Below are 56,374 nucleotides of genomic sequence, written 5' to 3'. Positions count from 1 at the left end.
CACGCTGGTGAAGAACTACACGGCCGACGCGGTCGCCAGGAACGAGTCGCTCGCGGTGGCCGTGCCGGCCGGGGCCAGGTCGATGAGGGTCAAGTTCCACTACTTCGACGCGACCAACAACTGGTACTGGGCGGTGGACGACCTGCGCGTCTCCTGACCGCGCGGACGGGGACCCCGTCTTCGGGCGGGGTTCCCGGTCAGGGGTTGCGGGCGGCGATGGAGGCGTTGAGGGCGGTGGCGAAGGCCGTCCAGCCGACGTAGGGCAGCAGGGCCAGCCCGGCGCGGCGGTCGGCGCGCAGGAAGCGGCGCAGCAGCACGAGGTTGGCCGCGTCGAGCGCGACGATGTCGGCCAGCGCCAGGCGCGGGGAGCGGGCGCCGAAGAACAGCGGGGTCCAGGCGGCGTTGAGCGCGAGGTTGGCGCCCAGGGCGCGGGCCAGGCCGGCCCGGTCGTCGCCGCTGGTCAGGGCACGCGCGCCGGCGTAGGCGATGAGGGCGTAGACCGGCGTCCAGACCAGGCCGAACGCCTGGCTGGGCGGCTGCCAGCGGGGCTTGCGCAGCCGGCGGTACCAGGCCGAGCCGGAGGAGGTGGCCAGGCTGCCGAGCGTGGCCGTGACGGTGACCGCGGCCGTGGTGGCGAGGAGGTTACGGGCGAACGGGCGCATCTGCATGGGCCTGCCCCTACCCGTCAGGGCCGCCGCATGCCCTAGACGCCCTCCGGCTCCTCGACGACGAGGGCGAGCAGGCCGGGGAAACGTTCGTCGAACTCCGCGCGGCGCAGCCGGTTGAGCCGCCGGGCGCCTTCGTCGCGCTGCTCCAGCAGGCCGACCTGGCGCAGCACCCCGAAGTGGTGGCTGAGCGTGGACTTGGCCACCGGCAGGTGGGCGAACGTGCCGCAGGCGCGCGCCCAGTCGGGCTCCCCGGCCAGCTCGCGGACGATGCGGCGGCGGACCGGGTCGCCGAGCGCGTCGAGGGCGGCCTGCAGCGACACCTCGACGGGCGAGGTGTGGGTCAGGCCGCGCGTTCTGTTCGATGGCGGTCGAACATTAGGGTAGTGTTCCATCTCGATCGAACATTCTAGTCGAGGGAGCGGCCATGGAGACCGGGCACTTCGGGGTGTGGCATCCGCTGATCGGCAAGGCCCCCGCCGAGCAGGCGCGGCGCGCGGCGGCCGAGATCGAGCGGCTGGGCTACGGCTCCGTGTGGATCAACGAGGGCCGGCAGAGCAAGGAGCCGCTCACCACCGCGGCCGTCCTGCTGGCCGCCACCACCCGCGTCGCGGTCGCGACCGGCATCGCCAGCATCTGGGGCCGCGACGCGACGGGCATGACGGCGGGCGCGAAGACGCTGGCCGACGCCTTCCCGGACCGTTTCGTCCTGGGCATCGGGGTCAGCCACGGCCCGCTGGTCGGCAGCCGCGGCCACGCCTACGACAAGCCGCTGAGCGCGATGCGCGCCTACCTCGACGGCATGGACGCCGCCGAGGAGGGCCTGCCCGCGGCGCGGGCGCCCCGGCTGCTGGCGGCGCTGCGGCCCCGGATGCTGGAGCTGTCCAGAGACCGGGCCGACGGCGCCCACACCTACTTCGTGCCGCCCGAGCACACCGAGCAGGCCCGCCGCGTCCTCGGTGCGAGCCGGCTGCTGGTGCCCGAGCAGGCCGTGGTGCTGGAGACCGACCCGGGAAGGGCCCGCGAGATCGCCCGCGCCCACCTGGCCTACTACCTGACCCTGCCCAACTACCTGAGCAACCTGCGCGCCCTGGGCTTCACCGACGCCGACTTCGCGGGCGGCGGCAGCGACCGGCTGGCCGACGCCATCGTGGCCTGGGGCGACGAAGGGCAGGTCGCCGCGCGGCTGCGGGCCCACCTCGACGCCGGTGCCGACCACGTGGCCGTCCAGCCGCTGTCGCCGGGCGCCCCCGACCTCGACGACGCCCTGAGCCAGCTCCAGCGCCTGGCCCCGGCCCTCGGCCTGTGATCCGGGCGGGCCCGGCGGGTCGGTTTGACTTAGAGCGCACTTCAGTTCGTAACGTCGGTCCCATGACAACGCCTCAGCACAGGATCGGTTCGGGTTTCGGCGCGAGAAGCACCGCGGACGAGGTGCTCAAGGGCGTCGACCTCACCGGCAGGGTCGCGCTCGTCACCGGCGGCTACTCCGGCCTCGGCCTGCAGACCACCCGCGCGCTCAGCGGGGCCGGAGCCCAGGTCGTCGTCCCGGCCCGGCGTCGCGGCGCGGCCGAGGAGGCCCTGGCCGGCATCGACGGCGTCGAGGTGGGCGAGCTCGACCTGGGCGACCTCGACAGCGTGCGGCGCTTCGCCGAGGAGTTCCTGGCCTCCGGCCGCGACCTGCACCTCGTGATCAACAACGCCGGCATCATGGCCTGCCCCGAGACGCGGGTCGGCCCCGGCTGGGAGGCCCAGTTCGCCACCAACCACCTCGGCCACTACGCGCTGGTCAACCGCCTGTGGCCGGCCGTCGAGCGCGGCGGCGGCCGGGTCGTGGCCGTCTCCTCCGCCGGCCACCGGCGCTCCGGCATGCGCTGGGACGACGTGATGTTCGAGCACGGCTACGACAAGTGGCAGGCCTACGGCCAGGCGAAGACGGCCAACGTGCTGTTCGCCGTGCACCTCGACGCCGTGGCCAAGGACGCGGGCGTGCGGGCGTTCGCGGTGCACCCCGGCGGCATCCTCACCCCGCTCCAGCGCCACCTGACCAGGCAGGAGATGGTCGAGGCGGGCTGGATCGACGAGCAGGGCAACCAGCTCAACACCAGCTTCAAGACCCCTGAGCAGGGCGCGGCCACCCAGGTGTGGGCGGCCACCTCGCCGCAGCTCGACGGCATGGGCGGCGTCTACTGCGAAGACTGCGACATCGCCGAGCAGGCCGACGGCTCCGGCGGCGGGGTCCATCCCTATGCCACCGACCCCGAGCAGGCCGCCCGCCTGTGGCGGTTGTCGGCCGAGCTGACCGGCGTCGACGCCTTCGCCGGGCGGGCGGGCTGACGGTCAGCGTTTCATGGCGCCGTCGGCGATGGCGTCCGCCGCCTCGCCGATGGCCATGCCCACGATCTCCAGGCGGCGCACCAGCTCGCGCTGCTTGAGCGCGTCCGAGGTGACCTCGCCGGAGAAGATCCGGGAGATCTCGTACTGGTACATGCGCCGGATCGCGCCGCCGGCCTTCTTGGCCTCCAGGGCGTCCTGCACCACCGCCGAGGGCCGGGCGGCCAGGCCGCGCACGGCGCTCTCCAGGGCGTCGATGCCCACGATGACCTGGTCGAGCAGCGGCGTGAAACGGATCTGGTCGGGCACCCGGTACAGGTGCGACTCGCGCACGAAGTCCCGCAGCGAGTCCAGCACGTCGTCGATCGAGCGCGACAGGCGGAACAGGTCCTCGGGGTCGATGGGCGTGACCAGCGCGGTCTTGAGCTCCTCGACCAGGCGGGCGCGCTCCTCGTCGCCGAGGTGCTCGATCGCGCGCATCCGCTCGTGCGCGCCGGTCCTGCCGACCTCGCCGCCGATCATGGCCATCGCCAGCCACGCGCCCTGCTTGGTGGCCTTGAGCTGGCCGAGCAGGGCGCCGGTGAGCGCGCCGTCCATGCGGCCGGTCATGAGGTCACGGATCCGGCGCCATCGCTTCACCACGTCCCCCTCAGCCCCTTCAGGACGAACGCCGCCGTCGCGGCCAGCAGGCCGCTCAGCGGGAGCGTCAGCAGCCAGGCCACGACGATCTTGACGGCGGCGTACCAGCGGACCCGGCCGCCGCCCTGCGCGACCCCGGCGCCGACCAGCCCGCCGGCCACGGCCTGGGTCATGCTCACGGGCATACCCAGCGCGGCGCAGGCGAGCACGGCGGTGCCCGCGGCCAGTTCGGCGGCGACGCCGTGCGCGGGCCGGGAGACGATGATCTCGCGGCTCAGCGTACGGCCCGCCCTGGGCAGCCCGTAGAGCGCGCCGAGCCCGAACAGCACCGCCACCAGCGAGGTGCAGGCCAGGGGCGCGCCCTGGAAACCGAGCGCGATCATGAAGACGGCCAGCATCTTCTGCCCGTCGTTGGCCGCGTAGGCGAGCGTCTGGAGCAGGAACCCGGCCCAGTGCCAGCGGGCCAGGCCGGGCGCGTCGGTCACCCGGACGAGCAGCCGGATGAGCAGCCACGACAGCAGCGCCCCCACGAACGGCGCGGCCAGCCCGAAGACCAGCACGAGCGCCACCGAGCCGCCCGACACCGGCAGCCCCCACCCCAGCCCGGCCCCGGTGAGCCCGCCCACCACGGCCAGCGTGAGGCTGGTCGGCCGGCCCTTCGCGCTGAGCGTGAACACCACCGCCAGCGCGCAGAGCACGGCCACCGTCATCGCGGCCTGGCCGCCGGGGGCGTGGAAGCCCGCCAGCCGGTTCACGAACGTCAGCGCCACCTGGTGGGCGACCAGCGGGACCACCGTGACGAGCAGCACCAGCGCGAGGATGCCGACGGCCGGCCTGATCACCGGCAGCTTGAGCCCGGTCGCCAGCAGCGCCCCGCCGTCGTTGATCCCGGACACGACGGCGAACAGCCCCGCGACCCCGATCAGTACGACGGTCTCCAACGGCACGTGTCCCATCCCAGTCGGCGCTGCTCGGCACGGACAAGCCCGATTCCCTTATGGCCCTCATAGGTGAAAGGCGGCTGTCCCGTGCGGCGCCACCCCGGATAGCGTCCGTAATGCCCGATAACTACCCAAGATCGAGTGGATTGATGGACGAAGAACTCATTCTGTTGAATCCCGGGCCCGCATGTACGTCGAAGCGGGTCAAGGACGCCCTGCTTCGCGGCGACCTCTGCCACCGCGAGCCCGAGTTCACGGAGTTGCTGTTCAGGATCCGCGAGGCCCTGCCCCGGTGCCTGAACCTCGGCGGCACGCACGAGGCGCTGCTGGTCACCGGGTCGGGAACCGCGGCCATGGAGATGGCGGTCATCAGCTCCGTCCGCGCGGGACGCGGCGTGCTCGTCGTGAACAACGGCGTCTACGGCGACCGGATGATCAAGATTGCCAAGGCGCACGGCATCCCGTTCCACGAGGTCAGGAGCGACTGGACGGTCCCGGCCGACCCCGAGGCCGTCCGGGCGGCCCTCGCCGGGCGCGACGACGTGGACGCCGTGGTCTGCGTGCACCACGAGACCACGACCGGCCTGATCAACCCGATCAAGGAGATCGGCGAGGTCGTGGCCGAGCACGGCGCGCTGTTCGTGATCGACGCGATCAGCGGCACCGCGATCGAGGACCAGGACCTGGCGCAGGTCAGGGCGGACGTCGTCTGCGGCACCGCCAACAAGGGCCTGCACGGGCTGCCCGGCATGTCGTTCATCCTGTGCAGCGAGGCCGCGATCGAGCGGATCCAGGAGGCGCCCGCGCGCAGCCTCTACCTCAACGCCGCCAGCTACCTGGCCGGTCAGCGCAAGGGCGACGTGCCGTTCACCCCGGCCGTGCAGGTCTGCTACTCCCTCGACGAGGCGATCAAGGAGTACGAGGAGGCGGGCGGTTTCGCGGCGCGGACCCGGCTGTACCGCGAGCGGGCGGCCCTCGTCCGCGGCCAGTTCGCGCGGCTCGGCCTGGAAATCCTCGTTGATGAACAATTCAGGTCAAACACCGTAACAATGCTTCATCTCCCCGAAAACGTAACTTACGCGGCGCTTCATGATGAGCTCAAAAAGCGCGGTTACGTTATCTACGCCGGTCAGGGGCAACTTTCCGCGGACTTCTTCAGGATCTGCACGATGGGCGAGATCCCCTGGCACCGGCTGGAACAGCTCGAGGACGCGCTCCGAGAGTCGATCGAGGCAGCTAGGGGTTAACGACGACATGCAGCTCAACCTGCACCGGCTCTGGATCTTCATGACGGTCGTGGAGTGCGGCGGCTTCTCGGCCGCGGCGCAGAAGCTCTACCTCAGCCAGCCGTCCGTGTCACACCAGGTCAGGCAGCTTGAGCAGGCGCTGCGCGCCACACTGATCGACCGCAGCGGCGCCCGCATCAGGCTCACCCCCGAGGGCGAGGTGATGCTGGAGTACGCCAGGCGGGTGTTCCTGCTGGCCGACGAGGCCGTGGCCGCCATCCGGCAGGTCTCCGGGCTGCAGACCGGCAAGCTGGTCGCGGGAGGCACCACCACCGTCGGCACGTACCTCCTGCCGCCGTTGCTGGCCGCCTTCCGCGACCGTCATCCCGGCATCGAGCTCGGCATCCAGGTCGGCAACGGCCAGCGGGTCGAGCGCGGCCTGGTGGACGGCGAGATCGGCGTCGCGGTGCTGGCCGGCGAGCCCGGCGCGGCGCAGCTCGTCAGCGAGCCGATCCTGGAGGACCGGCTCGTCGTCATCACCCAGCCGGGCCACCGGCTGTCCAGCAAGGGCCGCGCCGAGCCCGCCGACCTGACGGGCGAGTTCTTCCTCATCCGCGAGCCCGGCTCCTCCACCCGCGAGCTGCAGGAGCAGGCGCTGGAGACGTGGGGGCTCGAAGAGGCCGGCCGCAGCGAGATCTGGGGCCCGGAGACGATCAAGCAGGCGGTCGCCGCGGGGCTCGGCGTCTCGCTGGTGTCCGAGCACTGCGTCGAGCAGGAGCTCGCCGACGGGCGGCTGGCGGCCCTGGAGGTGCTGCCCGCGCCCAAGCCCCGCCCCATCGTGCTGGCCCACCGCCGCGACCGGCTGCTGGGGCCCGCCGAGCAGGCGTTCATCGCCATGCTGCGCAACGTCCGCAGCTGGCCGGGGATCAATCGCTTGAGGAGCATCTCTTGACATCCCTGCCCTCCCGGGCACAGGTCGTGATCATCGGCGGCGGCATCGCGGGCTGCAGCGTGGCCTACCACCTGGCCCAGCTGGACTGGACCGACGTCGTGCTGCTCGAACAGGGGCAGCTCTCCTGCGGCACCACCTGGCACGCCGCCGGGCTCGTCGGCCAGCTCCGCAGCACCGAGAGCATGACCAGGCTGATCAAGTACAGCACCGACCTGTACGCCCGCCTGGAGGCCGAGACCGGCTTCGGCACCGGCTGGAAGCAGTGCGGCAGCGTCAGCGTGGCCCGCACCCCCGAGCGCATGACCCAGCTGCGGCGCACCGCGGCCGCCGCCCGGAACTACGGCATCCAGGCCGAGGTCGTCAGCGCGCGCGAGGCGGGCGAGCTGTGGCCGGTCATGCGCACCGACGACCTGGTGGGCGGCGTCTGGCTGCCCGGCGACGGCAAGGCCAACCCGTCGGACCTCACCCAGGCGCTGGCCAGGGGCGCGCAGCGGCACGGCGTCCAGGTGATCGAGCGGGTCCGCGTCACCGGCGTCACCGTGCGCGACGGCGCCGTGCGCGGCGTGCACACCTCCGAGGGCCACATCGAGACCGAGGTGCTGGTCAACTGCGCCGGGCAGTGGGCCAAGGAGGTCGGCAGGATGGCCGGCGCGACCGTCCCGCTGCACTCGGCCGAGCACTACTACGTGGTGACCGAGCGCATCCCCGGCGTGCGCCCCGACCTGCCCGTGCTGCGCGACCCCGACGGCTACGCCTACCTCAAGGAGGAGGTCGGCGGCCTGGTCGTGGGCGGCTTCGAGCCGGACGCCAAGCCCTGGGGCATGGACGGCATCCCCCACCCCTTCGAGTTCCAGCTCCTGGAGGCGGACTGGGACCAGTTCGCGATCATCATGGAGAACGCGATCCAGCGCGTCCCGGCGCTGGAGAGCGCCGGGGTCAGGATGTTCTACAACGGGCCGGAGAGCTTCACGCCCGACAACATGTTCCTGCTGGGCGAGACCCCCGAGGTACGCGGCCTGTTCGTCGGCGCGGGGTTCAACTCGGCCGGCATCGCCTCGGCGGGCGGCGCCGGCCGCGCGCTGGCCGAGTGGATCGTGAACGGCGAGCCGACCGGCGACCTGTGGCCCGCCGACATCCGGCGCTTCGCCCGCTGGGCCGGCAACGACACCTGGCTGCGCGACCGGGTCACCGAGACGCTGGGGCTGCACTACGCGATGTCCTGGCCGGACCGGGAGCCGGAGACCGCCCGGCCGCTGCGCCGCTCGCCGGTGCACCACCTGCTGGCGCAGGCCGGGGCGCGCTTCGGGTCGAAGATGGGCTGGGAGCGGGTCAACTACTTCGGGCCCGCCACGCCGTCCACGTTCGGGCGGCCGGGATGGCAGCCGTACGTGGACGCCGAGGTGGCGGCCTGCCGGAACGCGGCGGCGCTGTTCGACCAGACGGCCTTCTCCAAGTTCGTCCTCAAGGGCCCCGAGGCCATGGAGGCGTTGCAGTGGCTGTGCACCGCCGACGTGGACGTCGAGCCCGGCCGCGTCGTCTACACCGGCCTGCTCAACGACCGGGGCGGCTACGAGTCGGACCTGACGGTGACGCGCGTGGCCCGCGACGAGTACCTGATCGTGACCGGCTCGGCCCAGACCACCAGGGACTTCGACCACATCTCCAAGGGCCTCGGCGACCGGCGGGCGGTCCTGGTGGACGTCACCGGCGCGTACGCGGTCTTCGGCGTGATGGGCCCCTCGTCCAGGACGATCCTGCAGTCGGTGTCGAAGTCCGACTTCTCCGCCTTCGACTTCGGCACGTCCCGCCTGGTCGACCTCGGTCACGCCACCGTGCGCGCCACCCGCGTCACGTACGTGGGCGAGCTGGGCTGGGAGTTGTACGTGCCCGCCGAGTTCGCCGTCACCGTGCACGAGACGCTCATGGGCGCCGGCGGGCTGACCCAGGCCGGTCACTACGCCATCGAGGCCATGCGCATCGAGAAGGGCTACCGCGCCTGGGGCCGCGAGCTGGGCCCCGAGATCACCCCCGCCGCCGCCGGACTGCGTTTCACCTGCAAGAAGAGCGGCGGCTACCGGGGAGCGCGGCACGCTCTGGAGACGCCGTCGCGCAGGGTAGTCTCGATCGTGCTGGACGACCCCGCCGCACACCTGTGGGGCGGCGAGTCCCTGCTGTCCGACGGCGTCCCGGTGGGCTACGTCACCTCGGCGGCCCACAGCCCCACGCTCGGCAGGTCCGTGGCGCTGGGCTTCGTCACCGAGGTCTCGCAGGAAGGCGGCGTCACGCTGGAGAAGGTGGAGGTCGACGTGGCCGGCGACCTGTACTCTGCCCAGATCAGCCTCAAGGCGCCCTACGATCCCACGTCCGCGAGAGTGAAGGCATGAGCAGCCACGCCGAGTACATCCTGACCCTGTCCTGCCCCGACCGCCCCGGCGTGGTGGCCGCCGTCTCCGGCCTGCTGGCGGCGCACGGGTGCAACATCATCGAGAGCCAGCAGTTCGGCGACCGGGTTGCCCAGCGGTTCTTCATGCGCGTGCAGTTCTCCGGCCCGCTCGGCGAGGACGAGCTGGGCGCCGCCTTCGCCGCCCTGGCCCCCGACTTCGCCATGGAGTTCAGGCTGCGCGACGTGGCCAGGAAGCCGCGCGTGCTGATCATGGTCAGCCGGTTCGACCACTGCCTCAACGACCTGCTCTACCGGGTCAGGTCGAAGACGCTCGGCATCGAGGTCGTCGCGGTCGCCTCCAACCACCCCGACCTGCGCCCGCTCACCCAGTCGTACGGCATCGACTACCACCACCTGCCGATCACGCCCGAGACCAAGCCGAGGCAGGAGGCCGAGGTGCTGGCGCTGGTCGAGCACTACCAGGTCGACCTGGTGGTGCTGGCCCGCTACATGCAGGTGCTGTCGGAGGACCTGTGCGAGAAGCTGGCCGGGCGGGCGATCAACATCCACCACTCGTTCCTGCCGTCGTTCAAGGGCGCCAAGCCCTACCACCAGGCCCACAACCGGGGCGTCAAGCTCATCGGCGCCACGGCCCACTACGTGACCTCCGACCTCGACGAGGGGCCGATCATCGAGCAGGAGGTCGCCCGGGTCAACCACAGCCACTCGCCGGACGACCTCGTCCGCATCGGGCGCGACGTGGAGTGCGTGGCGCTGGCCCGCGCGGTCCAGTGGCACGCCGAGCAGCGCGTCCTGCTCGACGGCCACAAGACCGTCGTCTTCCCCCGCTGACCGCTATCCGAGGCTTTACGGGCGGTACGTCCCGAAGAACCAGGAGTTGCCTTCGGGGTCCTTGCAGGCGTACTCGCGCGAGCCGTACGGCTGGTCGGTGAGCTCCATGGTGATCACGGCCCCCGCGGCCCTGGCGTGATCGTGGTGGGCGTCGACGTCGTCGACCGCGATGTACACGCCGGGCCCGCCCGGCTTCCCCCGGCCGATCATGATCAGGTCGTCCTCGACGAACAGCTCGGCGTGCTCGACGACCCCGGACTCGTCCTTCGACGACTCGTGCACCCGGAACCCGAACGCCCCGGTCAGGAAGTCGAGCGCCGCCTGCGGGTGCTCGTAGCGGGCCAGTGCGTAGACAGTGCGTTTCATGGCTCCAGCATGCCCGGCGGCCCGCCCGCGGGTCTTGGACGAATCTGACCGGGCGTGGTGCCGCCGAGCGCCCGGAACTCCCGGTTGAGATGGGCCTGGTCGTAGAAGCCGCACTCGGCCGCGACCGCGGCGATCGGCCTGCCGGAGCGCAGCAGCCGCGCCGCCCGGCCGAACCTGATCACCCGGGCCGCCGTCTTGGGGGCCAGCCCGACCTGGTCGTGGAAGCGGGCCACCAGATGCCGGTGACTCCACCCCAGCGACGCGGCCAGCGACGACACGCCGAGCCGCCCGCCCGACTCCAGCAGCCGCGCCCACGCCCACGGCAGCTCGGGGCCCACCTGCGGCCCGGCCAGGATGCGTGCGGTCAGCAGCCGGTCGGTCAGGGCCAGCCGCTCGCGCCACGACGGCGTCGCGGCCAGCCGGTCGAGCAGTTCCCCGCCCCACGGCCCGAGCACGGCCTCCACCGGGACCACCCGGCTCGTCAGGTGGCGCATCGGCAGCCCGTACAGCCGCCGCGCCCCGAACGGCGTGAGCACCACCTCCACGCCCTCGCACGGCCCCTTGACCCGGGTGACCGCGAACCGGTCGGCGAGCCCGCCCGCGAACGCCCTTACCCGCTCCCCGTACGCCTCCATCGGCGCGCCGACGCCCAGGATGAGCACCGCCCCGGGAAGGGCGGCCTCGGCGCGCGTGACGGGCGCGGGATAGTGCTCGCTGTAGGCGCACAGCCGGGTGACGTACGGCCGCAGCGCAGCGCTGGGGACGGCCTCGACGATGGCCGGCCCCAGGCTGCTCATGCCTGCGACACTACAGACCGGTGTGCTGGGCGAGGAAGGTCAGCGTGTCGGCCGACAGATCGACCGTCCGGCTCACCGAGCGGGCGCCGTGGCCCACCTCGGCCTCGTTGCGCAGCAGCACCGGCCGCCCGGCCGCCGAGGCGTGCTGCAACGCCGCGCACATCTTCCAGGCGTGCAACGGGTGCACCCGCGTGTCGGACTGGAAGACGGTGAACAACGTCGCCGGGTAGGCCACCGACTCCTCGACCCGGTGGTAGGGCGAATACCCCCACAACCAGCCGAACTGTTCGGGGTCGTCGGCGCTGCCGTACTCGACGTTCCAGGTCGCGCCGAGGCCGAACTTCTCGTACCTGATCATGTCGAGCAGCGGCGCCGAGCAGACCACGGCCGCGTACAGGTCGGGACGCTGCGTCAGCGCGGCGCCCACCAGCAGGCCGCCGTTGGAGCCGCCGGAGATGCCGAGCTGCTCGCGGGTGGTGACGCCGGTCTCGATGAGGTGCTCGGCCGCGGCGTGGAAGTCGTCGAACACGTTCTGCTTGTTGGCCAGCATGCCCGCGCGGTGCCAGTCCTCGCCCTCCTCGCCGCCGCCGCGCAGGTTGGCGATGGCGTAGACGCCGCCCGCCTCGACCCAGGCCAGGATCGAGGCCGAGTAGCCGGGGGTCATGGACAGGCCGAAGCCGCCGTAGCCGTAGAGGATCGTGGGCCGGGGGCCGGGCCGCTCGTCGGCGGGGGAGATGATCAGCATCCGGACGTCGGTGCCGTCCTTGGACCGGTACGCCACCTGCGACGTGCGCACCGGCGGCACCTCGACCGCGCCCGGCGAGGCGGCCCACAGCGTGGTCTCGCCCGTGCGGGCGTCGTAGCGCTGGATCGTCGGCGGCGTGGTGTTGTCGGTGTAGCCGAACCACGCCTCGAAGCCGCCCTCGGGACGCTCGGAGATGCCGCCGATCGTGCCCAGCCCCGGCGTCGGCACCGAGCCGACCCGCTCACCGGTCGCCAGGTCGTGGACGGTGATCTCGCTGATCGCGTGGCGGGTCCAGCCCACCAGCATGACCGGGCGCTCCAGGTCGTCGAGGATCGCGAAGTCGGACAGCACCGCCTCGGGGTCCTCGGGGATCAGGTCGTGCCAGGTCTCGTAGCCGGGGTCGGCCGGGTCGGTCACGCACACCCGGCCGCGGGAGGCGTCCCTGTCGGTGTGGACGTAGAGCCGGCCGTCGCGGCCGAACACCAGGGCGGTCTGCGCGTCGACGCCCTCCTGCACGACCTTCAGGTCGGGGGCGTCGGCGGGCGAGGCGGTCAGGTCGGCCACCCACAGGTCGTTGCGCGGCGCGGTGCCCTCGTGCGCCGAGACCTGGAGCCAGTGGCCGTCGCGCGAGACGGAGACGCCGTAGTAGTTGGTCATCTTCAGCCCCTGGCCGAAGATCATCACGTCGTCCTCGGTCGAGGTGCCGACGCGGTGGAGGTAGACGCGGCGGTGGAACTGAGCCTCGTTCTCCGGCACCTCGGTGCGCGGCAGCCGGCGCACGTAGTAGAACGCCTCGCCGCCGGGCAGCCAGGCGATGGGGGAGTAGCGGCAGCGGTCGATCGGGCCCTCGACGCGCATCCCGGTGGCGACGTCCAGGATGTAGAGGACCGACTCCTCGTCGCCGCCCACCGAGATCTGGTACGCCAGCAGCCGCCCTTCCTTGTCGGGCTGCACGGCGTCGAGCGTGGTGAGACCGGACGGGTCGATCTCCATCGGGTCGATCAGCGCCCGCTCGGTGCCGTCGGCCTCGACCACGTAGTAGACCGCGTGCTCCTGGTCGGGCGTGCGGCGGGAGAAGAACCGGCGCTCCCCGCGCCAGGCCGGAACCCCCACCGAGCCGGACCGCAGCAGCTCGGCGATGCGGTCCTTGAACCGCTGCTCGCCACGGCTGGCGTTGAACAGCTCGGCCTGCGCGAGCAGCCACTCCTTGGTGTCCGGGCTGTCAGGGTCCTCCAGCCACCGGTACGGGTCGGGGACGGGCGTTTCGTGCAGGATGTCGACGACGTCTTCGCGGCGTGCCGTCGGATAAGGCTCTCGCGTCATGCCAGGAACCCTACTGCCAAGGTGGGGGCGTAAAGCGCTGGTGAAGCGGGCATAAAACGTAACGTGTGTCCCTCTGGTCATTCCGGCTTGAAGATTATGGGGTGGCGGGGACGCTACGGCTAACGCCAGACTTGGTGACAGGACGGTGCCGTGGTGACCATCCGCTGGACCGTCCGGCGGAGGTCCATGTGACGGAAGCACCAGTGCCCCAGGAGGGGCCGACAGGCGGGACATGCCACGGCATGTCCCCTTTGATACGCGCGCGGCAGGGAGAGGCCCGATGACGCGCCAGGTCCTGCTGCTCAACGCCACCTACGAGCCGCTCACCACGCTCTCGCTCCACCGGGCCATCGTCCTGGTGCTGCGGGAGAAGGCCGACGTCGTGCACCGCGACGGGCGGGGCGCCCAGCTCCGCTCGGCGAGTTGCACCCTCGACGTGCCTTCGGTGATCAGGCTCCGCAGATACGTCCGCATCCCCTACCGGTCCCGAATCCCGCTGACCAGAGCCGCCCTCATGCGGCGCGACGACTACCGCTGCGCCTACTGCGGGCAGCGGGCCGAGACCATCGACCACGTCATCCCGAGATCGCGTGGCGGCACCCACACGTGGGAGAACTGCGTCGCCTCGTGCACGACCTGCAACCACCGCAAGGCCGACAAGTACCTGGAGGAGCTGGGATGGTCGCTGCGCGTCCTCCCGGCGGTGCCGAGGGGCGCCCACTGGCGGCTCATCGGCGCCTCGCTCGTCGGCGATCCTCAATGGGCGCCCTACCTGGAGGCGGCGGCCTAGCAATCCCTTTTGAAGCCGGAGGCCACCGCCTGCCACCATGACGGGTATGTGGACCTTCACCTCCGATCCGGAGGAATTCGCCGCGGTCGCCGAGCCGTTCCTGCTCGGCGACCCGGTCGGCAACACGGTTCCGCTGACCGTCCTGGCCAACCTGCGTGCCGGCCATCCCGCTGACGCCGCCTTCTTCGCCTGGTGGACCGCCGAGGGCCAGGTGCGCGCCGCCGCCTTCCGCACGCCGCCCGCCCCGCTGAGCCTCACGCGCATGCCCGCCGAGGCCGTCGCCCCGCTGGTCGAGGCGCTCGGCGGCGACGTGCCCATGGTCGTGGGGCCGGTCGAGGTGACGGCCGAGGTCGTCCGGTTGCTCGGCGCGCCGGAGCGGACGGTGTCCGAACGGCTCTACCGGCTCGGCGCGCTCGCCGTCCCGTCCGTGCCCGGCCGCGGCCGGCTCGCCGGGCCCGGCGACTTCCCGCTGATGGTGAGCTGGTACCAGGCGTTCGGCGCCGAGGTCGGGCTCGGCGAGGCGCACGACGTCGCCGAGCGGGTCGCCCAGCGGGTGGCCGGGCGCGAGCTGTTCGTGTGGGAGGCCGAGGGCGTGCCGGTCTCGGTGGCCGGGCTCGGCCGGGCGGCCGGCGGCGTGTGCCGCGTCGGACCGGTCTACACGCCGCCGTCGTGCCGCAGGAAGGGTTACGGGGCCGCGGTCACCGCGTACGCCAGCGAAGTGGCGCTGGCCGAGCGGTGCGAGCAGGTCGTGCTCTTCACCGACCTGGACAACCCGACCAGCAACGCGATCTACCGGTCGATCGGCTACGAGCCCGTCTCCGACCATGCGCACCTGACCTACGCCGGCTCCCGCTCACCGGCCACAGCGGGTTAGGCTTACCGCATGCCGCGTTACGACTTCCGCTGCCGCGCCTGCGGCTCCACGTTCGAGGTCTCCCGTCCCATGTCGGCCTCAGACGAGCCGGCGACCTGCCCGGAGGGCCACGGCGACACGGTCAAGCTGCTGTCCACCGTCTCCATGACCGGTGGCGCCGCCGCTCCCCGTCCGGCCGGCGGTGGCGGGGGCGGCTGCTGCGGCGGAGGTTGCTGCTCCTCCTGACCGGCGGGCCCGGGTGAACGCCTCCACGGCCAGCCGGGCCGCCCGTTCCACGGTCGCCACGCCCGTCGCCATGTCCGGGCTGCGCTCCGACAACACGGCGATGAGCAGTTCGTGCCCGTTCAGCACGATCCGGCCCACGCTGTTGACCGTCCACCGCCCGTCGTGCGCGTCCACCGGCAGCCAGCCGTTCTTGAGCGCCACCTCGCCGCCGGCGGCGCTGACGCCCCACGCCTGCGACCGGTCCACCGACGACATGAGGCCCAGCGCCCAGCGGCGGCTCGCGGCCGGCACCGGCCCGGCGGGGTCGGTGAGCTGCTCCAGCACCCGCACCTGGTCCGACGGGTGGCTGAGGGTCATGCCCCACGACAGGCCCGCGCCCGGCCTGGTGTCGCGCACCTCCAGCGCGCCCAGGACCCGGCTGAGCCCCTCCTGGCCGCCGACCGTCATGTACAGCTCGTGCGCGCTCTCGTTGTGGCTCTGGCGGATCATCCGGGAGGCGAGCCTGCGTTCGTACGCGCCGAGCCGCCGGTGCTCGCTCTGCCTGAGCAGCAACAGAGCGAGCAGGATGTCCACCTTGGCCACGCTGGCCAGCACGAACGGCCTGCCCTCAGCGTAGGAGTACCGCACGCCCGTCGCGCGGTCGTACACCGACAGCGCCACCCGCCCCGGACGGTCCCGCAGCTGACGTTCCAGCGCCCGGTCGAGCGCCCGCCGCGTGGCCGGCGGCAGCAGGCGTTCCACGGCCACCGCCTGGCGGTGCGCCACGATCGGGAGCGGGGCCGGACGCGGGCCCGCCGCGCAGGCGGACACGACGACGGGCAGCAGGGCGGCGATGAGCGAGATCCCCCGGACGCGCATGTGCGCGAGCCTGTCACGCCCCGCACCAACGCCCGGGGGCCCGAGGGTCAAGCTTGCGGCAGGTTACGCCGCGGTGCTGCACCCGTGGCTCATGCCGCGGTGGTGCGCCGGCGGCGGCGCTGGAAGGGCAGGAACCGGTCGGCCAGGTGCGGCCGCGACGGGGTCAGGGTGGGCTCGACCGCGATGATGCGGTCGAACCGGAACGCCCTGATGGCCCGCCGCATCCGGCACACGCCGACCAGGTACCAGTATTCGCGGTGGACCAGGCAGGTCACCGGCTCGACGTCGCGGGAGGTGACGGCCCCCGAGGCGTCGCGGTAGTGGAGGCGGATCATGAGGCGGCTGGTGATGGCGTCGGCGATGAGCCTGGCCCGGGAGGCGGTCTCCACGGGCAGCGGCTCGGTCAGGGTCGCGAGCGTGGTCGCGATGACGTCGTCGTCGAGCTCCAGGTGCTCGAGCGCGTGTTGCAGGCCGCGCCGTGCGGCGACGGCCTGCGGGCCCGCTCCGAGGTGAGCGAGGGAGAGGGCGATGGCGGCGATCTCGGCGGTCGTCAGCGGGCGAGTCTCGTCCTTCACGACTGTCGTCATACCCCAAGAATAGGGACGACCACCGACAATTTTCGAAAATCTGTGCGGTGGACCGGGGGTCCACCGCACCCTAACTATCGGGACAGCTGCGACAGATCACGCGAGGCGCCGGTCGAGGCGGACGTGGTCATCGCCGCGTACGCCTGCAGCGCCACGCTCACCGGACGGTTGCGGTCGCGCGGCCGGTAGCCGCCCAGGTCGGCCAGCAGCCGCTCGCGCCGCGCGGCCAGCTCGGCCTCGGGCACCCGCAGCTCCATCGACCGGCCGGGGATGTCGATGTCGATGACGTCGCCGTCCTCGACCAGCGCGATCGTGCCGCCCTCGGCCGCCTCCGGCGAGGCGTGCCCGATCGACAGCCCGGACGTGCCGCCGGAGAAGCGGCCGTCGGTGACCAGCGCGCACGCCTTGCCCAGGCCCTTGCCCTTGAGGAAGGAGGTCGGGTAGAGCATCTCCTGCATGCCGGGGCCGCCCTTGGGGCCCTCGTAGCGGATGACCACCACGTCGCCCTCCTTGACCCGCCCGCCGAGGATGCCCTCGACGGCCTGCTCCTGCGACTCGAACACCACCGCGGGCCCGCTGAACTTCCAGATCGACTCGTCGACCCCCGCGGTCTTCACCACCGCGCCGTCGAGCGAGATGTTGCCGTAGAGCACGGCCAGGCCGCCGTCGGCGCTGTAGGCGTGCTCCAGGTCGCGGATGCACCCCTGCGCCCGGTCGAGGTCGAGGGAGTCCCAGTGGTTGTCCTGCGAGTACGCCTTCACCGTGCGCACGTTGCCCGGCGCCGCGTGCCACAGCTCGACGGCCTCGGGCAGCACGGTCGGCGACTTGACGTCCCAGGCGGCCAGCGTGTCGGCCAGCGTGCCGCCGTTGACCGTGGGCACGTCGCGGTGCAGCAGCCCCGCCCGGTCGAGCTCGCCCAGGATGGCCGGGATGCCGCCGGCGCGGTGGACGTCCTCGACGTGGTACTTGCTGGTGGCCGGGGCGACCTTGCACAGGCACGGCACCCGCAGCGAGATCTCGTTGATCTCCTTGAGGCCGAAGTCGACCTCGGCCTCGCGGGCCGCGGCCAGGATGTGCAGGATCGTGTTGGTCGAGCCGCCCATCGCCACGTCGAGCGCCATGGCGTTCTCGAATGCCGCGCGGGTGGCGACCGAGCGCGGCAGCACCGACTCGTCGCCGTCCTCGTAGTAGCGGCGGGTGATCTCGACGAGCTGGCGGCCGGCGTCCTCGAAGAGCTGCTTGCGCCGCTTGTGGGTGGCCAGGATCGTGCCGTTGCCGGGCAGGGCCAGGCCCATGGCCTCGGTCAGGCAGTTCATGGAGTTGGCGGTGAACATGCCCGAGCAGGAGCCGCAGGTCGGGCAGGCGTTCTCCTCCATCTCCAGCAGCTCGTCGTCGGACACCGAGGCGTCGGCGGCGGCGATCATCGGGTCGATGAGGTCGAGCTTGCGGCCCGGCGTCTTGCCGGCCTCCATGGGGCCGCCGGAGACGAAGATCGTGGGGATGTTCAGCCGGAACGCGGCCAGCAGCATGCCCGGCGTGATCTTGTCGCAGTTGGAGACGCAGATCAGCGCGTCGGCGCAGTGGGCGTTGACCATGTACTCGACGGCGTCGGCGATCAGCTCGCGGGACGGCAGCGAGTAGAGCATGCCGCCGTGGCCCATCGCGATGCCGTCGTCGACGGCGATCGTGTTGAACTCGCGCGGGATCGCCCCCGCCTCGCGGATCGCGGCCGAGACGACGTCGCCGACCTCGCGCAGGTGCACGTGGCCCGGGACGAACTGGGTGAAGCTGTTGGCCACCGCGATGATGGGTTTGCCGAAGTCGCTCCCGGCTACGCCGGTCGCCCGGAGCAGGGCCCGGGCGCCGACCATGTTCCTGCCGTGGGTGACCGTACGTGACCTGAGGGCCGGCATTGTGCTTCTCCCATCATGAGGCGAGTCTTCACATGTTACGGCCACCCGCCCGGCACCTGAGACGCGTGTCCACTCCCCGGACGGCTCAGTCCGGCAACCGTACGGCCGCGAGCTGGGTCGCCTGGGCCACCAGCCGGCCCTTGGAGTCCCACACGTGGGCCACCTCGTCCATGCGGTCGCCGCCGACGTCCGTGGCCGACAGGCGGACCCTGATCGGGCCGGGGGCGGGCAGCCGGCGGATGTAGGCCGAGAGCTGAATCGTCGGCACCCAGCCGGACAGCCCGAGGTCGAACGAGACCGGCGGCACCGGGTCGAGCGCCACCAGCAGGCTCAGCGGGTCCCAGTCGGAGCCGTCGGCCAGGCGCTGCCAGCTGGCGATCTCGCCCTTCCTGGTCGGCGCCCCGAACGCGAACGCCAGATGCGCCGGATCGACGCGCTCCTCGACCACGGCCATCAGCGGCACGGCGAAGTCCGCGCCGGGCGGGTCGGTGGGCGCGAGGAAGCAGTCCTCCTCGGCCGGCAGCTCGACCGGCGGGAGCGAGGTCCACCAAGGGTCGCCGTCGTCCAGGACGCCGAGCGTGACGTGCGACTCGACGCGCACCCTGCCCTCCTGGGCCGGCGAGACCCGTACCTGGGCCAGGCTCCGGCCGATCCGCAGCGGCTCCACGCGCACGTCCGCCGGGCCGGGCGCGGGCGGCTCGACGAAGGCGCCGCTCACGGCGGTCACGTGCGGATGCCGCTCGCCGGCGCCGCTCTGGCAGGCGGCGCGGGCCAGCACCGCCAGCAGGTAGCCGCCGTGCAGCTTGGTGCCCACGCTCCACTGGGCGTCCAGCGTGGCGCCGAACTCGTCCGCGCCGCGGGCGACCAGTGCAGTCGCCTCCCCGAAAGTCCCCATTTTTCGCGATATCCCTTCCGCAGAAGGTCAGATTGACATCGTCAACCTGACGGCGTCAATCTGAGATCCATGACCGCTGCGAGACGTGTGCGCGCCCGGCGCGGAGAAGGCGGCCTGCTGCGGGAGGAGATCCTGCGCGCGGCCGAGGACCTGCTGACCGAGTCCGGCAGCGAGGACGCCCTCACCCTGCGCGCCGTCGCCCAGCGCGCCGGGGTGTCCACGCCCTCGGTCTACCTGCACTTCGCCGACAGGGAGGCGCTGCTGGAGGCCGTCTGCCTGCGCGTGTGGGACGAGTTCGGCCGGATGTTCAGCGAGAACCTGACGGGCGACCCGTTCCTCGCGCTCGGCCGCTGCGGACGGGCCTACGCCCGCTTCGCCCTCGACCATCCCGTGCAGTACCGGGTGCTGATGATGCGGCCCTCGGCCGTGCAGGGCGTGCCGCCGGCCGCCGCCGCGTGCTTCCGCCACATGGTGGACGCCGTCGCCGCCTGCGTGGCGGCCCGCGTGCTCGAAGGCGACCCCGAGGAGCTGGCGCTCGGCCTCTGGTCGGCCGTGCACGGCTGCGTCTCGCTGCTCATCGCCCAGCCGTCCTTCCCCTGGCCCGAGGACCGGGAGGCGCTGATCGACCACATCGTGCGCATCGCCGGGGTGGGCACGGCCCTGCTGTCCCGCCTGCCGGACGTCCTGCCGCCCAGCGGCGTGCTGGCCGCCGAGCTGGACGACTTCGGCGCCCGGCTGTCGGCGAACACGTCGGCGGGCGTGAAAAAACCCCGCGGAGCGTGACTCCGCGGGGTCGGCCGGCCGGCCTAGCCCTCGCCGTACCGGGCGGGCAGGACCTGGGCGGCGATGTCGTAGAGCCGGTCGATCTCGGCCGGGGTCAGCGCCCGCTCGCGCTTGGTGATCCACTTGCGCGCCCGGTCGCCCTGATAGACGTCCACGCCGCGGATGGTCATGATCTTCCACGGCACGGGCGGCCCGTAGATGGCCAAGGACGGCACGACGACGACCTCGCGGCCGAACGCCTTGCTGATCAGCTCGCTGGCCTGGGACGCCTCCCACTTGGCCTCGGTCAGCCTCGGCTTCATGTCGAAGGGGCCGTGGAAGAGCTTCTTGCCCGACTGGACGCGGACGGGAAGCCGTTTGTCCCACTTCTCGGAGTCCACGGCGTAGACGCCGGTCGGACCCACCACGAGGTGGTCGATCTGGGCCTCGCTGCCGGGGATCGCCCTGGCGTGCAGGGTGCGGTAGCCGCTGCGCTCCAGCCTGCGGAGCTGCCCCTCGGTACGCCGCTCGGCCACGGACGCGCGCCGCCACGCCGGCACCGTGGAGTGGGACCGCGCGCGGTAGACCGCTTCGAAAATGGCCGCGACCACCCCGGCGGTCACGCCCAGACGCCAGTCGCGCAGCAGGAAACCCACCACGATCGCCACGCCGATCGCCACGAGCGCGCGATTGCGCATGCGGCGGAACCGCGGCTCCTGGAGCAGGTCACGCACGGACGCGCGTTCCACGGGCGCGTAGGTGGTGGTGGGCGCCGATGGTGTCGCGGCGGCGGTGCGCTCGCCCTCTGGCCGGTCGCTCACCCAGATGGGTGACGCGTTGTGACCGTCTTCTCGCTGGTTGTCGGAGTCCACGTAACTCACCGTAGCTCGGAGATCGGAATGATTCCTAGTGTTGACCTGTCCATAGTTTTATGGCCCAGCTCATCGTGTTCCACTCATGTTTTCGGGGTATGTCTTACGTTCTTCTCTAGAGATGCCTAGTGTGCCGATCGTGCGAGAAATACACGAGCTTTCCGCGCTCGAGCAGGCCCGGGCCGTCCGCGACCGTGACGTCTCACCGGTCGAGCTCGCCCAGCACTATCTCGACCGGATCGAGCGGATCGATCCCTCGGTCGGCGCGTACGTCACCGTGACCGCCGAACAGGCGCTCGACCAGGCGCGCCGCCTGGAGAAAGACCTGCCTGACGGGCCGCTGGCCGGGGTGCCGATCCCGGTCAAGGACCTCAATCTGGTCAAGGACGTGCCGATCACTTTCGGCTCGGCGGTCTACCGGGGGTTCGTCGCGCCGGTGGACGACACGGTCGTGACCCGGCTGCGCGAGGCCGGCACGGTCATGCTGGGCAAGACCGCGACCCCCGAGTTCGGGCTGCCCTGCTACACCGAGACCGACGTCTCGCCGCCCGCCCGCTCGCCCTGGGACCTCGGCACGTCGGCCGGCGGCTCCAGCGGGGGAGCGGCCGCCGCCGTGGCCGCCGGGCTGGCGCCGGCCGCCCAGGGCAGCGACGGCGCGGGCTCGATCCGCATCCCGGCCTCCGCATGCGGCCTGTACGGCATCAAGCCCACCCGCGGCCGGATCAGCTTCGCCCCGATCATCCCCGACCTGGCCGGCATGTCCACGAACGGCCCGATCGCCCGTACCGTCGCCGACGCCGCGGCCCTGCTCGACGTCATGGCGCACAACGAGCCCGGCGACCTCTACCTCGCGCCCCGGCACGAGGGCACGTACCTCGCCTGCGCCGGCCGCGACCCCGGACGGCTGCGCATCGCCCGCTACGCCGACCCAGTCGTGCCGGGGGCCGAGGTCGATCCCGAGGTGCTGGCCGCGTACGAGGGCGCCACCGCGATCCTCGCCGGCCTCGGGCACGAGGTCGTGGAGATCCCCAGGCCGTTCGGTGCGGACCTCGTGCCGCAGTTCGTCACCCTCTGGTACACCTTCGCCTGCATGCACCCGGTCGCCGACGACCAGGGGCACCTGCTCAGGTCGCTCACCCGGTGGCTGCGCGAGCGCGGCCTGGCCACCACCGCCCCCGCGTTCCTCCAGGCCCAGGCCGCTCTCCAGCTCGCCACCCGGGGCGCGCTCACGATCACGAACGCCTACGACGCGGTGCTCACCCCGACCCTCACCCAGCCGCCCAGGCCGGTCGGCTGGTTCGAGGACGTGGACGACGTCGAGGAGACGTTCGAACGCATGAAGCGCTTCGCCGCCTTCCCGGCGATCTACAACGTCAGCGGCCAGCCCGCGGTCAACCTGCCGCTGCACTGGAGCGCCGAGGGCCTGCCGATCGGCGTCATGCTGGCCGGGCGGATCGGCGGCGAGGGCACCCTGATCTCGCTGTCGGCCCAGGTCGAGGCGGCTGTGGGCGGGTTCTGGGGCGAGCGGCGGCCGTCCGTCTGGTAGGAGGGTCCCGTACGGGTCTGGCCGGGCACCCGCCGGAGGATTACGTTCGTCGTGTGAACAGCGCGGCGGAAAGTCTGCTCTTTCTCATCGGGGTGTCCTTGGGGCTGTTCGTACTGATCAGCCTGCTGGTCATGGTGCCGGGGCGGGGCTCGTCCCGGGTGGCGGAGCCGGGCCCGGTGTGGCTGGGCGGGCCGTCCGGGAGCGAGCACGGCGTGAGCACGTCGACCCGGGTGCTGGCCGACGGCGCCGCCCCCTGGGCACGGACGCCCGAACCCGACTGGGCGGCCGCGGCCATGACCGTCGAGCCGCACGAACCCCTCGGCGGCGCCTCGGCAGGCTGGTGACACAACGATGCCCCCCTCGAACCACCCCTCTGAGCAGCCCTTAGAGCAGCCTTTCGAGCAGCCCTCTGAGCAGGCACCGAAGCGCCCCCCCTTGGAACAGCCCTCGGAGGGACCTCCGACACAGGCGTCAGAGCGGGCTTTGGAGCGGTCGTTGGAGGGCGCATCGGCGCAGGCGTCAGAGCGGCCCTTGGAACGGCCCCCGACACAGGCTTCGACACAGACTTCGGCGCAGGCACAGATGCGGACGCCGACCCGTGCGCCGAGGCGGGCGCTGACGACGGCTCAGGTCGACGATCTCAGGAGGGCCGTCCAGAGGGCCGAGCGGCGCAGCGGGTTGCGCTTCGGCGTCTTCCTGGGCGAGCCGGTCGGCGCGCGACGGCACTTCGCCGAGCGCCTGCACACCGCCCTGGGCGCCGAGTCGGCCGACGCCGTGGTCGTGTTCGTCGATCCGGCGGGACACGCCCTGGAGATCGTCACCGGCGCGAACGCGAGGCGGCGGCTGAGCGACGGTGCCTGCCGGCTCACCGCCCTGTCGATGGCCACCGCCTTCAGCGCGGGCGACCTGATCGGCGGCCTCCTGCACGGCATCACCGCCCTCGCCGACCAAGCCACCCCCCACCACTGATGGCCCTCCCTCCGAACCCGGCGTGCCAACCTGGTGGGCGCGGCCACGCAGGTGCCCTCCATGTGCAGCCACGGCCCCCTTCGCTCCAAGGGACACCGCACCCTTCGGCTCAATCACGCTTCCCACGGGCACCCCTCGGTCCGAAGGCACCGCACCCTGCGGTCCAGCCACGCTGCCGCGCGGCACTCTTCCGCGCAGCCACGCTGCCGCGGGGCACCCTTCGGGGCGGCCACGCTCTCACGCGGCCCCCTTCCGTGCTGGACATACCACCGCCGTCGGCTCAGATGTGCTGTGTCCTGCGGCGGCTCAAGGGTGCGGCCCTTTGCGGCCCGGGTGTGCTGCTTCTTCGGCCCGGAGGCGCTGTGCTTGGCGGCGGTCAGGTGTGCCGTCCCCCCGCACCTGAGGGGGACGTGCCCGTCGGCTCAGGTGTGTTCGGGGGTGTGTGGTCAGGCGCGTTGCAGCAGGGTGACGACGTGGTCGCTGACGCCGGCGAGCAGGCTGGACGGTTCGATCGGCGCTCCGGCCACGGCCGAGAACAGGGCGGGTAGCCCCGGGAGCGGGAAACCGTCGTCCTTGGCGGCCGCGGCGCCCACCGCGTTCTTGTCCAGCGCCGTCCGGCTGCGCTCCCAGGCGTCGAGCACCTCCTCCGGCGACGGCACGCCGAACCCGTGCCCGACGGGCGCCGCGTGCCGCAGCCGGACGAGCGGCGTCTCGGCGAAGGTCAGCGCGGTACGGGCGCGTACCTGCAGGTCGGCGCGGGGCTCGGGGTCGATCCAGTCCATGGCCGTGCAGGGGTTGCGGCAGGTCGCGACGCAGACCGCGAGCGCGCCCGCGAGCTGGCTGTGCTGCCGGTCGAAGTAGGCCCGCCAGCCCTCCCCGGGTTCGACCGACACCCGCAGCGTGCGGTTCGTGGCCGACTGCTCGGACTTGGTGTGGTCGCACTCACGGTCGCCGATCACGCCGAACCTGCTCCCGGGCGCGCTCAGCCCGGCGGGCCAGCGGGCCGGGTCGCCGGCGTGGCCGAGCTGCGGCTCGAAGGCCAGCAGCGGCAGATATTCGCTGGCGATGTGCACGGCCGCGATCATGGGGCTCAGCTCCCGCCGGTGCCAGCGGACGGCGATCACCTCGAGCAGCAGGCCGTAGGCGGGCTTGAGCGACTCCAGGGCCCCGCGCGGCTGCTCCCGCGGCGTCTGCGGCATGTGGCAGGCGCGGGCGAGCCGGCGCAGGTCGGCGGGTACGGACCTGGCCTCGGCGGCGAAGTCCTCGGCGTCGAGCGAGAGCAGCCGCTGCCCGAACTCGCACACGTCGGAGATCTCGGCCGTGGGAGCGAGCGCCCCCAGGTCGGCGAAGGCGTACCGGCGGGCGAGGGCGATCAGCAGCTCACGAGTCGAATCCACGCGAAGACTTTCTCACGATCTTGCAGCAGTCACGGACATGGGGCACGCACGCACCAGACGCCCCGAAGCGGTCACCGGCTGGGGGTGCGTACGCCCTGGGTGGCCTGGAAAGGTCACGGGCTCGGGGTGCGTGGGCGCCGGGCGTCCTGGAGTGGTCACGGACGTGGGGTGCGCACGCACAGGAAGCTTCGGAGTGGTCAGGGACACGAGGTGCGCACTGGTTACGGGCATGGGGCGCGTACGCATTGCACGTCTTCCGGCGGGCTGGTGACCGTGGGCTCGTCCGTGGGCTCCTCAGGGGGCTGGGTGGGCTCCTGTGTCGGCTCGGGCTCCGAGGTGGTCACGGTCGGCGTGGGCTTCGGCGAGACGGTGGGCGTGGCGCTCGGGGTGGTGGGGGCCACGGTCGGGCCGGGGGTCGCGCTGGTGGTGCCGCTCGGCTTGGCGCTCGGCACGGCCTTGGTCGGCGGCGCGGGCTGCTTGGTGGTGTGCTCGGGGCTGCTCGGGCTGTGGACCTGCGTGGTCTCGTCGGCGGGCGGCAGCACCTGGCCCGTGCTGGCGGGCTCGGCCGGACGCAACCACACCGACCCCGCCACGGCGGCCGACACCACGACGGCGGCCGCCATCGTGGCCAGGGCCGTCAGCGTGCGACGACGGCGGGAGCGGCCGCCGGCGGGGGCCGATGGCATGGTGAGCGGCGAGCCGGGTTCGGCCACGGGCATGACGCCCGTCGGCTGAAGGCCCGGGTGGGAGCCCGTGGGGAGGCCCGGATGGGAACCCGTGGGAAGACCCGCGTGGGAGCCCGTGGGCAGACCGGTGTGAGGGTCCGTGGACAGGCCTGTGTAGGAGCCCGTGGGGAGACCCGTGTGGGAGCCCGTCGTGGGCGGGGTCGCCGGAGGGCTGGTGAGCGGCGGGCCGGGCAGGGCCGCGCCACTGACCGACGCGCGGGCTGCCCGCGCCATGTCGGACGCCGAGGACCAGCGCTGCGCCGGATCCTTCTGCAGCGCCCGCGTCACCACCTGGCGCACGGCCGGCGGCAGGTCGGCGGGCGGCTCGGGCACGGGCGCGTTGAGATGCTTGAAGATGATCTGCACAGGGGTGTCCCCCTGGTACGGCAGCCGCCCGGTCAGGCACTCGTACGCCACCACGCCCAGCGCGTAGACGTCGACCGCCGGGGTGACCTCGTTGCCCGCGGCCATCTCCGGCGCGCAGTAGGCGGCCGAGCCGAGCATGGTGCCCGTGGCCGTGAGATGACCGGCCGAGCCGGAGTGGGCGACCCCGAAGTCGGTCAGCGCGACCTGCCCGTCGGGCCGGACCATGAGGTTGGCCGGCTTGACGTCACGGTGGACGATGCCCTGGGCGTGGGCCGCGGCCAGCGCGTCGCCCACCTCGGCGACCAGGCGCATGGCCTCCTCCGCGCCGAGCGGGCCGCGCCGCAGCACCCGGTCGAGCGACTCGCCCCGGACGTATTCCATCACCAGGTAGCTGACCCGGCGCCCGTCGGCCTCGTGGACGCCGTAGTCGTAGACGCCGACCACGCCGCGGTGCCTGAGCGTGGCCATGGCCCTGGCCTCGTTCTGGAAGCGCTGGGTGAAGGTGGGGTTCTCCGACAGGGCGGGCATCATCACCTTGACCGCGACGGCCCGGCCCAGCACCAGGTCGTCGGCACGCCAGACCTCGCCCATGCCGCCGCCGCCGAGGCGGTCGGCCAGCACGTAGCGGTCGTTGAGCGTGGTACCGGCGCCTAGCACGTACTTGAGGCTAACACCCGGTCTCCGTGCTCAGGCCGTATTCGCCGCAGCGCGAAGCCAGGTCCCCGCCGGGTGTGGCGGGGACCCGGACGGATCAGGCCGACGCGGCGTCGGTCGCGCGGTTGCGCAGAGCGCGGCTGACGCCGTCGGCGCCCTCCAGGATCAGCCTGCGCAGGGCCTGCGGCGGCTGCTCGGCGGCCAGGAAGTCCTGGGCCGCCTTGACCGTGGCGGGCTCGATGAGCAGCGCGGGGAAGCAGTTCATGGCGAACGTCGAGGCCTTCTCGAACGTCCACTCGCGGTAGACGCGCCCAACCTCGGCGAAGTACTTCTCCCGGTACGGCTCCAGCAGCTCGGCGTGGTGGGCGTCCTGGAAGCCGGCGATGGTGTTGCGGGCGATGTGGTTGGCCAGGTCGCCGCCCACGATCCGGTCCCAGGCCGCCGCCTTGGCCTCGGCCGTCGGGATCGCGGCCCGGCACAGCGCGGCCGACCGCTCACCCGTCGCCGTAGGGTCGCGCTCCAGCTCGGCGGCGATGTCGGGCTCGCCCAGGCGGCCGCCGGAGACCAGCGCGGCCACCAGCGTCCAGCGCAGGTCGGCGTCGACGGTCAGGCCCTCGGGCACGCCGGTGCCGTCGAGGATGGCCTGCAGCAGGTCGAGGTCGGCGCCGGAGACCGCCACCGGGGCGAACGCCTGGAGGAAGGCGAGCTGGTGGTCGGAGCCGGGCGCGGCCGAGCCGATCAGCGAGCGCAGCTCGGCGGCCAGCAGCGCCTCGCCCTCGGCCCGCCAGGCCGGCGCGGCGTACTGCTGGACGGCCTGGCGCGCCTGGCGCAGCACCGCCTGCAGGACCGTGATGTCGGAGACCGTGCCCGCGCCGGAGACGACCAGCCTGACGTAGTCGCGGGTGGACATCTCGCCGTCGCGGGTCATGTCCCAGGCCGCCGACCAGCACAGGGCGCGCGGCAGCGACTCGGTGAAGGCCGCGATGCCGCCCTCGACGAGCGTGCGCAGGGAACGCTCGTCCAGCCTGATCTTGGCGTAGGTCAGGTCGTCGTCGTTGAGCAGCACCAGGTCGGGCTGCTCGGCGCCGACGAGCTCGGCCACGCCGGTACGGGCGCCCACCACGTCGAGCTCGACCCGCTTGGTGCGGGTGAGCACGCCGTCGGCCAGCGAGTACAGGCCGATGGCGATGCGGTGCGAGCGCAGCGTCGGGTAGTCGGCCGGGGCCTCCTGCAGCACCTCGAAGGAGGTGAAGCGGCCGTCGGACACCTCGAAGGAGGGCCGCAGCGTGTTGACCCACGCGGTCTCCAGCCACTCCTTCGACCACGACGACAGGTCGCGGCCCGAGGTGCGCTCCAGGGCGGCGAGCAGGTCCTTCAGCTCGGTGTTGCCCCAGGCGTGCTCGGCGAAGTAGTCGCGCACGCCGGCCAGGAAGTTGTCCAGGCCGACGTAGGCGACGAGCTGCTTGAGCACCGAGGCGCCCTTGGCGTACGTGATGCCGTCGAAGTTGACCTCGACCGCCTGCATGTCGGGGATGTCGGCGGCGATCGGGTGGGTGGAGGGAAGCTGGTCCTGGCGGTAGGCCCAGGACTTCTCCACGTTGGCGAACGTGGTCCAGGCGCCGTTGCCCCAGCGGGTGGCCTCGGCCTGGGCCAGCACGGACACGTACGTGGCGAAGGACTCGTTCAGCCACAGGTCGTCCCACCAGCGCATGGTGACCAGGTCGCCGAACCACATGTGGGCCATCTCGTGCAGGATCGTCTCGGCGCGCCGCTCGACGACCGCGTCGGTCACGCGGGAGCGGAAGACGTAGTCCTCCAGGAACGTCACGCAACCGGCGTTCTCCATCGCGCCGGCGTTGAACTCGGGCACGAAGAGCTGGTCGTACTTGGTGAAGGGGTAGCGGACGCCGAACACCCGGTGGAAGAAGTCGAAGCCCTGCCTGGTGACCTCGAAGAGGTTGTCGGCGTCGAGGTGCTCGCCGAGCGAGGCGCGGCAGTAGAGCCCGAGGGGGATGCCGTCGTGCTCGGAGGTGACCTTGTAGTAGGGCCCGGCCACCAGCGCGGTGATGTACGTCGAGATCACCGGCGTCGGCTCGAACTCCCAGCGCCTGGCCGCCTGGACGCCGCCGTGGCGCCCGGACTGCCCTTCGAGGTCCTCGACCTTGGCCGCGGCGCCGTTGGAGACGACCTCCCAGTCGGCGGGGGCCAGCACGGTGAGCTGGAAGACGGCCTTGAGGTCGGGCTGGTCGAAGCAGGCGTACATGCGGTGGGCGTCGGCCGTCTCGAACTGGCTGTGCAGGTAGACCTTCTGGTCGACCGGGTCCACGAAGCGGTGGAGACCCTCGCCCGTGCGCATGTAGCTGCAGTCGGCGTCGACCAGCAGCTCGTTGGACTCCGCCAGCGAGGGGAGCGGGAAGCGGCCCTTTTCGGCGTCGTAGGAGGAGACGTCGAGGTCGGTGCCGTTGAGGGTGACCTTGCGCACGTTGGCGCCGTGCAGGTCGATGAAGGTGGAGGCGCCCGGGCTGGTGCTGGTGAAGCGCACCGTCGTGACGCTCTCGAAGCGCTCGTCCCCCTCCGTCAGGTCGAGTGCGACCTCGTACGACTCGACCTTCAACAGCCGGGCGCGCTCGCGAGCCTCGTCCCGGGTCAGGTTGCCTGCCAAGTTGCGCTCCTTTTCACCACTTCGTTGTAGTTTGTCGGTATCCTGCCACGCCGGGAATAGGACCTCGACACCCTCAGGTTATGGCCCCACGTGACTGAGAAGATTCCCGTGGACCTGTGGTTCGATCCTTTCTGCCCTTTTGCCTGGGCGACGTCACGATGGCTTCTCGAAGTGGAGAAGGTACGCGCCGTCGAGCCGCGCTGGCACGTCATGAGCCTCAACGTGCTCAACGAGGGCAAGGACGTGCCCGACTCCTACCGTGAGGCCATCGCCAGGGCCATCGAACCCGTCCGCGTGGTGGCCGCCGCGCGGGCCGCGCACGGCGACGAGGTCGTCGGCCCGCTCTACACCGAGCTCGGCACGCGCCTGCACAACGAGCGCGGGATGAAGGACCTCAGCCGCCTCGGCGAGCTGATCGAGGACTCCCTGGAGGCGATCGGCCTCAGCCGCGACCTCGCCGCCGCCGCCCACTCCACCGAGTGGGACGACGCCGTACGCGCCTCCCACCAGGAGGGCATCACGCTGGTCGGCCAGGACGTCGGCACCCCGGTCATCCGCGTCGGCGCCAACGCCTTCTTCGGCCCCGTGATCACGTCCATCCCGAAGGGCGAGGACGCGGGCAGGCTGTGGGACGGCGTGCTTCTCGTCACCGAGTTCGAGGACTTCTTCGAGCTCAAGCGCACTCGTACCAGACAGCCCACCTTCGACTAGATATGTCGCCCCCGCTGGGGTAAGACTCATACCCTGGCGGTAGGTTCGCGGGCGCGCGGAGGATGAGGAATCCCCCTCCGCTCGATCCGTGGTCTCGCCGGCCCCACGACGTGCACGCGAGGATGGCCCCATGCGCCAGCTGTATATCGACGGTTCCTGGAACGCCTCTACGTCAGACGAGTCCATCGAGGTCGCCAACCCGGCCACGGAGGAGATCATCGACCGGGTGCCGGCGGGCACCCCCGACGACGTCGAGGCGGCGGTGTCGGCGGCGCGTGAGGCGTTCCCGGCCTGGTCCGACACCTCGGCGGCCCAGCGCGGGAAGCTCCTCGGCCACGCGGCCGAGCTGCTCAAACAGCGCGCCGAGAGCGTCGCGGCGACGATCGCCACCGACATGGGCGCGCCCCTCGGCTTCGCGCTCAAGGTGCAGACGCTGATGCCCGCCGCCGTCCTGTCCTCCTACGCGCAGCTGGCCGAGAGCTACCCGCGCGAGTCCCGCATCGGCAACTCGCTGCTGGTCAAGGAGCCGATCGGGGTCGTCGCGGCGATCACGCCCTGGAACTATCCGCTGCACCAGATCATCTGCAAGGTCGGCCCCGCGCTGGCCGCCGGCTGCACGGTGGTGCTCAAGCCCAGCGAGGTGGCGCCGCTGGCGGCGTACGCGCTGGCCGAGATCCTCGACGAGGTGGGCCTGCCGCCTGGGGTGTTCAACCTGGTCAGCGGGCGCGGCCCGGTCGTCGGCGAGGCGATGGCCGCCCATCCCGACGTGGACATGGTCTCCTTCACCGGCTCCACCGTGGCCGGCCGACGGGTCGCCGCGCTCGCCGCCGAGACCGTCAAGCGGGTGGCGCTGGAGCTCGGCGGCAAGTCGGCCAACATCATCCTGCCCGACGCCGACCTGGCCACGGCCGTCAAGGTCGGCGTGGCCAACTGCTTCATCAACGCCGGCCAGACCTGCTCGGCCTGGAGCCGCATGATCGTCCACCGCGACCAGTACGACGACGCCGTCCGCCTGGCCGTCGAGGCGACCCGCAAGTACACCGTCGGCGACCCCTTCGACGAGGGCACCCGGGTCGGGCCCCTGGTGTCGGCGGCCCAGCGCGACCGGGTGGTCCGCTACATCAACCGGGGCCAGGAGGAGGGCGCCAGGCTCGTCGCCGGCGGCACCGAGCGCCCCCGCGAGCGCGGCTTCTACGTCGAGCCCACGGTCTTCGCCGCGGTCGAGCCGGGCATGACGATCGAGCAGGAGGAGATCTTCGGGCCCGTGCTGGCGATGATCCCGTACACGAGCGAGGGCCAGGCCGTGGAGATCGCCAACGCCACCAGGTACGGCCTGGCCGGCGCGGTCTGGTCGGGCAGCCAGGAGCGCGCGGTCGCCGTCGCCCGCAGGCTGCGCACCGGCCAGGTCGTCGTCAACGGCGGCCAGTTCAACCCGCTGGCCCCCTTCGGCGGCTACAAGCAGTCGGGCGTGGGCCGCGAGCTGGGCGAGTTCGGCCTGGAGGAGTACCTGGAGATCAAGTCGCTGCAGCTGTAGGCCCCCGGCCCGCCGCGGCCTACGCGCGCAGCATGATCCTGCGGGCCTCGTCCTTCGGCAGGCGGTCGACGTACAGCCTGCCGTCGAGGTGCTCGGTCTCGTGCTGGAAGCAGCGCGCCAGCGAGCCGCGGGCCTTGATGCGCACGGGCCGCTGGAGCCGGTCGACGCCCTCGACGGTGACGCCCGCGGCCCGCGCCACGGGGGCGTAGATCGGCGTGCGGGTGCGGCGGTCGGGCACCGACAGGCAGCCCTCCTCGTCGGAGACCTCCTCGGCGTCGTCGACGGTCAGCACGGGGTTGGCGACATGGCCCTTGCGCCCGGCGATGTCGTAGACGAACAGCCGCCGCGACACGCCGATCTGCGGACCGGCCAGGCCCACCCCGTTGACCGCGTACATCGCCTGGAACATCTCCTCGATCAGGCGGCGCAGCTCGCGGTCGAAGTCGGTGACGGGCTCGGCGGGCGTGCGCAGCACCGGATCGCCGACGACGCGGATCTCACGCATGCGTCTCCACTTTCGTAAGGACTGGGGAACGGTAGGGGTCCTTACTCTAGCCAGCGAGTGGGATCGGCGGGGCTGTGGAAGACTGGACGGGTGCGTGTCTACATCGGTGCCGACCATGCCGGCTATGAGCTCAAGAACCACCTCGTGTCCTGGCTCAAGGACCACGGCCACGAGGTGACCGACTGCGGTCCCTTCGTCTACGACGCCGAGGACGACTATCCGGCGTTCGTCCTGCGCGCCGCCGAGGGCGTCGGCGGCGACCCCGGCAGCCTGGGGGTGGTGATCGGCGGCTCGGGCAACGGCGAGCAGATCGCGGCCAACAAGGTGCGCGGCATCCGCGCGGCCCTGGCCTGGAGCGAGGAGACCGCCTCGCTGGCCCGCGAGCACAACAACGCGAACGTCGTCAGCATCGGCGCGCGCATGCACACGACCGAGGAGGCGACCAGGTTCGTCGAGGTCTTCCTGACCACCTCCTTCTCCGGCAGCGAGCGCCACAGCAGGCGCATCGCGCAGCTGACCACCTACGAGACGATCGGCCAGCTGCCCTCGCTGCCCTAGGTCTTGCGCCTGGCCTCGCGCCGGGGCGTCTCGTCGCGCAGGGGCCGCCGGTCGGCGGCCTCCTGCTGCTCCTTCGACGGCCTGGACACGTCGCGGGCCCGCATGGCGATGGTCGCGGTGATCTGCAGACTTTGCAGGGCCATGCTCAAGAGCCTACGTCGTGTGTCTCAGAACACCAGCCCGGCCAGCGGCTTGGGGCTCCACGCCATGGCCGCGGCCAGCGCCCGCACCGCGCCCGGCGTGTGCTCGCGCAGCAGGCCCGCGTCGAGCTGCGCGCCGAGCAGGCCGTCGCCCATGTACGCCGAGCCGAGCGCGGACACCGGCACCGTCAGGTGCGGCTCGTCGTCCACCGGCTTGCACTCCGCGCCGGTGGTGTCGGCGGTGAGCCGCCGGCGGCCGGCGTTCCACGGGCACACGTCGTCCTCGATCTCGATCACCAGGTCCACGGGGGCCGCGTAGGCGCGGGCGGTCAGGGCCCGGTCGACGTCCACCAGGCGTACCCACAGCTCGTCGGACCAGGTCGCGCGCAGCTGGCGGGAGTCGGCGAGCAGCGCGATCAGGGCGTCGTCCACCGGCCGGGCGTACGCCTCCAGCCTGGTGATCAGGTCACGGTCCAGCATGTCGCGCCACAGCAGGGCGTAGGCCGCCGGATCGATCGCCTCCAGCTCGAACACCCGCAGCTCGCCGCTGGGCACGCCGTTGGCGTCCCACGCCGACTTGGTGCGGAACAGCGCGTAACCGCGCACCTCCTGGTCGTCCTCGGCGAGCACCGCGCGCAGCGAGCCCCAGCCGCCCCTGTCGTGCTCCTCGTCGGCCAGGAAGGCGTCCCAGACGTGCCGGGTGCGCTCGTACCGGCCCGGACGCCGGGGCACGACGGCGGCGAACAGCTTCTCGAAGTCGGCCCTGGCCTCGGTGGGGGAGACCACCCTGAGCCGGAGCGCCGGGTCGGTGGGGGCGTCCCGCACGAAGGCCGAGCGATGCTTGTCAATCTTGTACGACAGTTCGCTGGCCGCCCTGCCGTACCCGAACCTGCCGTAGATCAGCGACTCGGAGGCGTAGAGGGCGGCCACCGACTCGCCGCGGTCGCGGATGTCGGACAGCTGCCGGCGCATCAGCGCGGACAGCACGCCGCGGCGGCGGTGCGAGGGAAGCACGCTGACCGCGGTCACCCCGCCCACGGGGATCTGGCGTCCGCCGGGGACGGTCATCGTGAGGCTGAAGACGGACGTGACGCCCGCCATGGTGGTGCCGTCGAAGGCGACCAGGGCGCGGTCGAACTCCGTGGCCGCCTTGTACCGCTCGTCCTGGGTGGGATGCGGCGTCCAGCCGAACCCCTCTGCGAGCACGCCGGCGAAGCCCGGCCACTCGGATTCGTCAATGGGACGGATCGGATAGGTCATCCGTCCACGGTAGGAGCGGGCAAAGGGGGACGGCCACCCAATATCCGTGCTTAATGATCAAGGCCTTGGTCAAGTGGGCTGCCCAAACAGGGGTCAGACCGATACAGTCACACGCATCATGAGTTCCCGTCCGGCGCCGTTGATTCCGCCACGGGTCCGTGCGGTCCTGGTGCGGGTGCCGTTCCTGGTGTCCGCCGTCCGGTTCGTCCGGAGAGGGCCGCTGGCCCGTGACCGCAACCTGCTCATCACACTGACCATGCTCTCGCTCGTCATCGGGCTGCTGGCGGCGAAGGTGTCCACCGAGTGGTTCTCGCCGTCGCTGCTCATCCTGGTCACCCTGATCGGCGGGCTGCAGCTGCGGCTGCGCAGCCTGGTCAAGCTGCTGGTGGCGGTAGGCGTCGCGCTGACCTACGTCGCGGCCACGCTCGGGGTGGCGCGGGTGGGGCTGGGGCTCACGGTGACGATCGTGTTCACCACCGTGCTCGCCGTGCTCATGGCCCGTACCCGGGGCAAGCTCGGCGTGCAGGGGCTGCGCGGCGACGCGATGCTGCTGGAGCTGCGCGACCGGCTCAGGAGTCAGGGCGAGCTGCCCCCGCTGCCGAAGGACTGGGGCGGCAAGGTGGTGCTCAAGCAGGCCGGGGGCTCGTCGTTCGGCGGCGACTTCCTGGTCTCCATGCGCGACGGCGACTCCGTGGAGATCGCCCTGGTCGACGTCTCCGGCAAGGGCGTCGACGCCGGCACCCGCGCGCTGCTGCTGTCGGGCACGTTCGGCGGGCTGCTCGGCTCGGTCGACGACTTCCTGCCCGCGTGCAACGCCTACCTCCACCGTCAGCGCGGCGACGAGGGCTTCGTGACGGCCGTGCACGTACGCCTCGATCTCGCCACCGGCGACTACACGATCACCTCGGCCGGCCATCCGCCGGTGGTGAAGCTCGACTCGGGCACCGGCAACTGGCAGGTCGCCTCGGCCAAGGGCGTGGTGCTCGGCGTGGTGCCCGACCTCCACTGCGAGCCCGACAGCGGCACCCTGCGCAAGGGCGACGCGCTGCTGCTCTACACCGACGGCCTGATCGAGCAGCCGGGGCGCGACATCGACGCCGGGCTCGACCGGCTGCTCGGCGAGGCGGAGCGGCTGCTGCCCTCCGGTTTCCGCGACGGCGCGAGGGCGCTGGTCAACGCGATGTCCTCGGGCCACAACGACGACTGCGCGCTGGTGTTGATCTGGCGTCCGTAGTGACGTTTCACACGGGTCAGGTCGTGATGGCGGTCACTGGCAACGGGTTCGGCGGGCTGAGATCATTCGACTGTTCGGGTCCCGGCGGAGCGGCGCGGCTCCACCGGGCCCGTCATCTCGTCCGGTTCCGCACAACCAGCCGCTACAACCAGCCGCTGTCGCTGGCGATGCGCACGGCGTCGAGCCGGTTGCGGGCGCCCGTCTTGCACATGATCCGCGACAGATGGTTGCGCACGGTGCCGACCGACAGGAACAACTGGTCGGCGATCTCGGTCGATCTCGCCCCGCCCGCCGCGATGCGCAGCACGTCGAGCTCCCGCCGGGTGAGCGGGTTGGCGGCCGACTGCAGGGCCGCCACCGCCAGCTCCGCCTCCACCGCCCGCCCGCCCGCGGCGACCTGGCGCACCCCCTCGGCCAGCCGCTCGGGCGCCACCCGCAGGCTCATGAACCCCAGCACGCTGCCGTTGAACGCCCTGCGCACCTGGCCGGGGCTCGGCCGGGCGGAGAGGATCAGCACCGAGCAGCGGGGGACCTGCTCGGTCAGCTGCGTGGCGACCGGCAGGCCCGGCAGGTCGAGATCGACGATCGCGACGTCGGGCGCGCTCGACCGCGCGGCCGGCAGCACACCGTCGGGGCTGCCCGTCTCGGCGACCACCCGCAGGTCGGGCTCGGCTTCGAGCGTGGCCTGCAGACCGCGTCGCACCAAGGGCAGGTGTTCGGCGATGAGTATGCGGATCAAGACGTCCCCCTCCATCGTCTCCCAGGGTGATCGGCTGATCGCTTACTGTCAATGCGGTCCGTTGATTCACCAAAGTGCGGGCAAGCCCGAGGGATGTGCTGAGTTCGACTAGTCTGGGAACGTCGAGACCGTCTGTCTGCCTGGAGCGCGCGTAGATGAACTGGCTCTTTGTCGCCGGGATCCTTCTGTTCCTGGTGGGGTTGATGGTCTCCGTCGGCCTGCACGAGGTGGGCCATCTCGTGCCGGCCAAGATCTTCGGCGTCCGGGTCACCCAGTACATGGTCGGCTTCGGCTCGACGGCCTGGTCCATCCGCAGGGGTGAGACCGAGTACGGCATCAAGTGGCTGCCGCTCGGCGGCTACATCCGCATGATCGGCATGCTGCCGCCGCGTCCTGGCGACGCTCCCGGCAGGCTGCGCAGCGCGTCGACGGGGCCGTGGCAGGGCCTGATCGAGACCGCCCGCGAGGCGGCCATGGAGGAGGTGCGGCCCGGCGACGAGGACCGCGTCTTCTACCGCAAGAAGTGGTGGCAGAAGATCATCATCATGTCGGGCGGCCCGGCGATGAACTTCGTGCTCGCCTTCATCTTCTTCAGCATCCTGCTGGTCGGCATCGGCCTGCCCAAGACCGCCCCGATCGTGTCGCCCGACACCAACACGTGCGTGATCCCCACCACCGAGGTGCGCAAGACGTGCGCGCCCACCGACGAGCGCACCCCGGCCGCCAAGGCGGGCGTCAAGGTCGGCGACCACATCGTCTCCCTCGACGGCCAGAAGATCGCGACCTGGCAGGACGCCACCCGCCTGATCCGCGGCCACGGCGCCGGCCCCGTCAAGCTGGGCATCGTCCGCGACGGCAGGCCGATGACGCTCGACGTCACCCTCATCGCCCGCGACATGGCGAACCCGACCGACGAGACCAAGATCGACAAGGGCGTCGGGTTCCTCGGCGTCGTGCCCTCCCAGGTCTTCGAGCAGCAGAGCATCGGGCAGGTGCCGGGCTACATGAGCGACCTGACCGGCCGCGTCGTGGGCTCGATGGTCAACCTGCCGGCGAAGATGGTCGGCGTCTGGAACGCCGCCTTCTCCGGCGACAAGCGCGACCCCGAGGGCCCGGTCGGCGTGGTGGGCGCGGGCCGGCTCGGCGGCGAGATCCTGGCCTCCGACATGTCCAACAAGAGCAAGCTGTTCACCTTCGTCAGCCTGCTGGCCGGGTTCAACCTGGCGATCGGCCTGTTCAACCTGATCCCGCTGCTGCCCCTCGACGGCGGCCACATCGCGGGCGGCCTGTGGGAGGGGATCAAGCGCGGCTACGCCAAGATCCTGCGCCGCCCCGAGCCCCGCTACGTCGACATCGCCAAGGTGCTGCCGCTCACCTACGCGATGGCGTTCGTGCTGATCATCATGGCCGGTCTGCTGGTCTACGCCGACCTGGTCAACCCCCTCACGCTCGGCTGACCCGGCCGGCGCGTCACCGGCAGGGGCTACCGCGCCTGGCGCACCCCGCGACGCCAGACCTCGGCGATGTCGCCGACGGCGGTGACGTCCCGGGTGGCGTCGCCCTCGACCAGCACCAGGTCCGCGCGCAGACCGGGGGCGATCCGGCCGCGGTCGGCCAGCCCGAAGTGCCGGGCGGGCACGCTGGTCGCGGCGGCCAGCGCCTCCTCGGCGCCGAGCCCCGCCTCGGTGAGCAACTGCAGCTCGCGGTGCAGGCCGGCGCCGTGGGCGGGCACGAACGGCGTGGCGTCGGTCCCGGCGAGCAGCGGCACGCCCGCGCCGCGCAGGGCCCGCAGCGCGCCGACGGCGTTGACGGAGCTGCCCGGGCGGGCGCAGTCGGCGGTCTCGACGTGCTGAGCCGTGATCGCCTCGAAGTAGGCCAGCGTGGTCACCACGAAGACCCCCTGGTCGCGCACCCGCCCGGCCAGGCGCAGCGAGGCCGGGTCGTCCGGCGCCAGGTCGGTCCACACGTGAGCCAGGCCGTCGACGCCGGCGTCGAGCGCGGTCCCCACCTCGGCGGCGGTGATCGCGTGCGCGATGACCAGCAGGCCCGCCTCGTGCGCCGCCACGGCCAGGGCGGCGGCGACCTCCGCCGTCATGACGGGGAGGTCGGCCCCGTGCACGACGCCGTCGTCAATGACGATCTTGAGGTAGTCGGCCCCTTCGGCCAGCCTGGCCTGGACGAACGCCGGCGCCTGCGCCGGGTCGGAGACGAAGTCGATCGCCGTGACGTCGAGCCCGTCCAGGACGGTGCCCGCCAGGGCCGCCAGCAGCTGGGTCGGGTGGCCGCCCGGAGCGGTGGCCAGCGTGCCGGCGCTGCGCAGGTCGGCCACGTCGTCGTGCTCGGCGGCCAGCCGCCGCTGCCCGGCGAGGATCTGCGGCAGGCAGAACATGTCGAGCTCGGTGGTGACCCCGTACCGCAGGGCCTGGGCCAGGCTGCCGTCGAACACGTGGGTGTGCGCGTCGATCAGGCCGGGCAGCAGCGTCCTGCCCGTGCCGTCCACCTCGGCGTCGGCCGGGTGACCCGCGCCGGCGCCGACCGCGGCGATCAGGCCGTCCTCGATCACCACGTCGGCCGTCGCGATGGTGTGCTCGCCGTCGAACACCCTGACGTCGCGGATCAATGTACGCATCGAAGCTCTCCCTTGTGAGTCGTGACGCCACCACAGAGGGGGAACCGGCCGGGAACTGTGACATGAGTGGCATAGATCACGCTTGATGCCTTCATGTCACAATCGCCACGCGTCGGGACTCTTCGGTTGCGACAGACGAGGAGGCACGCCATGACACCGACCCCGCGGCACCCCGCCGACGCCGCCACCGAGCAGTTCCTCGGCTACCGGGAACTGCTGTTCTCGGTGGTCTACAACATGCTCGGCAGCGTCGCCGACACCGAGGACGTGCTGCAGGAGGTGTGGCTGGCCTGGTCCGCCCGGCACCGCAGGCCGGACGCCGGACCGGTGGAGAACGTCCGGGCCTATCTGGTGCGGATCGCGGTGAACCAGGCGCTCGCCCGGCGGGCGGACCTGAGCCGCCGCCAGGAGACCTACGTCGGCTCCTGGCTGCCGGAACCGCTGGTCACGGCCCCCGACAACGCCGGGGGCGCCGCCGGGAGCGGGGAGTCGTTGTCGATGGCGGTGCTGGTCGTGCTGGAGACCCTGTCACCGCTGGAACGAGCGGTCTTCGTGTTGCACGAGGTGTTCGGTTTCAGCCATCCGGAGACGGCCGACATCCTCGGGCGCACGCCGGCGGCGGTCCGGCAGCTCGCGGCCCGCGCGCGCCGCCACGTCCACGCGCGCCGTCCTCGTCACCGAACCCAGCCCGACGTCCACGCCGAGGTGACCGAGCGGTTCGCCGCGGCCGCCCTCGGCGGTGACCTGCGGGCCCTGCTGGAGGTGCTGGCGCCGGAGGTGACCTTGTGGACCGACGGCGGCGGCAAGGGACCGGCCACCAGCCTGCGCCCGGTCCACGGCCGGGACCAGGTGGCGGCGCTGTTCATGTCCGTCGCCGCGACGCTGACCCCGGGCGCGGTGGACCTGCGCTACCGGCGCGTGGCCGGCGACCCGTGCGCGCTCGTCTTCTCCGGTGACGGCCCGCTGGCCGTGGTCGTCGTCGATCTCACGCCCGAGGGCGACCGGATCGCCGCCGTCTACTCGGTCACCAACCCCGACAAGCTCACCGGCATCCGCTGAGCCGCCGGTCCGCGGCTAGTTCATCGAGATGTGCACGTGGTCGTAGTGGTTCTCGGTGATGCTGCCGCGGTCGGACATCGAGCGCCAGCCCGAGCCCTGATTGATGCGCTGCTTCCAGATCACGTACTTGACGCCCAGCTTGGCCTTGTTCTTCAGCGCCCAGTCGGCCAGCCGGTCGCCGAGGGCGTTGTTGACGGCGCTCGGCATGGTGCCGCCAGTGCTCATCATGAAGTCGCAGGCCCGGCCGAGCGGGTGCTCGCCGCTGGAGCCGGACCGGAAGCAGCCCACCTCGTACGGCAGCGAGAAGTTCTTCTGCACCTGCGCGCGCATCAGCCGGGTGCGCGGCGTGATGTTGTCCGAGCCGGCCGGCAGCTCGGGCGCCCAGCTCCCGTCGGACTTCTTGCCCGGCCCGAACGGCACCAGGTCCTGGAGCTTCTTCTTGATGTCGTCGATGACGTCCTGGGCGTCGTCGCGCTGCTCGGCCACCTCCGCCGTGCCCGCCTTCAGCTCCGTCGCGAGCGCGGCGGCGGCCGTGGCGGCCTTCTTCTGGTCGTCGCGGGCCTTGGCCACGCTGTCCACGACCGCCTGCTGCTCGGCGGTGAGCTGTTCGAGCACGGCCGCGCCGCCGCCGTCCGGGGTCATCATGAACGCCGGCAGGGAGGTGTCGCCGTTCTGGTAACGCAGCCGGGCGATCTCGGCGACCCGCTGCTCGGCCGTGGCCAGCGCCTGCTCGGCGGCGGCGAGCCGCTGCTGGGCCGCGGTGGCGGCCTGCTGGGCCTTGGCCAGCTCGACCCGCTTGAGGTTGTACGTCTCGATGAGCTTGTCGACCTTGCGGTTGAGCTCCTTGAGCTGGGCCCGCAGCTGCGCCTCGGACGGCTTGGGCGCGGCCGCCACGGCGGCCGCCCCGGAGACCGAGGCGGCGGCCGGATGGACGAGCAGGGCGGTGGCGGTGATGAGACCGACGGCAAGACTCGCGGGGGACGAAGCCGCCACGTGGTTGTTCCTCTCCCTCTGCCGGCCGGGTTAGCTGACGGGTTCGGGCACGGGAGCAGTCCCTACCACTTGCGCGGATTCACCCCGGATGCGATGGGTCCCCGGCTCCCGGGCAACACGCCCGGGATTAGGCGTACAACGACCGTTATGGCCGATGTCTAACGGGATATTAGTGGTAGATCACGAGTCATGCGACTTTAATGAGAAACCAATTAGTGATCAATTCGTGATCGCAACATGCGTGCCGCCTCCTCCGGCAGCACGTCGTTGACGAAGGCCCCCATGGCCGACTCCGAGCCCGCCAGGTACTTCAGCTTCCCGGGCGCCCGCCTGATACTGAACAGCTCCAGGTGCAGGTAGGCCAGCTCGCGGCCGTACCGCACCGGCGCCTGGTGCCAGGCCGAGATGTACGGCATCGCCACCCCGAACAGCGCGTCGAGCGCCCGCAGCACCGAGGTGTACAGCGGCGCGAACGCGGCCCGCTCCTCCTCCGACAGCGCGGCCAGGTCGGGCACCTGCCGGTGCGGATACACGTGCACCTCGAACGGCCAGCGCGCGGCGGCCGGCACGAACGCCGTCCAGAGCTCGTTGGCGGCCACCACCCGCGTGCCGGCGGCCTGCTCGGCGGCCAGCACGTCGGCGAACAGGTTGCCGCCCGTGTGCCGCGAGGCGGCCCCCAGCTGGAGCTTGGTGCGCGGGGTCACGTAGGGATAGGCGTAGATCTGCCCGTGCGGGTGGGGGAGCGTGATGCCGATCTCCTCGCCCCGGTTCTCGAAGCAGAACACCTGCTCGACGCCCTCGATGCCGGACAGCTCGGCCGTGCGGTCGGCCCACGCCTCCATGACCAGCCGGACCTGGGCGTTGGAGAGCCTGGAGAAGGAGGAGGAGTGGTCGGAGGTGAAGCACACCACCTCACAGCGTCCGACACCCGGCCGCACCTCACTCAGGCCGCCGACATCCCCGTAAGTCCCAAAATTTCCGGAGAAAGAGGGAAAGCGGTTCTCGAACACCACCACGTCGTAGTCATGGGCAGGGATCTCCGACGCCCGCGTGGCGGACGACGGGCACAACGGGCACTCGTCGGCCGGCGGCAGGAACGTCCGCGTCTGCCGGTGCCCGGCGATCGCGATCCACTCCTCGGTCAGCGGGTCGTAGCGCAGCTCGGAGGCCACCGGCCGCGGGTCGAGCGGCCGCCGGTCGATCGCGCTCCGGTCGGCGTCGTCGCGCCGGTCGAAGTAGATCAGCTCTCGGCCGTCTGCCAGGTGGGTGATGGTGCGCTTCAAGGCGTGCCCTCCGCGATGATCAGTTCTCCGGCCCGTTCGGCCAGCTCGGTGCGTGCTTCCTCGGGCAGCCCCGCGTCGCTGATGACCACGTCGGCCTCGGTCAGCTCGGCGATCGTGCTGATGCCGACCGTGTTCCATTTGGTGTGGTCGGCGGGGACCACCAGCCGGTGCGCCGCGGCCACCAGCTCCCGGTCGGTCTCGGACTCCAGCAGGTTGGGCGTGGTGAACCCGGCGCGCAGGCTCATGCCGTGCACCCCGAGGAAGAGCGTGTCCACGTGCAGGCGGCGGATGGCCGCCACCGCCACGGGGCCGACGAGCGCGTCGGAGGGCGTGCGCACGCCGCCGGTCAGCACGACCGTGCGGTCGGCGCGCGGGTTGCGGTGGAAGACCTCGGCGACGGGGATCGAGTTGGTGATCACGGTCAGCTCGGGCACCGCGACCAGGTGGTGGGCCAGCGCCCACGTGGTGGTGCCGGCGGAGAGGGCCACGGCGGTGCCCGGCCGTACGAGGGTGGCCGCGTGCCGCGCGATGGCCTCCTTCTCCTGCTGCTGGCGGGCGGACTTGGCGGTGAAGCCGGGCTCTTCGGTCGAGCCGGGGCCGAGGGCCGTCGCGCCGCCGTGCACCTTCTCCAGCAGCCCGCGCTCGGCCAGCACCTCAAGGTCGCGGCGTATCGTCATGTCGGAGACGCCGAGCTCGCGCACGAGGTCGGCCACCCGGACGCCGCCGCTGCTGCGTACGCGTTCGAGGATCGTCTGCTGACGCTGCTGTGCGAGCACGCCCACCCCTTCCAACAGATTCCACCAAATTATGACACGAGTTTGTTGAGGAATGTTAGGTCACGGCGTATCGCTTGTGCGAGCCGCGGGCAGGGGAGACCTTGAAGGTCACGATCCCGACCGCTGGAGGTGAGCCCATGGCGAAGCGTGCACGCAAGGGCAGGGGGCGCAAGAAGAAGAAGGCGAACCACAGGAAGCGCCCGAACGCGAACTGAACACGGGTGGCCGCGGGTCCCGCGGCCACCCGTGTCATCTCAGCCGGGCAGCTCGGTGAGCGCCTGGTCGAGGCGCTCCTGCGGCAGCGAGTAGTCCTCCAGTTCGCCGGCCAGGTGGCGGTCGTAGGCGGCCAGGTCGAAGTGGCCGTGCCCGCACAGCGCGGTGAGGATCACCTTCTCCTCGCCGCTCTCCTTGCAACGCAGCGCCTCGGCGATGGTCTCGGCCAGCGCGTGCGTGGGCTCGGGGGCCGGGACGATGCCCTCGGTCCGCGCGAAGCGCACACCCGCCTCGAAGCACTCGCTCTGGGTACGGGTCACCGCCTCGAACAGCCCCAGCTCGTACATGTGGGACAGCAGCGGCGCCATGCCGTGATAGCGCAGCCCGCCGGCGTGGATCGGGTCGGGGACGAAGGAGTGCCCGAGGGTGTGCATCTTCAGCAGCGGCGTCAGCCCGGCGGTGTCGCCGAAGTCGTAGGCGTACACGCCGCGGGTGAACGACGGGCAGGCGGCCGGCTCGACCGCCCTGAACTGGGTGCCGATCCGTCCGGCCAGCTTCTCCCGCAGGAAGGGGAAGGCCAGGCCGGCGAAGTTGGAGCCGCCGCCGGTGCAGCCGATGACCAGGTCGGGCAGCTCGGGCAGCTGCGCCAGGGCCTCCTCGCCGATCACCGTCTGGTGCATGAGGACGTGGTTGAGCACCGAGCCGAGCGCGTACCGGGCCTCGGGGTTCGCGGCGGCCACCTCGACCGCCTCGCTGATCGCCAGCCCCAGGCTGCCGGGGGAGGCGGGGTCGTCGGCCAGCGCCTTGCTGCCCGCGCCGGTGAGGGGGGAGGGGCTGGGGTGGACGGTGGCGCCGTACACGCGCATGAGCGAGCGCCGGTACGGCTTCTGGTCGTAGGACGCCCGAACCATCCAGATCCGGCATTCGATGTCGAACTGGGCGCAGGCGAACGCCAGGGCCGACCCCCACTGTCCCGCGCCGGTCTCCGTGGTCAGCAGCCGCACGCCTTCCTTGGCGTTGTAGTACGCCTGCGGCACGGCGGTGTTCGCCTTGTGCGACCCGGCCGGTGAGACGCCCTCGTACTTGTAGTAGATGCGGGCCGGCGTGTCGAGGGCCTTCTCCAGCCGGTGCGCCCTGATCAGCGGCGTGGGCCGCCACAGCCGGTAGACGTCGACGACCTCCTTGGGGATGGGCACGTAGCGGTCGCCGCTGACCTCCTGCGCGATGAGCTCCATGGGGAACAGCGGCGCGAGGTCGTCCGGCCCGACGGGACGGCGGGTGCCGGGATGCAGCGGCGGCGGAGGCGGCACGGGAAGATCGGGAACGATGTTGTACCAGTTGCCAGGGATCACCGTTTCAGTTTGAGCCGCCCCTGCGGGCCGTCAAGGGTCTGGACACGGACACGTTCCTTCTTTACCTTGGTTGAATCAGTTCACAGGAGGAGCATATGAAAATCGATGCGGTCGTGTTCGACATCGGCGGGGTGCTGGAGCTGACGCCGTCCCTGGGCGTGACGGCCAGGTGGGAGGAGAAGCTCGGGCTGCCCGCCGGGCACATCGACGCCCAGTTGGAGTCGACCTGGCTGGCCGGGGCGGTCGGCGAGTTGACGGAGGGGCAGGCCGCCGCCGAGGTGGCCAACGTGCTCGGCGCGCACGCCGAGGGGTTCATGGCCGACGTCTGGACGGAGTACCTCGGCACGCCCAACACCGAGCTCATGGCGTACCTGGGCGCCCTGCGTCCGCGCTACCGCACGGGCCTGGTGAGCAACAGCTTCGTCGGCGCCAGGGAACGCGAGCAGGCCGCGTACGGCTACTCCGGCCTGGTGGACCACATCGTCTACTCGCACGAGGCGGGAGTGCGCAAACCGGACCCGCGCATCTACCTGACGGCCTGCGACGCCCTCGGCGCCGACCCCGCCGCCACGGTGTTCCTCGACGACCACGAGCCGTACGTCGAGGGCGCCCGCGCGGCCGGCCTGCACGCCGTGCGCTTCACGTCGAACGCCCAGGCGATCGCCGAGCTGGACGCGCTGCTCGGGCTCAGCCGTCCGTCAGCACCGCCGGCCGGTCCGGATGGTCGGCCCTGACCACCACGTCGGCGGCCCGCTGCGGGCGCGCCTCGCGTTCGTACCGCTCGTAGGCCGGCAGCCGCCACCGCTCGTCCTGCGGCGTGCGCCGCGCCAGCGCCCCCGCCGACAGCCACACGTGCACGCTCACCTCGAACGGCAGCCCCCGCCCCAGCAGCAGCGTGCCGTCCACGAGCACCACCCCGCCCGGCGCCAGCTCCCGGTACGGCAGCCGGTACGCGCGATCGATCCCGCTGTCCCACAACGCCGGCAGCACCCGCCCCGAGCCGCCCGGCGCCAAGGGTTCGAGCACCTCGCGCAGCAGGCCCTTGACGTCGAGCCAGTCCTCGTAGAAGACGTCGGGATCGGTCCGGCCGTGCTCCAGCCGGAGCGAGGCCGGCCGCAGGAAGTCGCCCGCCGACACCCGCAGCACGGGCCGGCCGCGCAACCGCAGCGGCGCGACCAGCTCGTCGGCCAGTGCGCCGGGCCCCGCCGCGGGCGCCCCGTCGACCGCCACCCGCACCCAGGCGTCCTTGGGCCGCGCGGCGACGAGCTCGGCCAGCTCCTCGACGAGCGCCTCCCGGGAGATCGGACGTGCACGCATCGACGCCAGCCTACGCCCCTGAAGATCACAAAAGGCCAGGCCCCGGCCGCCCCCGCGCGGGTGCGGCGGCGCAGCCGCAAGCTCCCGGGGTGTGCTCGTGCCAGGATGACCGCATGGACCACTGGGGGCCTGTGCCGGACGAGGGCCTCTCACTCCTCGTCGGTCGTGAAGTGTCAGCAGTCTGTTTCGTGCGGGATCACGTTGAGCTGCATTTCGACGGTGTGATCCTCCGGGCGCTCGCCGATCCGTTCGGTTTGTACGGATGCCGGGGCTGGCGTTTCCCGCACGGCGACGCACCTGTGGTCCTGCGCCACTACATCGGTCACGTGATCGACGGCTACGAGATGATGCCGGCCAGGTTCCTGGCGGTTGACTCCGGCGAGCATCGGTTCGCGATCCCGCTGGGCGAAGACGCCCGTGTCGGTCAGGAGGCCGCACATCTCGTCGTCCCCGAGGATGCGGCCCGCGACGGGCGGCACGGCATGTGGATCTGGTGAGGGCACCGCCCTGAGTCTCGTCATCACAGAAGGACAAGATCGGATAACAGTGCGGCCCAGGCTCGGGATCATCTCCCGGACCTGGGCCTTCGTGCTTGGAGCGGACGACGGGAATCGAACCCGCGTAGCTAGTTTGGAAGACTAGGGCTCTACCATTGAGCTACGTCCGCGCGAACCGGTCGAACTCTGGTCTAGACTTCATCCGGTCGTCAGGGCGTAAGCGTACCGGAGTCACGGACCGCATGCGCACCCGGCGAGGCGGGGCGTGGCGCAGCTTGGCAGCGCGCTTGCTTTGGGAGCAAGAAGTCGCAGGTTCAAATCCTGTCGCCCCGACCAGGTCATCGGCCCCCTCCGACGCGGAGGGGGCTTCTTGGTTCGCGGACCCGGACGAAGTGCCCACTAAGGTCGAGGCGTGACAGACAATCGTGTGCCCCCGCCCTTCGCCGGCGACGAACGGACCGTGCTCGGCAACTGGCTCGAATGGCATCGCGGCACGCTGGCCGTCAAGTGCGCCGGCCTCACCGACGAGCAGCTCAGGCTCCGCTCCGCCGAGCCGTCCGCCATGTCGCTGCTCGGCCTGGTCCGGCACCTGGCGCACGTGGAGCGCGTCTGGTTCCGCCGCGTGCTGAACGGCGAGGACATCCCCCGCCTGTGGAACAAGGACGTCGACAACGACGCCGACTTCAACGACGTGGACGAAGCCTCGGTGGAGGAGGCGTTCGCCACCTGGCAGGACGAGATCGAGCGCGCCCGCGCCATCTCGGCCGCCAAGCCCCTCGACGCCGTGGGCGACCGGAACGGCCAGGACTGCACCCACCGCTGGATCCTCGTCCACATGATCGAGGAGTACGCGCGCCACAACGGTCACGCCGACCTGCTGCGCGAGCGCATCGACGGCGCCACCGGCGAGTAGCGGCCAGGCCGAGGGCTCAGCCCTCTTCGGAGCCCTCTTCGGCGCGGAACAACGCCCACACGGCCTTGCCGCCGCGGTCGAGCGGGTCCCAGCCCCAGCACTGGCTGTAGGTCTCGACGATGTAGAGGCCGCGCCCGTTCTCGGAGATGAAGTCCGGCTCCTTGCGGCGGGGCACCTCGTCGCTGGGGTCCGCCACCGCCAGCAGCACGTGCGGCGACACGCGCATCAGCAAGAGCTCGATCTCCCGCCGGCCGGCCGCGTACATCGCGTACCTGACGGCGTTCGTCACCAGCTCGGACACCACGAGCGCGGCGTCGTCGCTCAGCTCGTGCAGGCCCCATCCCCGCAGCGTGGAGCGGGTCACGTCCCTGGCGGTCTTCACCGAGTCGGCCTGGAAGGGCAGGGGACACGCGGTCGTGTTCGGCTTCCCGCCCTTGAGCAGGTGGTCGAACCCCACCTCACGGGTGATCTGCAGGCAATCGGCAGTGGCCAGAGGATCCTCCACCATGCCGCCGATACCTCCCCGTAGCCCTCGGTTTAGTGCATGTTTGGCCCACAATGCACTAAGCCATCATGGGTCACGAACGCGGCGGCTGCAAGACCCAAATGCACGTGCAGCTGCAATGTGCAACAGCATGCGCCTTTTGGGGCAAATCTCTCCTAATCGGACACGAGGTTGAGACCTTGTCATACCCGGCAATGTGGTGTCACTGTGTGTGCGGACCTTGATAGGAGGCAAAGTGACGCAGAACCAGCCGGGTTCCGGGCCGACGGCGCTGCGCATCCTCCTGGGCTCCCAGCTGCGAAAGCTCAGGGAGGCGAAGAACGTCACCCGCGAGGAGGCGGGGCACCTCATCAGGGGCTCCGAATCCAAGATCAGCCGCATGGAGCTGGGCCGGGTGGGGTTCAAGGAACGTGACGTCTCCGACCTGCTCACCCTGTACGGCGTCGTGGACCCGCAGGCGCGAGCCGCCGTGCTCGACCTGGTGGCCACCGCGAACGAACCCGGCTGGTGGCACCGGTTCAACGACGTCCTCCCCACGTGGTTCCAGGCGTACGTCGGCCTCGAGGAGGCCGCCGCCCGGATCAGGACCTACGAGGTCCAGTTCGTGCCGGGACTGCTGCAGACCAAGGAGTACGCCCGGGCGGTCGTCACCGCCGGAGCGGCGGGCATCGCGGCGGAGGAGATCGCCAGGAGGGTCGACCTCAGGCTCGAACGCCAGCGCATCTTCGACCGGCCGGACGGTCCCGTCTTCTGGGCCGTGATCGACGAGGCGGCGCTGCGCCGGCCCATCGGCGGCGTCGAGGTCATGCGCGCCCAGCTGGAACACCTCATCGACCTCATGCGTCAGCCCAGCATCACCATCCAGATCATGCCGTTCAGCTTCGGCGGCCACAGCGCCGAGGGCGGCGCCTTCAGCATCCTGCGCTTCCCCGACCGCGACCTGCCCGACGTGGTCTACGTCGAGCAGCTGGCCAGCGCCCTGTACCTGGACAAGCGTGAGGACGTGGACCGATACACGGAGGTCATGGAGCGGCTGTGCGCCGTGAGCACCACTCCTGATGAGACGATCGATCTGCTGCGGACGATCGCCGAGGAGTTCTGACGGCGACGGCGTCGTTGTTCGGTACGCATCTGCCCTAGACTGGCCATCGGCGTTGGATCCCGCCGTGGCGGAGCATGCCCAACGCCGCTCATGTGGGCGCGGCGCGTGAGCCGTACCGAATGGACGCGCCCGCGATCACTCGTAGCTTGATCAAGGAGACCATTCCGTGAAGACCGCTGTCGAGGAGCTCAGCCCGACCCGGGTCAAGCTCACCGTCGAGGTGCCGTTCGAAGAGCTGCGCCCGAGCATGGATGCGGCGTACAAGAAGGTCGCGCAGCAGGTGCGCGTCCCCGGGTTCCGGCCTGGCAAGGTTCCGGCCCGCATCATCGAGCAGCGCTTCGGCCGGGCGGTAGTGCTGGAGGAGACCCTCAACGACGCGGTGCCCAAGCTCTACGGCCAGGCCGTCGACGAGGTCGACGTGTTCCCGGTGAGCCAGCCCGACATCGAGGTCACGAAGATCGACGACGGTGAGCAGATCGAGTTCACCGCCGAGGTCGACATCCGGCCCAACTTCGAGGTGCCCGACTACCAGGGCGCCGAGATCACCGTCGACTCCGCCGAGGTCTCCGACGAAGACGTCGACGCCCAGCTCGACTCGCTGCGCCAGCGCTTCGCGACGCTGACCGGCGTCGAGCGCGCGGCCGCCAACGGCGACTTCGTGGTGATGGACCTGCGCGCCGAGATCAACGGCGAGAACATCGAGGAGCAGCAGGCCAGCGAGGTCTCTTACGAGGTCGGCGCCGGCTCCGTGCTCCAGGGCCTCGACGACGCCCTCGAGGGCATGTCCGCGGGCGAGGAGAAGAGCTTCAAGACCGAGCTCGTCGGCGGCGAGAACGCCGGCGAGGAGGCCGACGTGATCATCAACGTCAAGTCGGTCAAGGAGAAGGTCCTGCCCGAGCTCGACGACGAGTTCGCCCAGCTCGCCAGCGAGTTCGACACGCTCGACGAGCTCAAGGCCAGCATCCGTGAGCAGGCCCGCCGCAACAAGCTCATCGACCAGGTCGTTCAGGCCCGCGAGAAGGCCCTCGACGCGCTGCTCGAGAAGATCGACATCCCGCTGCCCGAGAGCGCGCTCAAGGCCGAGGTCGACGCCCGCAAGCACAACCTCGACCACCAGATCGCCGAGAGCGGCCTCAGCCGCGACGCCTTCTTCCGTCTGTACCAGACGACGGAGGAGGAGCGTTTCGCCGAGTTCGACAGCAACTCCGCCAAGGCGCTCAAGGTCGGCTTCGTGCTCGACAAGATCGTCAAGGCCGAGGAGCTGGGCGTCAACGAGCAGGAGCTGACCAACTTCGTGGTGCGCCGCGCCATGGAGATGGGCGTCCAGCCGAACGAGCTGGCCAAGCACCTGGCCGACAACGACCAGCTCACGCTGGCCATGGTCGAGATCGTCCGCGACAAGGCCAAGTCCGTGCTGGGCGACGCCGCCAAGGTCGTCGACAGCGAGGGCAACGAGGTCGACCTCAAGGCCATCTACGCCGAGATCAACGGCGCCCCGGTGGAGGAGGAGGCCGACGAGGCCGCCGAGTCCGAGGAGAAGGCCGAAGCCTGACCTTCCACGAAGCCCCCGGACCCCATGGGTTCGGGGGCTTCGTGTTTCCGGCCGCGGCGGCGCGCCTGGCGCGTCCGCGAGCACGACCGAGCGCGTGTACGCGCCCACAAGGCACCTGACGATCCCGCGGGGCGCGAACGGCCCCTCAGGCGCGCGGGCCGCCCTCCGACGGCTCGACAGCCCCTCACCGCCACCGCACGGCATCCCTCGATACGCAACCCCACAAGCTCCACGAGCCCCATCAGCACGGCGCCATCCCAGCCGAAACGCCCACAGAGCCCGACCATGAGCTGGACGTGGAGGAACGGCGTAGGCTGACAGAAGACCGGTCACCCAGACCTGCGCCGTCAGCGAACAGTACGGGGGACCGGGCATGACCTGTGGGCGTCGCGCGTTAAGGTCACAAGCAAAGCCAATCACTTACGACGCATCGGAAGGTGACGCTGTGACCAGCCCGCCGACCTTCTATCAGCCTGAGTCGCGAGGCCGTGAGAACGGCTCGTCCTTCCGGCTTGAGGACCAGCTTTACCAGCGCCTGCTGCGTGAGCGCATCATCGTGCTCGGTCAGGAGGTCAACGACGAGATCGCCAACCGGATCTGCGCCGAGCTGTTGCTGCTCGCGGCCGACGACCCCGAGCGCGACATCACGCTGTACATCAACTCGCCGGGGGGCTCGGTGAGTGCCGGTATGGCGATTTACGACATGATGGAATATGTGCCTAACGACGTGTCCACGGTGGTGATGGGCATGGCCGCCTCCATGGGGCAGTTCCTGCTCACCGCCGGCGCCCGCGGCAAGCGCTACGGCCTGCCGCACGCCCGCGTCATGATGCACCAGCCGTCCGGCGGCATCGGCGGCACCGCGGCCGACATCGCCATCCAGGCGGAGCAGATGCTCTACGTGAAGAAGACGCTCGCCGAGCGGATCGCCTTCCACACCGGGCAGCCGCTGGACCAGATCGAGTCCGACTCCGACCGTGACCGCTGGTTCACGGCCGAGGAGGCGAAGGACTACGGCTTCATCGATCACGTGGTGCGCAGCGCGCGGCAGGTGCCCTCCGTGGGCCCGGTCTCCTAGGGGGAGCTGACATGAACATCCAGAGCCGTTACGTTCTCCCCTCCTTCGTCGAGCGCACGTCCTACGGCGTGAAGGAGATGAACCCGTACAACAAGCTCTTCGAGGACCGCATCATCTTCCTCGGAGTGCAGATCGACGACGCGTCGGCCAACGACGTGATGGCCCAGCTGCTGACGCTGGAGTCGCTCGACCCCGACCGTGACATCAGCATCTACATCAACTCGCCCGGCGGCTCGTTCACGGCCATGACGGCGATCTACGACACGATGCAGTTCGTCCGGCCGGAGATCCAGACCGTCTGCCTCGGCCAGGCCGCGTCCGCCGCGGCCGTGCTGCTGGCCGGCGGCACCCCGGGCAAGCGCTTCGCGCTGCCCAACGCCCGGGTGCTGATCCACCAGCCCTCCACCGAGGGCGGTGGCCAGGGAAGCGACATCGAGATCCAGGCCCGCGAGATCCTGCGCATGCGATCCCTCCTCGAGGACATCGTGGCGAAGCACACGGGCAAGGCCTCCGCCGACATCCGCAAGGACATCGAACGCGACAAAATTCTCAACGCGGACGAGGCAAAGGCGTATGGTCTGATCGACGACATCATCCCGACCAGGAAGAAACGAGCTCAGGCCGTCGCTTCCTAGTTGAGATGTGACGCACCGGAGCGCTGCCCAATAGGGCACGTTCCGGTGCGACTCGCCGCTAGGGGGCTCACTGAGGGCCCAGAAGACGGTAACGTCGAAACCTGAGCGGTTCGGCCTAGTCCGGAGGATGTCCGGAGACACTGCTCGCGTGAGCAGGGCGGTCCCACGCAAAGGAGTATCTGGGGTGGCACGCATCGGCGACGGGGGAGACCTGCTGAAGTGCTCTTTCTGCGGGAAGAGCCAGAAGCAAGTCAAGAAGCTCATTGCCGGTCCAGGCGTCTACATCTGCGATGAGTGCATCGATCTCTGCAACGAGATCATCGAGGAGGAGCTCTCCGAGTCCTCCGAGCTCAAGTGGGACAACCTGCCCAAGCCGAGGGAAATCTATGAGTTCCTCGACGCCTACGTCATCGGACAGGACAAGGCGAAGAAGGCGCTCTCGGTGGCGGTCTACAACCACTACAAGCGGGTGCAGTCCGGCGACCGGGGTAGAGACGACGGCCTGGAGCTGGCCAAGAGCAACATCTTGCTGCTCGGGCCGACCGGGTCGGGAAAGACTCTCCTCGCACAGACTCTGGCGAAGATGCTCAACGTGCCCTTCGCCATCGCCGACGCGACGGCCCTCACCGAGGCCGGCTACGTCGGCGAGGATGTCGAGAACATCCTGCTCAAGCTCATCCAGGCCGCCGACTACGACGTCAAGAAGGCCGAGACGGGCATCATCTACATCGACGAGGTCGACAAGATCGCCCGCAAGAGCGAGAACCCGTCGATCACCCGCGACGTCTCCGGCGAGGGCGTGCAGCAGGCGCTGCTGAAGATCCTCGAAGGCACGACGGCCTCGGTGCCGCCGCAGGGCGGGCGCAAGCACCCGCACCAGGAGTTCATCCAGATCGACACCACCAACGTGCTGTTCATCTGCGGTGGAGCCTTCGCCGGCCTCGAAAAGATCATCGAGTCGCGCATCGGCAAGAAGGGCATCGGCTTCAACGCCATCATCCGCTCGAAGGAAGAGGTCGACACGGCCGACATCTTCGGCGACGTGATGCCCGAAGACCTGCTGAAGTTCGGCATGATCCCCGAGTTCGTCGGCCGCCTGCCGGTCATCACCTCGGTCCACAACCTCGACCGCGAGGCCCTCATCCAGATCCTCACCGAGCCCCGCAACGCGCTGGTCAAGCAGTACCGCAAGCTGCTGGAGCTCGACGGCGTGGAGCTGGAGTTCACCGACGGCGCCCTGGAGGCCATCGCCGACCAGGCGATCCTGCGCGGCACCGGCGCCCGCGGGTTGCGCGCGATCCTGGAGGAGGTGCTCCAGTCCGTCATGTACGAGGTGCCCTCCCGCCAGGACGTCGCCCGCGTGGTCATCACCCGCGAGTCGGTGCTGGAACACGCGATCCCGACGCTCGTCCCGCGCGACCAACTCGCCGCCAAGCAGCAGCGCACGCCGCGCGAGAAGTCGGCCTGACCTTCCTCGAAAACGCCCCCGGGTCCGTCCCGGGGGCGTTTCGCTTGTCCGGCTCCCTAGAATTGGTGCTTGTGACAACGCAAGAGCTGCCCACCCAATACACGCCGGCCGACGTCGAGACCCGTAGCTACGAGCGCTGGGTGTCCGAAGGCTACTTCCACGCCGACCCGGGCAGCTCGCGCGTGCCGTACAGCATCGTCCTCCCGCCGCCCAACGTGACGGGCGTCCTGCACATCGGTCACGCGCTCGACCACTCCATCCAGGACGCGCTGACCCGCCGCGCCCGCATGCAGGGCCGCGAGACGTTGTGGCTGCCCGGCATGGACCACGCCGGCATCGCCACCCAGAACGTCGTGGAGCGCGAGCTGGCCAAGCAGGGCCTGTCCCGCCACGACCTGGGCCGCGAGGCGTTCGTCGAGCGCGTCTGGGAGTGGAAGGAGGAGTCCGGCGGCAGGATCCTCGGCCAGATGCGCAAGCTCGGCGACGGCGTCGACTGGGAGCGCGAGCGCTTCACCATGGACCCGGGGCTGTCACGGGCCGTCCAGACCATCTTCAAGAAGCTCTTCGACGACGGGCTCATCTACCGCGCCGAGCGCATCATCAACTGGTGCCCGCGCTGCCTGACCGCGCTGTCCGACATCGAGGTCGAGCACAGCGAGGACGAGGGCGAGCTGGTCTCGATCCGCTACTCCGACGAGATCGTCGTGGCCACCACCCGCGCCGAGACCATGCTGGGCGACACCGCCGTGGCCGTCCATCCCTCCGACGAGCGCTACGCCCACCTGGTCGGCACGATGGTCGAGGTGCCGCTGACCGGCCGCATGATCCCCGTGGTCGCCGACGAGCACGTCGATCCCGCCTTCGGCACCGGCGCGGTCAAGGTCACCCCGGCCCACGACCCCAACGACTTCGAGATCGGCCGCCGCCATTCGCTGCCGTCCCTCACCGTCATGGACGAACGCGGCGTCATCACCGCCCACGGCCCGTTCCAGGGGCTCGACCGCTTCGAGGCGCGCCCGGCCGTGGTCGCCGCGCTGCGCGCCGAGGGCCGCATCGTCGCCGAGAAGCGTCCCTACCTGCACTCGGTCGGCCACTGCTCGCGCTGCAAGACCGTGGTGGAGCCGCGGCTGTCGCTGCAGTGGTTCGTCAACGTCTCGCCGCTGGCCAAGGCCGCCGGCGACGCCGTGCGTGACGGCCGCACCCGCATCCACCCGCCGGAGCTGGCCAAGCGCTACTTCGACTGGGTCGACGACATGCACGACTGGTGCATCTCCCGTCAGCTGTGGTGGGGCCACCGCATCCCGGTCTGGTACGGCCCGGGCGGCGAGGTCGTCTGCGTCGGCCCCGACGAGGAGCCGCCGGCCGGATACACCCAGGACTCCGACGTCCTCGACACCTGGTTCTCCTCCGGACTGTGGCCGTTCTCCACGCTCGGCTGGCCCGACTCCACCCCGGAGCTGGAGAAGTTCTATCCGACCTCCGTGCTCGTCACCGGCTACGACATCCTGTTCTTCTGGGTGGCCAGGATGATGATGTTCGGGCTCTATGCCATGGACGGCCGTCCGCCGTTCCAGACGGTCGCCCTGCACGGCATGGTCCGCGACCAGTACGGCAAGAAGATGTCGAAGTCGTTCGGCAACGTGGTCGACCCGCTCGACTGGGTCGAGCGCTTCGGCGCCGACGCCACCCGCTTCACGCTGCTGCGCGGCGCCAACCCCGGCGCAGACGTGGCGGTGAGCGAGGAATGGGCGGCCGGCTCGCGCAACTTCTGCAACAAGATCTGGAACGCCACCAGGTTCGCGCTGATGAACGGCGCGGCGGTGGGCTCGCTCGACGGGCTCGACCTCACCGCGGCCGACCGCTGGATCCTGTCCCGCCTGCAGACCGTGGTGAGCGCCGCCGACGCGGCCTTCGACGAGTACGAGTTCGCCAAGGCCTCCGACCTGCTCTACCACTTCGCCTGGGACGAGGTCTGCGACTGGTACCTGGAGCTGGCCAAGATCCAGCTCGGGGAGGGGCTCGAACACACCCGGCTCGTGCTCGGGCACGTGCTCGACGCGTTGTTGCGGTTGATGCACCCGCTGGTGCCGTTCGTCACCGAGGAGTTGTGGCGGGCGGTGACGGGTGGCGAGTCGATCGTCGTGGCCCCTTGGCCGCAGAGCGACGCCCGCTACGCCGACCCGGCGGCCGAGGCCGAGATCGACGCGCTGCAGGAGCTCGTCACCGAGGTCCGCAGGTTCCGTTCCGACCAGGGGCTCAAGCCCGGCCAGAAGGTCGCCGCCCGTCTGGGGTTGTCCGGCACGCCGCTGGAGGCCCAGGAGCGGGCGATCCGCGCGCTGCTGCGGCTGACCGAGCCGGCGGAGACGTTCAACGCCACAGCGCGCCTCAGCGTGGGCGCGGTGACCGTGGAGATCGACACCGCGGGCGCCATCGACGTGGTGGCCGAGCGCAAGCGCCTGGAGAAGGATCTGGCCGCCGCCCGGAAGGAAGCCGCGCAGGCGGCCGGCAAGCTGGGCAACGAGCAGTTCATGTCCAAGGCGCCCGACGACGTGGTCGCCAAGGTCCGGGGCCGGGCCGAGCAGGCCGCCGCGGACATCGCGCGGCTTGAGGCACAGCTGTCCGGGCTCGGGGTTTAGAGCATACGAACGCGGGGAAGGTCCATTCGTTACCGAAGATGGACCTTCGACGTCCTCAGGGCTGCTAGAGTTTTCAACGCGGGGCCGATCGGCCCCGACACCCCTTCTGATCAACCCCGACTTTCGGGCTGTCTGACCTGGCGGTTGGACAAGGGCTGGAAGTTAGAGTAAGTTAGCAGGGTTGCTCCGAAACGGAGCAGGTCCGGAAGCTCCCGGATCGGGCGGTTTGACAAGAATCGTCCGGATCTGGTAGACTGAAGGAAATGAAATGTGAGCGCCTCTGAGCGGGGATCCGGGAACGGGTTCTGGTGAGGAAGTACGCGTCCGTTTCTTGAGAACTCAACAGTGTGTTAAAAGCCAGTGCATGAAA

54 protein-coding genes, 2 tRNA genes and 1 riboswitch (1 of these 57 cut by a window edge) are annotated in these 56,374 nt (G+C 71.1%); of the genes, 30 read left to right on the top strand and 26 right to left on the bottom strand.

The features are described from left to right. Positions 1-157 carry the final stretch of an alkaline phosphatase family protein gene (locus AB0J46_RS26075; protein ID WP_364336261.1) on the top strand. The gene continues 1,421 nt to the left of window position 1, outside the view, so 157 of the gene's 1,578 nt are visible here — the last part of the coding sequence; its start codon lies off the left edge, out of view; its stop codon occupies positions 155-157. Between the two features lie 40 nt (positions 158-197). Here the strand turns inward: AB0J46_RS26075 and AB0J46_RS26070 are convergent, their stop codons facing one another. Both AB0J46_RS26070 and AB0J46_RS26065 read right to left on the bottom strand, forming a co-directional pair. After that, positions 198-668 carry a TspO/MBR family protein gene (locus AB0J46_RS26070; protein ID WP_358294706.1) on the bottom strand — a complete coding sequence of 157 codons (471 nt, stop codon included), beginning with the start codon at positions 666-668 and terminating at the stop codon, positions 198-200. A 35-nt stretch (positions 669-703) separates the two neighbouring features. Next, positions 704-1,060, bottom strand: coding sequence for a helix-turn-helix domain-containing protein (locus AB0J46_RS26065; RefSeq protein ID WP_364336259.1), 357 nt, complete (start codon positions 1,058-1,060; stop codon positions 704-706). Between the two features lie 32 nt (positions 1,061-1,092). Between AB0J46_RS26065 and AB0J46_RS26060 the strand changes: the two genes are divergently transcribed. Then, positions 1,093-1,974: a TIGR03620 family F420-dependent LLM class oxidoreductase gene (locus AB0J46_RS26060; protein WP_364336257.1), complete on the top strand. Its 882-nt coding sequence runs from the start codon at positions 1,093-1,095 to the stop codon at positions 1,972-1,974. Positions 1,975-2,036: 62 nt separating this feature from the next. Then, the gene (locus AB0J46_RS26055; RefSeq protein WP_364336256.1) at positions 2,037-2,999 is read left to right on the top strand and encodes an SDR family NAD(P)-dependent oxidoreductase; all 963 of its coding nucleotides are present in this window, start codon (positions 2,037-2,039) and stop codon (positions 2,997-2,999) included. Between the two features lie 3 nt (positions 3,000-3,002). Here AB0J46_RS26055 and AB0J46_RS26050 read toward each other — a convergent pair whose 3' ends face one another. Together AB0J46_RS26050 and AB0J46_RS26045 are read right to left on the bottom strand one after the other, a co-directional pair. Further along, a complete protein-coding gene (locus tag AB0J46_RS26050; RefSeq protein ID WP_352360497.1) occupies positions 3,003-3,635 on the bottom strand; it encodes a DUF47 family protein in 633 nt (210 codons plus the stop codon). Further along, entirely contained in the window at positions 3,632-4,582 is a 951-nt protein-coding gene (locus tag AB0J46_RS26045; RefSeq protein WP_364336254.1) for an inorganic phosphate transporter, read from the bottom strand. The genes AB0J46_RS26050 and AB0J46_RS26045 overlap by 4 nt, the downstream gene beginning before the upstream one ends. 143 nt (positions 4,583-4,725) lie before the next feature. On the opposite strand from AB0J46_RS26045, the gene AB0J46_RS26040 reads away from it, so the two are divergent. From AB0J46_RS26040 to purU, 4 genes are read left to right on the top strand one after another with little or no spacing between them, the layout of a single operon-like run. Next, positions 4,726-5,823, top strand: coding sequence for an aminotransferase class V-fold PLP-dependent enzyme (locus AB0J46_RS26040; protein ID WP_364336252.1), 1,098 nt, complete (start codon positions 4,726-4,728; stop codon positions 5,821-5,823). 7 nt (positions 5,824-5,830) lie between these two features. Next, on the top strand, positions 5,831-6,754 hold the full coding sequence (locus AB0J46_RS26035) for a LysR family transcriptional regulator (RefSeq protein ID WP_352360491.1): 924 nt from the start codon (positions 5,831-5,833) through the stop codon (positions 6,752-6,754). Beyond that, positions 6,751-9,138: an FAD-dependent oxidoreductase gene (locus tag AB0J46_RS26030; protein WP_364336250.1), complete on the top strand. Its 2,388-nt coding sequence runs from the start codon at positions 6,751-6,753 to the stop codon at positions 9,136-9,138. Before AB0J46_RS26035 ends, AB0J46_RS26030 begins: the two co-directional genes overlap by 4 nt. After that, the gene (gene purU, locus AB0J46_RS26025) at positions 9,135-9,989 is read left to right on the top strand and encodes a formyltetrahydrofolate deformylase (protein ID WP_352322831.1); all 855 of its coding nucleotides are present in this window, start codon (positions 9,135-9,137) and stop codon (positions 9,987-9,989) included. The genes AB0J46_RS26030 and purU overlap by 4 nt, the downstream gene beginning before the upstream one ends. A gap of 15 nt (positions 9,990-10,004) precedes the next feature. Here purU and AB0J46_RS26020 read toward each other — a convergent pair whose 3' ends face one another. Genes AB0J46_RS26020 through AB0J46_RS26010 form a run of 3 tightly spaced genes read right to left on the bottom strand, consistent with a single transcriptional unit; the run spans position 10,005 to position 13,220 of the window. Further along, entirely contained in the window at positions 10,005-10,355 is a 351-nt protein-coding gene (locus AB0J46_RS26020) for a VOC family protein (protein ID WP_364336248.1), read from the bottom strand. Then, on the bottom strand, positions 10,352-11,152 hold the full coding sequence (locus AB0J46_RS26015) for an AraC family transcriptional regulator (RefSeq protein ID WP_364336246.1): 801 nt from the start codon (positions 11,150-11,152) through the stop codon (positions 10,352-10,354). The genes AB0J46_RS26020 and AB0J46_RS26015 overlap by 4 nt, the downstream gene beginning before the upstream one ends. Positions 11,153-11,162: 10 nt before the next feature. Continuing rightward, positions 11,163-13,220: a prolyl oligopeptidase family serine peptidase gene (locus AB0J46_RS26010; protein ID WP_364336244.1), complete on the bottom strand. Its 2,058-nt coding sequence runs from the start codon at positions 13,218-13,220 to the stop codon at positions 11,163-11,165. A gap of 280 nt (positions 13,221-13,500) precedes the next feature. Between AB0J46_RS26010 and AB0J46_RS26005 the strand changes: the two genes are divergently transcribed. From AB0J46_RS26005 to AB0J46_RS25995, 3 genes are read left to right on the top strand one after another with little or no spacing between them, the layout of a single operon-like run. Continuing rightward, a complete protein-coding gene (locus tag AB0J46_RS26005; protein WP_364336242.1) occupies positions 13,501-14,010 on the top strand; it encodes an HNH endonuclease in 510 nt (169 codons plus the stop codon). A 46-nt stretch (positions 14,011-14,056) separates the two neighbouring features. Continuing rightward, on the top strand, positions 14,057-14,884 hold the full coding sequence (locus AB0J46_RS26000; RefSeq protein WP_364336240.1) for a GNAT family N-acetyltransferase: 828 nt from the start codon (positions 14,057-14,059) through the stop codon (positions 14,882-14,884). Positions 14,885-14,893: 9 nt separating this feature from the next. After that, the gene (locus AB0J46_RS25995; protein WP_352360476.1) at positions 14,894-15,109 is read left to right on the top strand and encodes a zinc ribbon domain-containing protein; all 216 of its coding nucleotides are present in this window, start codon (positions 14,894-14,896) and stop codon (positions 15,107-15,109) included. Positions 15,110-16,056: 947 nt separating this feature from the next. Here the strand turns inward: AB0J46_RS25995 and AB0J46_RS25990 are convergent. From AB0J46_RS25990 to AB0J46_RS25980, 3 genes are all read right to left on the bottom strand, one after another. Further along, positions 16,057-16,554 (bottom strand): WYL domain-containing protein, encoded by a 498-nt coding sequence (locus AB0J46_RS25990; RefSeq protein WP_357980526.1) that lies wholly within the window; start codon positions 16,552-16,554, stop codon positions 16,057-16,059. A gap of 74 nt (positions 16,555-16,628) precedes the next feature. Next, positions 16,629-18,467 (bottom strand): dihydroxy-acid dehydratase, encoded by a 1,839-nt coding sequence (gene ilvD, locus AB0J46_RS25985; RefSeq protein WP_364336238.1) that lies wholly within the window; start codon positions 18,465-18,467, stop codon positions 16,629-16,631. Positions 18,468-18,552: 85 nt separating this feature from the next. Further along, positions 18,553-19,362: a thioesterase family protein gene (locus AB0J46_RS25980; protein ID WP_364336236.1), complete on the bottom strand. Its 810-nt coding sequence runs from the start codon at positions 19,360-19,362 to the stop codon at positions 18,553-18,555. Positions 19,363-19,431: 69 nt separating this feature from the next. Here AB0J46_RS25980 and AB0J46_RS25975 point away from each other — a divergent pair, with 69 nt between their 5' ends. Then, a complete protein-coding gene (locus tag AB0J46_RS25975) occupies positions 19,432-20,145 on the top strand; it encodes a TetR/AcrR family transcriptional regulator (protein WP_364336234.1) in 714 nt (237 codons plus the stop codon). A gap of 23 nt (positions 20,146-20,168) precedes the next feature. On the opposite strand, the gene AB0J46_RS25970 is transcribed toward AB0J46_RS25975, so the two are convergent. Next, positions 20,169-20,996 carry a nuclease-related domain-containing protein gene (locus AB0J46_RS25970; RefSeq protein ID WP_364336232.1) on the bottom strand — a complete coding sequence of 276 codons (828 nt, stop codon included), beginning with the start codon at positions 20,994-20,996 and terminating at the stop codon, positions 20,169-20,171. 139 nt (positions 20,997-21,135) lie between these two features. Here AB0J46_RS25970 and AB0J46_RS25965 point away from each other — a divergent pair, with 139 nt between their 5' ends. The 3 genes from AB0J46_RS25965 (at position 21,136) to AB0J46_RS25955 (ending at position 23,511) form a co-directional block, all read left to right on the top strand. Then, entirely contained in the window at positions 21,136-22,542 is a 1,407-nt protein-coding gene (locus AB0J46_RS25965) for an amidase (RefSeq protein WP_364336230.1), read from the top strand. Positions 22,543-22,640: 98 nt separating this feature from the next. Then, positions 22,641-22,886, top strand: coding sequence for a hypothetical protein (locus AB0J46_RS25960; protein ID WP_364336228.1), 246 nt, complete (start codon positions 22,641-22,643; stop codon positions 22,884-22,886). Positions 22,887-23,124: 238 nt separating this feature from the next. Next, positions 23,125-23,511 (top strand): DUF5130 family protein, encoded by a 387-nt coding sequence (locus tag AB0J46_RS25955; protein WP_364336226.1) that lies wholly within the window; start codon positions 23,125-23,127, stop codon positions 23,509-23,511. A 446-nt stretch (positions 23,512-23,957) separates the two neighbouring features. Here the strand turns inward: AB0J46_RS25955 and AB0J46_RS25950 are convergent, their stop codons facing one another. The 3 genes from AB0J46_RS25950 to pepN all read right to left on the bottom strand — a co-directional run bounded on the left by AB0J46_RS25950 (position 23,958) and on the right by pepN (position 29,315). Continuing rightward, a complete protein-coding gene (locus tag AB0J46_RS25950; protein ID WP_364336224.1) occupies positions 23,958-24,908 on the bottom strand; it encodes a hypothetical protein in 951 nt (316 codons plus the stop codon). Between the two features lie 221 nt (positions 24,909-25,129). Continuing rightward, positions 25,130-26,656: a protein kinase gene (locus tag AB0J46_RS25945; protein WP_364336222.1), complete on the bottom strand. Its 1,527-nt coding sequence runs from the start codon at positions 26,654-26,656 to the stop codon at positions 25,130-25,132. Between the two features lie 94 nt (positions 26,657-26,750). Beyond that, the gene (gene pepN, locus AB0J46_RS25940) at positions 26,751-29,315 is read right to left on the bottom strand and encodes an aminopeptidase N (RefSeq protein WP_364336220.1); all 2,565 of its coding nucleotides are present in this window, start codon (positions 29,313-29,315) and stop codon (positions 26,751-26,753) included. A gap of 90 nt (positions 29,316-29,405) precedes the next feature. Between pepN and AB0J46_RS25935 the strand changes: the two genes are divergently transcribed. Then, positions 29,406-30,026 carry a disulfide bond formation protein DsbA gene (locus tag AB0J46_RS25935; protein ID WP_364336218.1) on the top strand — a complete coding sequence of 207 codons (621 nt, stop codon included), beginning with the start codon at positions 29,406-29,408 and terminating at the stop codon, positions 30,024-30,026. 130 nt (positions 30,027-30,156) lie between these two features. After that, positions 30,157-31,560: an aldehyde dehydrogenase family protein gene (locus tag AB0J46_RS25930; RefSeq protein ID WP_364336216.1), complete on the top strand. Its 1,404-nt coding sequence runs from the start codon at positions 30,157-30,159 to the stop codon at positions 31,558-31,560. Between the two features lie 19 nt (positions 31,561-31,579). On the opposite strand, the gene def is transcribed toward AB0J46_RS25930, so the two are convergent. Further along, positions 31,580-32,065: a peptide deformylase gene (gene def, locus AB0J46_RS25925; protein WP_364336214.1), complete on the bottom strand. Its 486-nt coding sequence runs from the start codon at positions 32,063-32,065 to the stop codon at positions 31,580-31,582. Between the two features lie 90 nt (positions 32,066-32,155). On the opposite strand from def, the gene AB0J46_RS25920 reads away from it, so the two are divergent. Beyond that, the gene (locus AB0J46_RS25920) at positions 32,156-32,623 is read left to right on the top strand and encodes a ribose-5-phosphate isomerase (RefSeq protein WP_352323623.1); all 468 of its coding nucleotides are present in this window, start codon (positions 32,156-32,158) and stop codon (positions 32,621-32,623) included. On the opposite strand, the gene AB0J46_RS25915 is transcribed toward AB0J46_RS25920, so the two are convergent. Continuing rightward, on the bottom strand, positions 32,620-32,766 hold the full coding sequence (locus tag AB0J46_RS25915; protein ID WP_352360444.1) for a hypothetical protein: 147 nt from the start codon (positions 32,764-32,766) through the stop codon (positions 32,620-32,622). The genes AB0J46_RS25920 and AB0J46_RS25915 overlap by 4 nt on opposite strands. Before the next feature lie 24 nt (positions 32,767-32,790). Further along, a complete protein-coding gene (locus tag AB0J46_RS25910; protein WP_364336212.1) occupies positions 32,791-34,023 on the bottom strand; it encodes a GNAT family N-acetyltransferase in 1,233 nt (410 codons plus the stop codon). 118 nt (positions 34,024-34,141) lie between these two features. On the opposite strand from AB0J46_RS25910, the gene AB0J46_RS25905 reads away from it, so the two are divergent. Beyond that, positions 34,142-35,257, top strand: a complete 1,116-nt coding sequence (locus tag AB0J46_RS25905; protein ID WP_364336210.1) for a PP2C family protein-serine/threonine phosphatase — start codon at positions 34,142-34,144, stop codon at positions 35,255-35,257. 142 nt (positions 35,258-35,399) lie between these two features. Here AB0J46_RS25905 and AB0J46_RS25900 read toward each other — a convergent pair whose 3' ends face one another. Then, the gene (locus AB0J46_RS25900; protein ID WP_352360440.1) at positions 35,400-35,996 is read right to left on the bottom strand and encodes a response regulator transcription factor; all 597 of its coding nucleotides are present in this window, start codon (positions 35,994-35,996) and stop codon (positions 35,400-35,402) included. A 155-nt stretch (positions 35,997-36,151) separates the two neighbouring features. Here AB0J46_RS25900 and AB0J46_RS25895 point away from each other — a divergent pair, with 155 nt between their 5' ends. Further along, entirely contained in the window at positions 36,152-37,453 is a 1,302-nt protein-coding gene (locus AB0J46_RS25895) for a M50 family metallopeptidase (protein WP_364336208.1), read from the top strand. Between the two features lie 26 nt (positions 37,454-37,479). Here AB0J46_RS25895 and AB0J46_RS25890 read toward each other — a convergent pair whose 3' ends face one another. After that, positions 37,480-38,625 (bottom strand): amidohydrolase family protein, encoded by a 1,146-nt coding sequence (locus AB0J46_RS25890; protein ID WP_364336206.1) that lies wholly within the window; start codon positions 38,623-38,625, stop codon positions 37,480-37,482. A 150-nt stretch (positions 38,626-38,775) separates the two neighbouring features. On the opposite strand from AB0J46_RS25890, the gene sigJ reads away from it, so the two are divergent. Continuing rightward, positions 38,776-39,684 carry an RNA polymerase sigma factor SigJ gene (gene sigJ, locus AB0J46_RS25885; RefSeq protein WP_364336204.1) on the top strand — a complete coding sequence of 303 codons (909 nt, stop codon included), beginning with the start codon at positions 38,776-38,778 and terminating at the stop codon, positions 39,682-39,684. A gap of 15 nt (positions 39,685-39,699) precedes the next feature. On the opposite strand, the gene AB0J46_RS25880 is transcribed toward sigJ, so the two are convergent. The 4 genes from AB0J46_RS25880 to AB0J46_RS25865 form a co-directional block, all read right to left on the bottom strand. Next, on the bottom strand, positions 39,700-40,677 hold the full coding sequence (locus tag AB0J46_RS25880; protein ID WP_364336202.1) for a hypothetical protein: 978 nt from the start codon (positions 40,675-40,677) through the stop codon (positions 39,700-39,702). Positions 40,678-40,682: 5 nt separating this feature from the next. Beyond that, positions 40,683-40,821: riboswitch (cyclic di-AMP (ydaO/yuaA leader) on the bottom strand. Positions 40,822-40,889: 68 nt separating this feature from the next. Further along, entirely contained in the window at positions 40,890-41,960 is a 1,071-nt protein-coding gene (gene galT, locus AB0J46_RS25875; RefSeq protein WP_364336200.1) for a galactose-1-phosphate uridylyltransferase, read from the bottom strand. Further along, entirely contained in the window at positions 41,957-42,736 is a 780-nt protein-coding gene (locus tag AB0J46_RS25870; RefSeq protein WP_125636437.1) for a DeoR/GlpR family DNA-binding transcription regulator, read from the bottom strand. Before AB0J46_RS25870 ends, galT begins: the two co-directional genes overlap by 4 nt. Before the next feature lie 254 nt (positions 42,737-42,990). After that, the gene (locus AB0J46_RS25865) at positions 42,991-44,301 is read right to left on the bottom strand and encodes a TrpB-like pyridoxal phosphate-dependent enzyme (RefSeq protein ID WP_364336198.1); all 1,311 of its coding nucleotides are present in this window, start codon (positions 44,299-44,301) and stop codon (positions 42,991-42,993) included. 95 nt (positions 44,302-44,396) lie between these two features. On the opposite strand from AB0J46_RS25865, the gene AB0J46_RS25860 reads away from it, so the two are divergent. Further along, positions 44,397-45,035: an HAD family phosphatase gene (locus tag AB0J46_RS25860; protein ID WP_364336196.1), complete on the top strand. Its 639-nt coding sequence runs from the start codon at positions 44,397-44,399 to the stop codon at positions 45,033-45,035. On the opposite strand, the gene AB0J46_RS25855 is transcribed toward AB0J46_RS25860, so the two are convergent. Next, entirely contained in the window at positions 44,989-45,618 is a 630-nt protein-coding gene (locus AB0J46_RS25855; protein WP_364336194.1) for a uridine kinase, read from the bottom strand. The genes AB0J46_RS25860 and AB0J46_RS25855 overlap by 47 nt on opposite strands. Before the next feature lie 113 nt (positions 45,619-45,731). Between AB0J46_RS25855 and AB0J46_RS25850 the strand changes: the two genes are divergently transcribed. Further along, positions 45,732-46,115: a hypothetical protein gene (locus AB0J46_RS25850; protein WP_364336192.1), complete on the top strand. Its 384-nt coding sequence runs from the start codon at positions 45,732-45,734 to the stop codon at positions 46,113-46,115. A 96-nt stretch (positions 46,116-46,211) separates the two neighbouring features. Here AB0J46_RS25850 and AB0J46_RS25845 read toward each other — a convergent pair. Next, positions 46,212-46,285, bottom strand: a tRNA-Gly gene (locus AB0J46_RS25845). 89 nt (positions 46,286-46,374) lie between these two features. Between AB0J46_RS25845 and AB0J46_RS25840 the strand changes: the two genes are divergently transcribed. Together AB0J46_RS25840 and AB0J46_RS25835 are read left to right on the top strand one after the other, a co-directional pair. Further along, positions 46,375-46,451, top strand: a tRNA-Pro gene (locus AB0J46_RS25840). Positions 46,452-46,527: 76 nt separating this feature from the next. Next, positions 46,528-47,028, top strand: a complete 501-nt coding sequence (locus AB0J46_RS25835) for a DinB family protein (RefSeq protein ID WP_364336190.1) — start codon at positions 46,528-46,530, stop codon at positions 47,026-47,028. 16 nt (positions 47,029-47,044) lie between these two features. Here the strand turns inward: AB0J46_RS25835 and AB0J46_RS25830 are convergent, their stop codons facing one another. Beyond that, complete coding sequence (locus AB0J46_RS25830; RefSeq protein ID WP_358294636.1) at positions 47,045-47,536, bottom strand: ATP-binding protein; 492 nt, start codon at positions 47,534-47,536, stop codon at positions 47,045-47,047. A gap of 232 nt (positions 47,537-47,768) precedes the next feature. Between AB0J46_RS25830 and AB0J46_RS25825 the strand changes: the two genes are divergently transcribed. From AB0J46_RS25825 to AB0J46_RS25800, 6 genes are all read left to right on the top strand, one after another. Beyond that, positions 47,769-48,635: a helix-turn-helix transcriptional regulator gene (locus tag AB0J46_RS25825; RefSeq protein WP_352360394.1), complete on the top strand. Its 867-nt coding sequence runs from the start codon at positions 47,769-47,771 to the stop codon at positions 48,633-48,635. Between the two features lie 166 nt (positions 48,636-48,801). Then, complete coding sequence (gene tig / locus AB0J46_RS25820; RefSeq protein WP_364336187.1) at positions 48,802-50,187, top strand: trigger factor; 1,386 nt, start codon at positions 48,802-48,804, stop codon at positions 50,185-50,187. Between the two features lie 445 nt (positions 50,188-50,632). After that, on the top strand, positions 50,633-51,265 hold the full coding sequence (locus AB0J46_RS25815) for an ATP-dependent Clp protease proteolytic subunit (protein WP_352323605.1): 633 nt from the start codon (positions 50,633-50,635) through the stop codon (positions 51,263-51,265). Between the two features lie 11 nt (positions 51,266-51,276). Continuing rightward, the gene (locus tag AB0J46_RS25810) at positions 51,277-51,900 is read left to right on the top strand and encodes an ATP-dependent Clp protease proteolytic subunit (RefSeq protein WP_352323604.1); all 624 of its coding nucleotides are present in this window, start codon (positions 51,277-51,279) and stop codon (positions 51,898-51,900) included. Between the two features lie 184 nt (positions 51,901-52,084). Then, positions 52,085-53,368, top strand: coding sequence for an ATP-dependent Clp protease ATP-binding subunit ClpX (gene clpX, locus AB0J46_RS25805; RefSeq protein WP_185067261.1), 1,284 nt, complete (start codon positions 52,085-52,087; stop codon positions 53,366-53,368). Between the two features lie 71 nt (positions 53,369-53,439). Continuing rightward, positions 53,440-56,004 carry a valine--tRNA ligase gene (locus AB0J46_RS25800; protein WP_364336185.1) on the top strand — a complete coding sequence of 855 codons (2,565 nt, stop codon included), beginning with the start codon at positions 53,440-53,442 and terminating at the stop codon, positions 56,002-56,004. The last annotated feature ends 370 nt before the right edge of the window (positions 56,005-56,374 follow it).

This window comes from Nonomuraea sp. NPDC049758 (genome assembly GCF_040674635.1).
Taxonomy (GTDB): domain Bacteria; phylum Actinomycetota; class Actinomycetes; order Streptosporangiales; family Streptosporangiaceae; genus Nonomuraea.
This window is presented reverse-complemented; position numbering and strand designations above follow the sequence as displayed.

Coding starts and splice junctions, on each gene's coding strand:
- AB0J46_RS26070 (WP_358294706.1), bottom strand. CDS start 668: ATGCAGATGCGCCCGTTCGCCCGTAACCTCCTCGCCACCACGGCCGCG.
- AB0J46_RS26065 (WP_364336259.1), bottom strand. CDS start 1,060: ATGGAACACTACCCTAATGTTCGACCGCCATCGAACAGAACGCGCGGC.
- AB0J46_RS26060 (WP_364336257.1), top strand. CDS start 1,093: ATGGAGACCGGGCACTTCGGGGTGTGGCATCCGCTGATCGGCAAGGCC.
- AB0J46_RS26055 (WP_364336256.1), top strand. CDS start 2,037: ATGACAACGCCTCAGCACAGGATCGGTTCGGGTTTCGGCGCGAGAAGC.
- AB0J46_RS26040 (WP_364336252.1), top strand. CDS start 4,726: ATGGACGAAGAACTCATTCTGTTGAATCCCGGGCCCGCATGTACGTCG.
- AB0J46_RS26035 (WP_352360491.1), top strand. CDS start 5,831: ATGCAGCTCAACCTGCACCGGCTCTGGATCTTCATGACGGTCGTGGAG.
- purU (WP_352322831.1), top strand. CDS start 9,135: ATGAGCAGCCACGCCGAGTACATCCTGACCCTGTCCTGCCCCGACCGC.
- AB0J46_RS26020 (WP_364336248.1), bottom strand. CDS start 10,355: ATGAAACGCACTGTCTACGCACTGGCCCGCTACGAGCACCCGCAGGCG.
- AB0J46_RS26015 (WP_364336246.1), bottom strand. CDS start 11,152: ATGAGCAGCCTGGGGCCGGCCATCGTCGAGGCCGTCCCCAGCGCTGCG.
- AB0J46_RS26010 (WP_364336244.1), bottom strand. CDS start 13,220: ATGACGCGAGAGCCTTATCCGACGGCACGCCGCGAAGACGTCGTCGAC.
- AB0J46_RS26005 (WP_364336242.1), top strand. CDS start 13,501: ATGACGCGCCAGGTCCTGCTGCTCAACGCCACCTACGAGCCGCTCACC.
- AB0J46_RS26000 (WP_364336240.1), top strand. CDS start 14,057: ATGTGGACCTTCACCTCCGATCCGGAGGAATTCGCCGCGGTCGCCGAG.
- AB0J46_RS25995 (WP_352360476.1), top strand. CDS start 14,894: ATGCCGCGTTACGACTTCCGCTGCCGCGCCTGCGGCTCCACGTTCGAG.
- AB0J46_RS25990 (WP_357980526.1), bottom strand. CDS start 16,554: ATGACGACAGTCGTGAAGGACGAGACTCGCCCGCTGACGACCGCCGAG.
- ilvD (WP_364336238.1), bottom strand. CDS start 18,467: ATGCCGGCCCTCAGGTCACGTACGGTCACCCACGGCAGGAACATGGTC.
- AB0J46_RS25980 (WP_364336236.1), bottom strand. CDS start 19,362: ATGGGGACTTTCGGGGAGGCGACTGCACTGGTCGCCCGCGGCGCGGAC.
- AB0J46_RS25975 (WP_364336234.1), top strand. CDS start 19,432: ATGACCGCTGCGAGACGTGTGCGCGCCCGGCGCGGAGAAGGCGGCCTG.
- AB0J46_RS25955 (WP_364336226.1), top strand. CDS start 23,125: ATGCGGACGCCGACCCGTGCGCCGAGGCGGGCGCTGACGACGGCTCAG.
- AB0J46_RS25930 (WP_364336216.1), top strand. CDS start 30,157: ATGCGCCAGCTGTATATCGACGGTTCCTGGAACGCCTCTACGTCAGAC.
- def (WP_364336214.1), bottom strand. CDS start 32,065: ATGCGTGAGATCCGCGTCGTCGGCGATCCGGTGCTGCGCACGCCCGCC.
- AB0J46_RS25915 (WP_352360444.1), bottom strand. CDS start 32,766: ATGGCCCTGCAAAGTCTGCAGATCACCGCGACCATCGCCATGCGGGCC.
- AB0J46_RS25910 (WP_364336212.1), bottom strand. CDS start 34,023: ATGACCTATCCGATCCGTCCCATTGACGAATCCGAGTGGCCGGGCTTC.
- AB0J46_RS25905 (WP_364336210.1), top strand. CDS start 34,142: ATGAGTTCCCGTCCGGCGCCGTTGATTCCGCCACGGGTCCGTGCGGTC.
- AB0J46_RS25895 (WP_364336208.1), top strand. CDS start 36,152: ATGAACTGGCTCTTTGTCGCCGGGATCCTTCTGTTCCTGGTGGGGTTG.
- AB0J46_RS25890 (WP_364336206.1), bottom strand. CDS start 38,625: ATGCGTACATTGATCCGCGACGTCAGGGTGTTCGACGGCGAGCACACC.
- sigJ (WP_364336204.1), top strand. CDS start 38,776: ATGACACCGACCCCGCGGCACCCCGCCGACGCCGCCACCGAGCAGTTC.
- AB0J46_RS25860 (WP_364336196.1), top strand. CDS start 44,397: ATGAAAATCGATGCGGTCGTGTTCGACATCGGCGGGGTGCTGGAGCTG.
- AB0J46_RS25855 (WP_364336194.1), bottom strand. CDS start 45,618: ATGCGTGCACGTCCGATCTCCCGGGAGGCGCTCGTCGAGGAGCTGGCC.
- AB0J46_RS25850 (WP_364336192.1), top strand. CDS start 45,732: ATGGACCACTGGGGGCCTGTGCCGGACGAGGGCCTCTCACTCCTCGTC.
- AB0J46_RS25830 (WP_358294636.1), bottom strand. CDS start 47,536: ATGGTGGAGGATCCTCTGGCCACTGCCGATTGCCTGCAGATCACCCGT.
- AB0J46_RS25810 (WP_352323604.1), top strand. CDS start 51,277: ATGAACATCCAGAGCCGTTACGTTCTCCCCTCCTTCGTCGAGCGCACG.